General features: G+C 69.8%; 45 protein-coding genes (1 of these 45 running past the window's edge). 16 read left to right on the forward strand and 29 right to left on the reverse strand.

From position 1 onward, the window contains the following. Nucleotides 1-107, forward strand: a 107-nt coding sequence (locus KVA01_RS03710) for an integrase core domain-containing protein (RefSeq protein WP_141268981.1), incomplete at its 5' end; no start/stop codon positions are given. Here the strand turns inward: KVA01_RS03710 and KVA01_RS03715 are convergent. The 6 genes from KVA01_RS03715 to KVA01_RS03740 all read right to left on the reverse strand — a co-directional run bounded on the left by KVA01_RS03715 (nucleotide 104) and on the right by KVA01_RS03740 (nucleotide 6,270). Next, on the reverse strand, nucleotides 104-1,342 hold the full coding sequence (locus KVA01_RS03715) for an alpha-hydroxy acid oxidase (RefSeq protein WP_141268983.1): 1,239 nt from the start codon (nucleotides 1,340-1,342) through the stop codon (nucleotides 104-106). The genes KVA01_RS03710 and KVA01_RS03715 overlap by 4 nt on opposite strands. A gap of 141 nt (nucleotides 1,343-1,483) precedes the next feature. After that, entirely contained in the window at nucleotides 1,484-1,843 is a 360-nt protein-coding gene (locus KVA01_RS03720) for a metal-sulfur cluster assembly factor (RefSeq protein ID WP_068467142.1), read from the reverse strand. 30 nt (nucleotides 1,844-1,873) lie between these two features. After that, nucleotides 1,874-2,638 (reverse strand): Fe-S cluster assembly ATPase SufC, encoded by a 765-nt coding sequence (sufC, locus tag KVA01_RS03725; RefSeq protein WP_068467143.1) that lies wholly within the window; start codon nucleotides 2,636-2,638, stop codon nucleotides 1,874-1,876. 92 nt (nucleotides 2,639-2,730) lie between these two features. Then, the gene (gene sufD / locus KVA01_RS03730; RefSeq protein WP_068467145.1) at nucleotides 2,731-4,032 is read right to left on the reverse strand and encodes a Fe-S cluster assembly protein SufD; all 1,302 of its coding nucleotides are present in this window, start codon (nucleotides 4,030-4,032) and stop codon (nucleotides 2,731-2,733) included. Nucleotide 4,033: 1 nt separating this feature from the next. Continuing rightward, nucleotides 4,034-5,509 (reverse strand): Fe-S cluster assembly protein SufB, encoded by a 1,476-nt coding sequence (sufB, locus tag KVA01_RS03735; RefSeq protein WP_068467148.1) that lies wholly within the window; start codon nucleotides 5,507-5,509, stop codon nucleotides 4,034-4,036. Further along, on the reverse strand, nucleotides 5,506-6,270 hold the full coding sequence (locus KVA01_RS03740; RefSeq protein ID WP_068467150.1) for a helix-turn-helix transcriptional regulator: 765 nt from the start codon (nucleotides 6,268-6,270) through the stop codon (nucleotides 5,506-5,508). The genes sufB and KVA01_RS03740 overlap by 4 nt, the downstream gene beginning before the upstream one ends. Before the next feature lie 285 nt (nucleotides 6,271-6,555). Here KVA01_RS03740 and KVA01_RS03745 point away from each other — a divergent pair, with 285 nt between their 5' ends. The 3 genes from KVA01_RS03745 (at nucleotide 6,556) to KVA01_RS03755 (ending at nucleotide 9,505) form a co-directional block, all read left to right on the forward strand. After that, the gene (locus tag KVA01_RS03745) at nucleotides 6,556-7,551 is read left to right on the forward strand and encodes an ABC transporter ATP-binding protein (protein ID WP_068467232.1); all 996 of its coding nucleotides are present in this window, start codon (nucleotides 6,556-6,558) and stop codon (nucleotides 7,549-7,551) included. 101 nt (nucleotides 7,552-7,652) lie between these two features. Then, a complete protein-coding gene (locus KVA01_RS03750) occupies nucleotides 7,653-8,387 on the forward strand; it encodes an ABC transporter permease (RefSeq protein WP_068467234.1) in 735 nt (244 codons plus the stop codon). Between the two features lie 95 nt (nucleotides 8,388-8,482). After that, a complete protein-coding gene (locus tag KVA01_RS03755; protein WP_141268985.1) occupies nucleotides 8,483-9,505 on the forward strand; it encodes a COX15/CtaA family protein in 1,023 nt (340 codons plus the stop codon). Nucleotides 9,506-9,607: 102 nt separating this feature from the next. Here the strand turns inward: KVA01_RS03755 and KVA01_RS03760 are convergent, their stop codons facing one another. After that, entirely contained in the window at nucleotides 9,608-10,525 is a 918-nt protein-coding gene (locus KVA01_RS03760; protein ID WP_141268987.1) for a dihydrodipicolinate synthase family protein, read from the reverse strand. 196 nt (nucleotides 10,526-10,721) lie between these two features. Next, nucleotides 10,722-11,618 (reverse strand): heme o synthase, encoded by an 897-nt coding sequence (locus tag KVA01_RS03765; RefSeq protein WP_068467236.1) that lies wholly within the window; start codon nucleotides 11,616-11,618, stop codon nucleotides 10,722-10,724. A gap of 413 nt (nucleotides 11,619-12,031) precedes the next feature. On the opposite strand from KVA01_RS03765, the gene tkt reads away from it, so the two are divergent. The 6 genes from tkt (at nucleotide 12,032) to pgl (ending at nucleotide 20,569) form a co-directional block, all read left to right on the forward strand. Further along, nucleotides 12,032-14,143 carry a transketolase gene (gene tkt, locus KVA01_RS03770; RefSeq protein ID WP_141268989.1) on the forward strand — a complete coding sequence of 704 codons (2,112 nt, stop codon included), beginning with the start codon at nucleotides 12,032-12,034 and terminating at the stop codon, nucleotides 14,141-14,143. 89 nt (nucleotides 14,144-14,232) lie between these two features. Then, nucleotides 14,233-15,339: a transaldolase gene (gene tal, locus KVA01_RS03775; RefSeq protein WP_068467158.1), complete on the forward strand. Its 1,107-nt coding sequence runs from the start codon at nucleotides 14,233-14,235 to the stop codon at nucleotides 15,337-15,339. A gap of 144 nt (nucleotides 15,340-15,483) precedes the next feature. Then, nucleotides 15,484-17,088 carry a phosphoglucose isomerase-related protein gene (locus tag KVA01_RS03780; RefSeq protein WP_068467160.1) on the forward strand — a complete coding sequence of 535 codons (1,605 nt, stop codon included), beginning with the start codon at nucleotides 15,484-15,486 and terminating at the stop codon, nucleotides 17,086-17,088. A gap of 36 nt (nucleotides 17,089-17,124) precedes the next feature. Beyond that, a complete protein-coding gene (gene zwf, locus KVA01_RS03785; protein WP_068467162.1) occupies nucleotides 17,125-18,663 on the forward strand; it encodes a glucose-6-phosphate dehydrogenase in 1,539 nt (512 codons plus the stop codon). Beyond that, entirely contained in the window at nucleotides 18,660-19,769 is a 1,110-nt protein-coding gene (locus KVA01_RS03790; protein ID WP_141268991.1) for a glucose-6-phosphate dehydrogenase assembly protein OpcA, read from the forward strand. Before zwf ends, KVA01_RS03790 begins: the two co-directional genes overlap by 4 nt. Next, the gene (gene pgl, locus KVA01_RS03795; RefSeq protein WP_068467164.1) at nucleotides 19,766-20,569 is read left to right on the forward strand and encodes a 6-phosphogluconolactonase; all 804 of its coding nucleotides are present in this window, start codon (nucleotides 19,766-19,768) and stop codon (nucleotides 20,567-20,569) included. Before KVA01_RS03790 ends, pgl begins: the two co-directional genes overlap by 4 nt. 169 nt (nucleotides 20,570-20,738) lie before the next feature. Here pgl and secG read toward each other — a convergent pair whose 3' ends face one another. The 12 genes from secG to KVA01_RS03855 all read right to left on the reverse strand — a co-directional run bounded on the left by secG (nucleotide 20,739) and on the right by KVA01_RS03855 (nucleotide 36,231). Then, on the reverse strand, nucleotides 20,739-20,993 hold the full coding sequence (secG, locus tag KVA01_RS03800) for a preprotein translocase subunit SecG (RefSeq protein ID WP_068467166.1): 255 nt from the start codon (nucleotides 20,991-20,993) through the stop codon (nucleotides 20,739-20,741). Nucleotides 20,994-21,056: 63 nt separating this feature from the next. Next, a complete protein-coding gene (gene tpiA / locus KVA01_RS03805; protein ID WP_141269001.1) occupies nucleotides 21,057-21,875 on the reverse strand; it encodes a triose-phosphate isomerase in 819 nt (272 codons plus the stop codon). A 120-nt stretch (nucleotides 21,876-21,995) separates the two neighbouring features. Next, entirely contained in the window at nucleotides 21,996-23,219 is a 1,224-nt protein-coding gene (locus tag KVA01_RS03810; protein WP_141269003.1) for a phosphoglycerate kinase, read from the reverse strand. Nucleotides 23,220-23,306: 87 nt separating this feature from the next. After that, the gene (gene gap, locus KVA01_RS03815) at nucleotides 23,307-24,314 is read right to left on the reverse strand and encodes a type I glyceraldehyde-3-phosphate dehydrogenase (RefSeq protein WP_068467171.1); all 1,008 of its coding nucleotides are present in this window, start codon (nucleotides 24,312-24,314) and stop codon (nucleotides 23,307-23,309) included. A 237-nt stretch (nucleotides 24,315-24,551) separates the two neighbouring features. Then, nucleotides 24,552-25,565 (reverse strand): DNA-binding protein WhiA, encoded by a 1,014-nt coding sequence (gene whiA / locus KVA01_RS03820; RefSeq protein WP_141269005.1) that lies wholly within the window; start codon nucleotides 25,563-25,565, stop codon nucleotides 24,552-24,554. Between the two features lie 56 nt (nucleotides 25,566-25,621). Further along, on the reverse strand, nucleotides 25,622-26,695 hold the full coding sequence (locus KVA01_RS03825; protein ID WP_141269007.1) for a gluconeogenesis factor YvcK family protein: 1,074 nt from the start codon (nucleotides 26,693-26,695) through the stop codon (nucleotides 25,622-25,624). Between the two features lie 27 nt (nucleotides 26,696-26,722). Next, nucleotides 26,723-27,640 carry an RNase adapter RapZ gene (gene rapZ / locus KVA01_RS03830; RefSeq protein WP_068467239.1) on the reverse strand — a complete coding sequence of 306 codons (918 nt, stop codon included), beginning with the start codon at nucleotides 27,638-27,640 and terminating at the stop codon, nucleotides 26,723-26,725. 63 nt (nucleotides 27,641-27,703) lie between these two features. Continuing rightward, the gene (gene uvrC, locus KVA01_RS03835) at nucleotides 27,704-29,770 is read right to left on the reverse strand and encodes an excinuclease ABC subunit UvrC (RefSeq protein WP_068467175.1); all 2,067 of its coding nucleotides are present in this window, start codon (nucleotides 29,768-29,770) and stop codon (nucleotides 27,704-27,706) included. Continuing rightward, nucleotides 29,763-30,452, reverse strand: a complete 690-nt coding sequence (locus KVA01_RS03840) for a lysophospholipid acyltransferase family protein (protein WP_068467177.1) — start codon at nucleotides 30,450-30,452, stop codon at nucleotides 29,763-29,765. The genes uvrC and KVA01_RS03840 overlap by 8 nt, the downstream gene beginning before the upstream one ends. Before the next feature lies 1 nt (nucleotide 30,453). Further along, nucleotides 30,454-31,155, reverse strand: coding sequence for an HAD hydrolase-like protein (locus tag KVA01_RS03845; protein WP_231860533.1), 702 nt, complete (start codon nucleotides 31,153-31,155; stop codon nucleotides 30,454-30,456). Continuing rightward, nucleotides 31,152-34,142, reverse strand: coding sequence for an excinuclease ABC subunit UvrA (gene uvrA / locus KVA01_RS03850; protein WP_068467179.1), 2,991 nt, complete (start codon nucleotides 34,140-34,142; stop codon nucleotides 31,152-31,154). Before uvrA ends, KVA01_RS03845 begins: the two co-directional genes overlap by 4 nt. Before the next feature lie 148 nt (nucleotides 34,143-34,290). Then, a complete protein-coding gene (locus KVA01_RS03855; protein WP_141269009.1) occupies nucleotides 34,291-36,231 on the reverse strand; it encodes an MDR family MFS transporter in 1,941 nt (646 codons plus the stop codon). 294 nt (nucleotides 36,232-36,525) lie between these two features. Between KVA01_RS03855 and KVA01_RS03860 the strand changes: the two genes are divergently transcribed. The 5 genes from KVA01_RS03860 (at nucleotide 36,526) to KVA01_RS03880 (ending at nucleotide 42,075) form a co-directional block, all read left to right on the forward strand. Then, nucleotides 36,526-37,182 (forward strand): MBL fold metallo-hydrolase, encoded by a 657-nt coding sequence (locus tag KVA01_RS03860; protein ID WP_141269011.1) that lies wholly within the window; start codon nucleotides 36,526-36,528, stop codon nucleotides 37,180-37,182. Further along, nucleotides 37,179-38,171, forward strand: a complete 993-nt coding sequence (locus KVA01_RS03865; protein WP_068467183.1) for a bile acid:sodium symporter family protein — start codon at nucleotides 37,179-37,181, stop codon at nucleotides 38,169-38,171. Before KVA01_RS03860 ends, KVA01_RS03865 begins: the two co-directional genes overlap by 4 nt. Nucleotides 38,172-38,256: 85 nt before the next feature. Then, nucleotides 38,257-40,869, forward strand: coding sequence for a DEAD/DEAH box helicase (locus KVA01_RS03870; RefSeq protein WP_141269014.1), 2,613 nt, complete (start codon nucleotides 38,257-38,259; stop codon nucleotides 40,867-40,869). A gap of 76 nt (nucleotides 40,870-40,945) precedes the next feature. Continuing rightward, nucleotides 40,946-41,578 (forward strand): transcriptional regulator, encoded by a 633-nt coding sequence (locus KVA01_RS03875; protein ID WP_068467187.1) that lies wholly within the window; start codon nucleotides 40,946-40,948, stop codon nucleotides 41,576-41,578. After that, entirely contained in the window at nucleotides 41,575-42,075 is a 501-nt protein-coding gene (locus tag KVA01_RS03880) for a hypothetical protein (RefSeq protein WP_068467189.1), read from the forward strand. Before KVA01_RS03875 ends, KVA01_RS03880 begins: the two co-directional genes overlap by 4 nt. A 138-nt stretch (nucleotides 42,076-42,213) precedes the next feature. Here the strand turns inward: KVA01_RS03880 and KVA01_RS03885 are convergent, their stop codons facing one another. From KVA01_RS03885 to KVA01_RS03905, 5 genes are all read right to left on the reverse strand, one after another. After that, on the reverse strand, nucleotides 42,214-43,446 hold the full coding sequence (locus tag KVA01_RS03885; protein ID WP_068467191.1) for a TerC family protein: 1,233 nt from the start codon (nucleotides 43,444-43,446) through the stop codon (nucleotides 42,214-42,216). Nucleotides 43,447-43,679: 233 nt separating this feature from the next. Then, nucleotides 43,680-44,891 carry a TerC family protein gene (locus tag KVA01_RS03890; protein WP_141269016.1) on the reverse strand — a complete coding sequence of 404 codons (1,212 nt, stop codon included), beginning with the start codon at nucleotides 44,889-44,891 and terminating at the stop codon, nucleotides 43,680-43,682. Nucleotides 44,892-44,984: 93 nt separating this feature from the next. Further along, nucleotides 44,985-47,135: an excinuclease ABC subunit UvrB gene (uvrB, locus tag KVA01_RS03895; RefSeq protein WP_068467195.1), complete on the reverse strand. Its 2,151-nt coding sequence runs from the start codon at nucleotides 47,133-47,135 to the stop codon at nucleotides 44,985-44,987. Nucleotides 47,136-47,223: 88 nt separating this feature from the next. Then, the gene (gene coaE, locus KVA01_RS03900) at nucleotides 47,224-47,850 is read right to left on the reverse strand and encodes a dephospho-CoA kinase (RefSeq protein ID WP_233438745.1); all 627 of its coding nucleotides are present in this window, start codon (nucleotides 47,848-47,850) and stop codon (nucleotides 47,224-47,226) included. Beyond that, entirely contained in the window at nucleotides 47,816-50,209 is a 2,394-nt protein-coding gene (locus tag KVA01_RS03905; protein WP_141269020.1) for a dephospho-CoA kinase, read from the reverse strand. Before KVA01_RS03905 ends, coaE begins: the two co-directional genes overlap by 35 nt. Before the next feature lie 151 nt (nucleotides 50,210-50,360). Here KVA01_RS03905 and KVA01_RS03910 point away from each other — a divergent pair, with 151 nt between their 5' ends. Next, a complete protein-coding gene (locus KVA01_RS03910; RefSeq protein ID WP_233438746.1) occupies nucleotides 50,361-51,071 on the forward strand; it encodes an IMPACT family protein in 711 nt (236 codons plus the stop codon). Between the two features lie 222 nt (nucleotides 51,072-51,293). Here KVA01_RS03910 and rpsA read toward each other — a convergent pair whose 3' ends face one another. The 4 genes from rpsA to KVA01_RS03930 form a co-directional block, all read right to left on the reverse strand. Then, a complete protein-coding gene (rpsA, locus tag KVA01_RS03915; protein ID WP_068467200.1) occupies nucleotides 51,294-52,784 on the reverse strand; it encodes a 30S ribosomal protein S1 in 1,491 nt (496 codons plus the stop codon). A gap of 199 nt (nucleotides 52,785-52,983) precedes the next feature. Continuing rightward, nucleotides 52,984-54,381, reverse strand: coding sequence for a GNAT family N-acetyltransferase (locus tag KVA01_RS03920; protein WP_068467202.1), 1,398 nt, complete (start codon nucleotides 54,379-54,381; stop codon nucleotides 52,984-52,986). A gap of 110 nt (nucleotides 54,382-54,491) precedes the next feature. Then, on the reverse strand, nucleotides 54,492-57,371 hold the full coding sequence (polA, locus tag KVA01_RS03925) for a DNA polymerase I (protein ID WP_141269023.1): 2,880 nt from the start codon (nucleotides 57,369-57,371) through the stop codon (nucleotides 54,492-54,494). Nucleotides 57,372-57,422: 51 nt separating this feature from the next. Then, nucleotides 57,423-57,671, reverse strand: partial view of an ANTAR domain-containing response regulator gene (locus KVA01_RS03930; RefSeq protein ID WP_068467245.1) — the 3' portion only. The gene runs 309 nt beyond the window's last position; only the last 249 of its 558 coding nucleotides appear in the window; its start codon lies beyond the right edge, outside the window; the stop codon is at nucleotides 57,423-57,425.

A 57,671-nucleotide genomic window follows, 5' to 3' on the forward strand; every position in this document is an offset into this window, starting at 1 on the left:
CCTACACGCGGTGGCTCCATCACTACAATCACCACAGACCCCACACCGGCATCGGCGGCCAAACACCCTCACAACGCGTTCACAACGTCGCGGGGAAGTACAGCTAGACCTCGGAGCGCGCCGTCTCGTCGAGCCACGGGGCGCGCATCGACGCCGGGCCCAGGTCTGCGATGGAACCGGCACCCATGAGCATCATGTCCGTGCGGATCTGCGCCTCGAGCAGCTCGATCACGCGGGAGACCCCCTGCTCGCCACCGGCCATGAGTCCGTACAGGTACGCCCGCCCGATCAGCACGAAGTCCGCCCCCGCGCACAGGGCGGTGACCACGTCCGCGCCGGAGAGCACACCGGAGTCCAGGATCAGGGGGACGTCCGGTCCAACCTCCTCGCGCACCCCCGGCAGGGAGGTCAGCGCCACGGGGGCGCGGTCCAGCTGGCGGCCGCCGTGGTTGGAGACCACCAGGCCGTCCGCGCCCACGCCCATGGCCCGCCGGGCGTCCTCGCGCGTGAGGATGCCCTTCACGAAGAGCTGGCCGTCCCAGTGCTCACGGATCCACGCGAGGTCGTCCAGGTCCAGACCCGGGTCGAACATGGACGAGATCAGGTCCGCCAGCGTGGACGAGGTGTTGGAGAGCGAGGCGAACTTCAGCGAGTCCGTGGTGAGGAAGTTGAACCACCACTCGGGCCGGTAGGAGGCGTCCAGCACGGTCGCGGCGGTCAGGCGTGGCGGGATCACCATGCCGTTGCGCACGTCGCGCAGCCGCTGCCCCGGAACGGGGGTGTCCACCGTGACGAGCAGCGTGCGCACCCCGGCGGCCTTCGCGCGCTGGATCAGGTCCAGGGACGCCGCGTGGTCGCGCCACAGGTACAGCTGGAACCACCTCTCGGCGTCCGGTGCGGCGTCGTTGACCTCCTCGATGGAGCGCGTGCCCATGGTGGAGAGCGAGAACGGGATCCCGGCGCGCTCGGCCGCGCGGACTCCCCCGATCTCCCCCTCCGCGTGCATGAACCGGGTGAAGCCGGTGGGCGCAATCCCGAACGGCAGGGCGCTGCGGAACCCGGCGATCTCCGTGCTCAGGTCCGCGGCGTCCGTGCCGTGCAGGATCTTCGGCAGCAGCTCCACGGACTCGAAGGCCTCGCGGCTGCGGCGGTACGTCAGTTCCTGGCCGGCCGCGCCGTCCACGTAGTCGAAGGCGGGTTTCGGGGTGCGACGCCGCGCGATCCGCCGCAGTGCCTCGACGTCCGCGGCCTTCGCGAGCCGGGCCGCGCGACGGTCCGGGTTGAACGAGCCGAACTGCATGAGCGGCTTGAGCTCCGAGAGCTGGGGCAGGTGACGTTTCACGAGTCCTCCGGTGGTCGCGGTACGGGAACATCTGTCACCCTCCATACTGGCGCGCCCGCGCTGGGAGCGCAATGACGAACGGCACGGCACCGACCGTGTGGTCGTGTGCCGTGCCGTTCACCAGTGTCCGGGGACGGGACCTCAGATGTTGAAGCCCAGGGCGCGCATCTGGTCGCGGCCGTCCTCCGTGATCCGCTCCGGACCCCACGGGGGCATCCAGATCCAGTTCACGTGCCACTCGTCGACCGCCGGTGCCAGGTTCTGGGCCACCTGCTCCTCGATGACGTCCTGCAGCGGGCAGGCCGCCGTGGTCAGGGTCATGTCGAGGCGCAGGGAGGCGTCGTCCTGGTACTGCAGGCCGTACAGCAGCCCGAGGTCCACGATGTTCACGCCCAGCTCGGGGTCGATCACGTTCTTCAGCAGATCCGTGATCTCCTCCAGGGATGCCTGGCCCTGGGGGCCGGACTCCTGGGCGGGAGCGGTCTCTGTGGAATCACTCATGGCGTCCTCCTCCGGTGTCGTGTGCGGGGTCTACTTGGCCGCGGCCTGCACGTAGCGGTCGTAGCCCTCGTTCTCGAGCTGCTCCGCGAGCTCGGGCCCGCCCTGGTCCACCACGCGGCCGTCCGAGAACACGTGCACGAACTGCGGCTTGATGTAGCGCAGGATGCGCGTGTAGTGCGTGATGAGCATGATGCCCGTGTTGTCGTTCTCCAGGGCGCGGTTGACGCCCTCGGAGACGATCTTCAGGGCGTCCACGTCGAGGCCGGAGTCGGTCTCGTCGAGCAGCGCAATCTTCGGCTTGAGGATCTCGAGCTGCAGGATCTCGTGACGCTTCTTCTCGCCACCGGAGAAGCCCTCGTTCACGTTGCGCTGGAGCATGTCGGTGTCGATCTTCAGCTGCTCCATGTGCGAGCGGACGTCCTTGGTCCACGTGCGCAGGGAGGGGGCCTCGCCGTCGACGGCCGTCTTGGCCGAGCGCAGGAAGTTCGAGGTGGTCACGCCGGGGATCTCCACCGGGTACTGCATGGCCAGGAAGAGGCCGGCGCGGGCGCGCTCGTCCACGGACATGGCCAGCACGTCCTGGCCGTCCAGGGTCACGGAACCGGAGTCGACCTGGTACTTGGGGTGGCCGGCGATCGTGGAGGCCAGCGTGGACTTGCCCGAGCCGTTGGGGCCCATGATCGCGTGCACCTCACCGGAGTTGATGGTCAGGTTCACGCCCTTGAGGATGGGCTTGGTGGACTCGTCGTCCAGGATGACGGACGCGTGGAGGTCCTTGATCTCCAGAGTGGACATGTGGTGTTTCTCCTTGTGGTCGTGGGCACCCGCCCCGTTCGGGGACCGGGGTGCGACGTTCGTGGGTGAGGGCGACGGCGCGGTGCCGGGGCTCAGTTCTCGGTGCGGGCGAGCTCGTCCTCGAGGGACGCGCGCAGCTGCTCCTCGAGGGCCTCGACGCCCACCTGCTGGATGATCTCGAACAGGAACCCGCGGACCACCAGGCGGCGTGCCTGGTCCTCCGGGATGCCGCGGGACATCAGGTAGTACAGGTGCTCGTCGTCCAGCTGACCCGTGGTGGACGCGTGACCCGCGCCGGCGATCAGACCGGTCTCGATCTCCAGGTTCGGCACCGAGTCCATGCGCGGGCCGTCGTTGAGGATCAGGTTGCGGTTGAGCTCGTACGTGTCCGTACCCTCGGCCTCAGCGCGGATCAGGACGTCCCCGACCCACACGCCGTGGGCGTTCTCGCCCTGCAGCGCGGACTTGTAGTTCACGCGCGAGCGGCAGCGCGGCACCGAGTGGTCCACGAACAGGCGGGACTCCAGGTGCTGGCCCTCGTCCACGAACGTGAGGCCGTACATGGCCACGTCGCCGCCGGTGGCCGTGAAGCGGGTGGAGGGGGTCACGCGCACGAGGTCCCCTCCCAGGCTCACGAGCACGTGCTTGAACGTGGCGTCCTTGCCCAGCTTCGCCTGCTGCGAGGAGGCGTGCACGGAGTCGTCCGTCCACTCCTGCAGCGAGACCACGGTGAGGTTGGCGCCGTCGCCCACGGAGAACTCGACGTTCTGGGAGAGCACGGCGGTGCCCACGTGGCGCAGCACCACGAGCGCGTGGGAGTTCGTCCCGGCGTCGACCACCACGTGCTGGGCGGCCGGCTGCTCGGACTCGCCCGTGAACGTGACGATCACGGGCTCGGAGACCTCGGTGTCGCGCGGGACCGAGATGACGGTGGCCTCGCGGAACGCGGACCACGCGTTCGCGGAGACCCGGTCCTCGGGGATCCCGGCGGAGCCGATGCGCTCGTCGTCGCGCGGCACCGAGGTGATCTCCACGGCGTCGTCCCCCGTCACGGAGACCGCCGGAGCGGGCCCGTCCAGGGTGGAGTCATCGAGACCGCGCAGGCGCTTGAGCGGGGTGAACCGCCAGTCCTCGAGCTTGGTGGTCAGGGGCGGGAAGTCCGCGACGTCGTAGGACGTGAACCGCCCGGCGCGCGAGGAGTCCGGCACGCCGGAGATGTCACCGTGCTCCGTGTGCCTGATCTCGGGTTCACCGGCCTGGTTGCGGCCTTCCTGCAGGGTCTCGCCCTCCTGGCTCATGCCGGGGATGGCCACGCGGTCCTCACCGGTGGGGACCCCGTCCACCTCCTCGGTGGTGTCCTGGCTGTCGCGGGCGGTCTGATCAGTGGTGGACATATCAGCCAACGGATCCTTCCATTTGAAGTTCGATGAGACGGTTGAGCTCGAGCGCGTACTCCATGGGCAGCTCGCGGGCGATCGGCTCGACGAAGCCGCGCACGATCATCGCCATGGCCTCCTCCTCCGGCATGCCCCGCTGCATCAGGTAGAACAGCTGCTCCTCCGAGACGCGGGAGACCGTGGCCTCGTGGCCCATGGTGACGTCGTCCTCGCGGATGTCCACGTACGGGTAGGTGTCCGAGCGGGAGATCGTGTCCACCAGCAGGGCGTCGCACACCACGTTGGACTTCGAGTGGGTGGCGCCCTCGCGCACCTGCACCAGACCGCGGTAGGCCGAGCGGCCGCCGTTGCGGGCCACCGACTTGGAGACGATCGAGGAGGACGTGTTAGGCGCGATGTGCACCATCTTGGAGCCGGTGTCCTGGTGCTGGTTCTCGCCGGCGAAGGCGATGGACAGGGTCTCGCCGCGGGCGTGCTCACCGGTCATGTACACCGCGGGGTACTTCTGGGTGACCTTGGAGCCGATGTTGCCGTCGATCCACTCCATGGTGGCGCCCTCGTGCGCGATCGCACGCTTGGTCACCAGGTTGTACACGTTGTTGGACCAGTTCTGGATGGTCGTGTACCGGACGCGGGCGTTCTTCTTGCAGATGATCTCCACCACGGCGGAGTGCAGCGAGTCCGTCTTGTAGATCGGGGCGGTGCAGCCCTCGATGTAGTGGACGTAGGAGTCCTCGTCCGCGATGATCAGCGTGCGCTCGAACTGGCCCATGTTCTCCGTGTTGATGCGGAAGTAGGCCTGCAGCGGGATGTCCACGTGCACGCCCTTGGGCACGTACACGAACGAGCCGCCGGACCACACGGCCGTGTTCAGCGCGGCGAACTTGTTGTCGCCCACGGGGATCACGGTGCCGAAGTACTCCTCGAAGAACTCGGGGTGCTCCTTCAGCGCGGTGTCCGTGTCCATGAAGATCACGCCCTGGGCCTCGAGGTCCTCGCGGATCTGGTGGTAGACCACCTCGGACTCGTACTGCGCGGCCACGCCGGCCACGAGCCGGTTGCGCTCGGCCTCGGGGATGCCGAGCTTCTCGTACGTGTTGCGGATGTCGTCCGGCAGCTCCTCCCAGGAGCCCGCCTGCTGCTCCGTGGAGCGCACGAAGTACTTGATGTTGTCGAAGTCGATCCCGGAGAGGTCCGCGCCCCACGTGGGCATGGGCTTGCGGTCGAAGAACTTCAGACCCTTCAGCCGCAGCTTGGTCATCCACTCCGGCTCGCTCTTCTTGGCCGAGATGTCCCGGACGACGTCCTCGTTGATGCCGCGGCGTGCCGAGGCGCCGGCGTCGTTCTTGTCGGACCAGCCGTACTGGTACTGTCCGATCCCCTCGAGCTCCGGGTTCATCTCCAGGATCTCGGAAATCGTGGTGTCGCCTGTCGTGTTGCCCGCGGAGTCCGCGGCAGCGATGCGCTCGGTCATGACAACCCTCCCTGTTGTGCGCTTGTGTGGTTGGTGGAAAGCGTGGATGCCGCGCTGCGCAGCTGCAGCGGGACGTGTGTGGTGCAGACGTGCGCACCCGCGGCCATGGTGGAGAGCCTGCGGACGTCCACGTCCAGCAGCTCGGAGATCATCTCGGTCTCCTGCTCGCAGAACTCGGGGTGCTCGTGGGCGATCTCCTGGATCGGGCAGTGGCCCTGGCACAGCTGGGCGGAGCGCAGCGTCACGCCGCGGGGCCCGCGCGGGGTCACCGTGGTGTGGGACGCCACGAAGCCGTCGCGGCTCAGGGCGGCGGTGAGCGCGTTGAGCCGGTCCTCGACGTCGGGCCCGGCGGACTCGACCTGCGGCCGGTAGCGCTCGCGCATGCGGTCGAAGTGGTCCGAGACGAAGGCGCGGACGAGGTCCTCGCCGCCCACGCGCTGCATCGTGCCGATCGCGTTGCGCGCGAGCCCCAGGTAGTCGGTCCCCAGCTGCTCGTGGCCGCCGGGTGCGACGACGTAGCGGCGCGCCGGGCGTCCCGCGCCGGAGCGGGCGCCCCGCACAAACGAGACCTCGATGATCTGCTCGGCCTCGAGCGCGTCCAGGTGGCGGCGGACCGCCGCGGGTGTCAGACCCAGGTCCTTGGCGATCTGTGCCGCCGCGATGGGGCCGTGGGCGAGCACCAGCGAGAGCACCCGCGAACGGGTGGTGTCATCCTGGTCCGTGCGGACCGCGGGTGTGCGGTCCGTGGCAGGTGAACTCATGCTCAGTGGTACTTCCTTCGGGGACGTCGTGCGTGGGAGAACGGGGTGCGGCGGGGGCGGCCTGCGCACCTGTCTGCTCCGGGGCGTGGCGCCTCGCAGAAGACACGCAATACACAACGAGCGTATGCGGTATTCCATTCCCGTCAAAAACGGTCCGGCCCCTCTCGCGCCCTCTCGCGCGCGCGTGAGCCGCACCGGCGGATGGGTCCAGCCGAGGGGACACGGCCCGCGTGCCACGGCTCGCGGCAACGGCCGGCCCCGAGGTTCTAGACTGACCGGGTGCAGATGCCGTCCGAACCCGCCCTCGCCCCTCACACGCCCTCCCCCGGCCCGGCCACCGCGGCTCTGCAGGTGGACGGTCTGGTGAAGACGTTCGAGGGTCGCGGCGAACCCGTGCAAGCGGTCCGGGGGCTGAGCATGGCGGCCCACCACGGGCGGATCACCGCCCTGCTCGGCGCCAACGGGGCCGGCAAGACCACCACCCTGCAGTGCGCCCAGGGACTGCAGCGTCCCACGTCCGGCACCGTGCGGCTGCTGGGTGAGGACCCCTGGCAGGCCTCCGCCGATCTGCGCGCGCGTGTGGGCGTCATGCTCCAGGACGGCGGGCTCCCCCAGTCGGTGCGTCCGGGCGAGCTGCTGCGCCACGTCAGCCGGCTCTACGCGGACCCCGCCCCCGTGGACGAGCTCGTGGAGCGGCTGGGCATCGGCTCCTTCCTGGGAACTGGCATCCGCCGCCTCTCGGGTGGTCAGAAGCAGCGTGTGGCCCTGGCCGCCGCCCTCGTAGGCCGCCCGGACGTCCTCTTCCTGGACGAGCCCTCCGCGGGGTTGGACCCGCGCTCGCGCAACATCGTCTTCGAGCTCGTGCGGCAGCTGCGCGACTCCGGCGTGTGCATCATCCTGACCACCCACCTCATGGACGACGCCGCCCGGCTCGCCGACTATGTCTACATCGTCAACAGCGGCACCGTGGCCGCCCAGGGCACCGTGGCCGAGCTCGTGAGCGCCGAGCAGGAGGCACCGCTCGTGATGACCGTGACCCTTGCACCGCAGCAGGCCCACCGCCTGCGCGACGACCCACCCTGGCGCACCCCGCGCTTCGCCGACGTCGAGTGGAGCGTCAAGGACCGCACCGTGGTCCTCACGGGCCCCCTGGACGCCGCACGCGTCCGCGAGGTCACGCAGTGGGCCACCCTGCACGACCACCTGCCGGAGGCGCTGAGCGTGCAACCCCGATCCCTCGAGGACGTCTTCCTGGAAGTCTCCGGGCGTGATGCCCGGTGAACCGCGAGAACCTGGACGAGAAGCAGGCCGTTTCCGCGGACGGCACGCGCGGTGCGGGCAGCCCGACGCACGACGGCGCCGCGGGCCCCCGGGCGGCGTCGTTGACCCGGCGCGTGCTCGCGCAGGCGCGGTTCGAGACCGTGACCATGGTTCGCAACGGCGAGCAGCTGCTGCTGCTCGTGATCCTGCCGGTCATGGCGCTCGTGGCGCTGACCATGACGGATCTGCTGGACCCGTACCGCACGGACGGTGCCTCGCGCGTGGACGTGGCGGTGCCCGGGATCCTGGTGCTGTGCGTGATCTCCAGCGCCTTCTCCGGCCAGGGCATCCAGACCGGATTCGACCGCCGCTACGGGGTGCTGCGCTATCTCTCCACCACGCCACTGGGGCGCTCGGGGCTGATCGCGGGGAAGTTCCTGGCGATCATGGCGGTGCTCGTCCTGCAGTACGTCATCATCGCGGTCGTGGCGGTCTTCCTGGGCTGGCAGCCGCCCGTGCTCGCGGTGGTGGGCTCGATCCCGCTGCTGGTGCTGGTGGCGGTCTCGTTCACGGGCCTGGGCATGCTGATCGCCGGAACCCTGCGCGCCGAGGCGACCCTCGCCGTGCTCAACGTCGTGTGGGTGGCCCTGGCCGCCGGTGGCGGTGTGCTGTTCCCGCTCACCACCCTGCCCGCGTGGGCCTCGTGGTGCGTGCAGTGGTTGCCCTCCGCCGCGGCGGGCGAGCTGATGCGCGAGTGCTTCCTGGGAAGCACCACCACGTTCGTCCCCCTGCTCGTGCTTGGGGCCTGGGCGGTGCTCAGCTGGGCCGCCACGGTCAAGTGGTTCAAGTGGGTCTGAGCACACCCCGCTGAGCCCGTGCCGCCGGGGGTCCGCGAGCCTCCCCTCGGTACACTGGGAGGGACTCGTACCCTCTGCCCCTGGATGCACCGCTCATGTCTGATCTCACCCGTCCCACCGCTGCCGACTCCTTCTGGTGGCCCCGTACCGTGACCCCGTGGGTGCGCGGTCTGGCGGTGGCCTCCCTGCTCACGAACTCGCTGCTGATCCTCACCGGCGGACTCGTGCGGCTCACCGGTTCGGGCCTCGGCTGCCCCACGTGGCCTCGCTGCTCGCCGGACTCCTGGACCAACACGCAGGAGATGGGCATCCACGGCATCATCGAGTTCGGCAACCGCCTGCTCACGTTCGTGCTGGCGGTCGTCGCGGTGCTGATGTTCCTGTCCGTGATGCGGATGTTCCGCTCGCACCCCAAGCTGTTCTGGCTCGCCCTCGCGCTGGGCGTGGGCATCCCGCTGCAGGCGGTCGTGGGTGGCATCACCGTGCTCGTGGGCCTGCACCCGCTGATGGTCGGTGTCCACTACCTGATCTCCGCGGCCATGATCTCGCTGTCCACGCTGCTCGTGCTCAACACGCGGCGTGAAAGCCTCTCCGCCGTGGCCCTCGAGCAGCGCCCGGGTCAGCTGCGCTCCTCCCGCACCGCGGTGCGCGTCCTGGCCGTGCTCGTGGGTGTGCTGAGCTCGGTGATCCTCTACCTGGGCACGCTCGTCACGGGCACGGGCGTCCACGCCGGTGACGACTCCAGCGCGCGTCTCGCGTTCAACTCGGTGGACATCACGCGCGCGCACGCCGTGCCGGTCTACCTGCTGACCTTCACCGTGGTGGCCGGGATCGTCCTGTGCCTCGTGAAGCAGTTGCCCCGTGTGCTGCGCAACGCCTACCTGATCATGGCCGGGATCATCGTGGCCCAGGGTCTCGTGGGCTACTACCAGTACTTCAACCACGTGCCGGTGCCCGCCGTGGCGCTGCACATGGTGCTCTCCGCCGTGCTGATCTGGGGCGCCACACGCGTGGTCTCGTTCTCGTTCTACCTGGCGCAGGACCAGCACGAGCACGCCGCGCCGGTGGACTTCTCCACGGTCTCGGACGACGACGCCGCCGTCCAGCCCGTGCGCTGAGTCGTCGCCGCCCCGCTGCCGGGACGGGCGGTCATCCTGCCGCGCGGCCGGTTGCGGGCCCTGAAGGTGACCGCCCCTCGATGTGACCCGGAGTGGGACGGCTCAGAGCGACGTCGCCGTGGGTGCCTCCGCGCGGAGCTGATCGACCGCCTGGGCCAGCGCATTCTTGCTGTGGGACGGGATGGGCAGCAGGGGCCGCCGCGGGGCACTGGTGCGCACACCGCAGACCTCCGCCAGCGCGTAGAGCACGGACAGCGGCCGTTCGTGGCCCATCAGCTGCATGAGGGGACGCAGCGCGCGGCTCCACGCCGCCGCGTCGTCCACGCGGCCCTCGCCGACCGCCCGGTGGAACGCGACGAACTCCGGCGCGAGCAGCGCCGCCATGCCGCTGTGCCACGCGGCGTCCGGGTACTCGTCCACGATCAGCTGGTCCCGGCTCACGCCGTGCACGGTTCCCGGTTCGGACTGCTGCGCGAAGAGCAGCTGGCGCGAGTGGAAAAGCCTGCCGGATGCGGCGGTGTCCTTGAACGCGACCACGTTGTCGAGCCAGGACAGCTCCGCGGCGAGCTCCACCGGGTACGTGAAGCCCGTGGTGGAGGGATTGTTGTAGAGGCACAGCGGGAGGGAGACGGCGGAGGCGACCGTCTCGACCTGGTCCGCGATCTCCTGTGACACGAGCGGGATGTAGCTCACCGGGCTCAGCACGAGGCCGTCCGCTCCGTTGTTCTCGGCGGAGTACGCGAGCTGGAGCACCTCGCGGGTGGTGATGGCGGAGATCCCCACGCCCACGGGGACACCGGAACCGGCGGCGGCCCGCACCGCCGTGCGCACGACCTCCGCGCGTTCCTGGGCGTCCAGGTACGCGAAGAGACCGGACGTTCCGAGAACCACCACGCCGTCGACACCGCTGCGCGCGATCCGGGCCACGGAGCACTCGAGTGAATCGAGGTCCAGGGCCCCGCCGGGCTGCAGGGGGGTCACGGGATAGGCGGTCACACCGGAGAAGGTCATGGGCAGCATGCCATCAGTTTAGGTGACCCTAACCGCTGGCCGGCATCAACCGAACGGTGGATGCCCTGCCACTTCGTCGGGCGCGGGACCCGGAGGGCGTGGGGCTCAGCGGTGCCCCGGTCCCGGCAGAACGCGGCGCCGCGGTCCCGCAACGACAAGGCCCCCGCGACCGCAGCGGTCACGGGGGGGCTCGGACGAGGGTGCCTTAGAAGATGGGGCCGCCCATGAACGGGTCCAGCGCCACGCCCACGAACACGAACGTGATGTAGGCGATGGAGCCGTGGAAGACGTACATGGCCTGCTTGAGGGTGGGCTTGCCTGCCGTGGCGAGGCCGTAGAGCTTGTGGCAGTGGTAGGTGAACCAGCCGCCGGAGACCAGGGCGATGATGCCGTACACCCAGCCCGCACCGCCCACGGGGATCAGCAGCAGCGAGCAGATCACGGTGGCCCATGCGTAGAGCACCACCTGGGCGCCCACGGTGCGCGCGGTGTCCACGGCCCCGAGCATGGGAACGCCGGCGCGGGAGTAGTCCTCCGCGTACTTCATGGACAGCGGCCAGTAGTGCGGGGGCGTCCACAGGAAGATGAACATGAAGAGCACCAGGGCCGGCCACTCGAGGGTGCCGCGCACGGCTGCCCAGCCGATCAGCACGGGCATGCACCCGGCGAGCCCGCCCCACACGATGTTCTGGGCCGTGCGGCGCTTGAGGACGATGGAGTAGAAGACCGCGTAGAGCGCGATGGCCACCACTCCCAGCACGCCGCACAGGACGCTCACACCCAGGGTCAGCCAGGCGACGGCCACGGCGGAGAGCAGCCACGCGAAGACCAGGGCCTCACGGTCGCTGACCTCGCCGGTCACGAGGGGCCGTTTGGCCGTGCGGCGCATCAGCCGGTCCTCGTTGCGGTCGATGTAGCAGTTGAACGCCCCGGCGGCTCCGGCGGCGAGCGTGCCGCCGATCAGCGTGTTGAGCACGAGCCACAGGTTCGGTACGCCCTGCTGGGCGAAGAACATGGTGGGGATGGTGGCCACGAGCAGCAGCTCGATGATCCGGGGCTTCGTCAGCGCAACGTACGCCTTGACCTTGCGGCCCACGGTCATCGGTCCCTCGTAGCCCACGGGAGCGACCTCCGCGATGCGGGCGCCGGCTGCTCCGTGGCCGTGCGACGCCGAGGCTCCTGAGGGTTCCGGGTGCGTCGCGGTGTCGAGGTGATTCACGGAATCGATGCTCCAAAGAACGGTGGTGTCCCACCCGTGGGCGGAATGGTCCGGGCGGGGCGAGACGGGCTCGCGCCGACACCCGGTCAGCAGTATAGCCGTCGAGGCTCCAAAAGGCCCTCGTGATGAAGCCCACGATGAGCCGTGAGCGATCAACCCGTGGGACGTCCCTGACGCGCGCGGCCCCCGCGGACTAAGGTTGAGCGCGGAACAGGCGTTCCGGCACGCCCGGTGATCGACGATGCCGCCGGCCGGACGCCCCGCACCATCCACTCCCAGGAAAGGGGCTCGCCACCGTGCCGAACCTTGAGCAACCGTTGAACTGGACCGAACAGGACGCCCGTGCGGTGGACACCGCCCGAGTCCTCGCCGCGGACGCCGTGCAGAAGGTCGGCAACGGCCACCCCGGCACGGCCATGTCCCTGGCCCCCGTGGCGTACCTGCTCTTCCAGAAGGTGATGCGCCACGACCCGTCGGACGACCGCTGGACCGGCCGCGACCGCTTCATCCTCTCCCCCGGCCACACCTCCCTGACGCTGTACCTGCAGCTGTTCTTCTCCGGCTACGGCCTGGAGATGGAGGACCTGGAGTCGCTGCGCACGTGGGGCTCCAAGGTCCCCGGCCACCCCGAGTACCGCCACACCACCGGTGTGGAGATCACCACCGGTCCGCTCGGCCAGGGTCTCGCCTCCTCCGTGGGCTTCGGCTACGCGCAGCGCTACACCCGCGGCCTCTTCGACGCCGACGCCCCCGCGGGCCAGTCCCCGTTCGACCACCACGTGTTCGTGATCGCCTCCGACGGCGACCTCCAGGAGGGCATCACCTCCGAGGCCTCCTCGCTCGCGGGCACGCAGGAGCTCGGCAACCTCGTGGTGATCTACGACGACAACAAGATCTCCATCGAGGACGACACCAACGTGGCGTTCAACGAGGACGTCCTCGGGCGCTACGCCGCCTACGGCTGGGACACCGCCCGCGTGGACTGGCGCAACGGCGGGGAGTACAAGGAGGACGTCGAGGCGCTCTACGACGCGATCGTGGCGGCCACGAAGGTCACCGACAAGCCCTCGATCATCGCCCTGAGCACGATCATCGGCTGGCCCTCCCCCAACAAGCAGAACACCAGCGGCGTGCACGGCTCGGCGCTCGGCGCGGACGAGGTCGCCGCCACGAAGAAGGTTCTCGGCTTCGACCCGGAGAAGTCCTTCCAGATCGAGCCGGAGATCCTCGCCCACGTGCGCGAGGTCGCCGAGCGCGGCAAGCAGGAGCGCGCCGAGTGGGAGAAGTCCTTCCAGGCGTGGCGCGAGGCCAACCCCGAGAAGGCCGAGCTCTACGACCGGATCAAGAACGAGGAGCTGCCGCGGGACTACAAGGCCGCGTTCCCCACGTTCCCGGTGGGCAAGGCCGTGGCCTCCCGCAAGGCCTCCGGCGAGGTCATCAACGCCATCGCGGACACCTTCCCGGAGCTGTGGGGCGGTTCCTGCGACCTCGCGGGCTCCAACAACACGACCATCGAGAGCGCGGACTCCTTCATCCCGGAGAGCCGCTCGACCGCCAAGTGGCACGGCTCCCCGTACGGCCGGGTGCTGCACTTCGGCATCCGTGAGCACGCGGCGGCCGCGATCGTCAACGGCATCGTGATGAGCAGCCAGACCCGCGCGTTCTCCGGGACGTTCCTGATCTTCTCGGACTACCAGCGCCCGTCCGTGCGCCTGGGTGCCCTCATGAAGGTCCCCTCGATCTACGTGTGGACCCACGACTCGATCGGTCTCGGCGAGGACGGCCCCACGCACCAGCCCGTGGAGCAGCTCTCCGCGCTGCGCGCGATCCCGGGGCTCGACGTCGTCCGCCCCGCGGATGCCAACGAGACCTCGGTGGCGTGGCGCACCATCCTGGAGCAGCACGATCACCCCGCCGGTCTCGCGCTGACCCGCCAGGACCTGCCCACGATCCCGCGCGAGGACCTGCACCCCGAGCACGACGGCGAGAAGTTCGCCTCCGCCGAGGGCGTGGCCCGCGGCGGCTACGTGATCGCGGACACTGAGGGCACCCCGGACGTCGTGCTCATCGCCACCGGCTCCGAGGTGCAGCTCGCCCTCGAGTCCCGCGAGCAGCTCGCCGCCAAGGGGATCGCGGCCCGCGTGGTCTCCATGCCGTGCCGTGAGTGGTTCGACGCCCAGGACGAGCAGTACCGCAACTCCGTGATCCCCCGGGACGTCAAGGCGCGCGTCAGCGTCGAGGCGGGGATCCGGATGTCCTGGAACGACCTGCTGGGCGACGCCGGCCGTGCCGTCTCGCTCGAGCACTTTGGCGAGTCCGCGGACTACCAGACGCTCTACCGCGAGTTCGGCATCACCACCGACGCCGTGACGAGCGCCGCCGAGGAGTCCATCGCCGCCGCGCGGTGATCCTCCACCACACCCGAGCGTCGTGGGCGGGGTTCCGGCCCCGCCCACGACCGACCAGACCTTCCCTCTCACGAAGCGAGGACGCAGACATGACCACCCCCACCCAGAAGCTCTCCGACGCCGGTGTCTCCATCTGGCTCGACGACCTCTCCCGGCAGCGCCTCACGAGCGGCAACCTGCAGGAGCTGATCGACACCAAGAACGTGGTGGGCGTGACCACCAACCCCACGATCTTCGCCGCCGCGCTGGCCAACGGCGAGTCCTACCGCGAGCAGGTCGCAGAGCTCGCCGCCCAGGGCGCCTCGGTCGACGACGCCGTCTTCCGCATCACCACGGACGACGTCCGCGACGCGTGCGACCTCTTCGCCCCCGTGGCTGAGGCCACCCAGGGCGTGGACGGCCGCGTGTCCATCGAGGTGGACCCCCGCCTCGCGCAGGACGCGGACGCGACCTCGGCCATGGCGCAGAAGCTCTCGCAGACCATCGACCGCCCGAACGCGCTCATCAAGATCCCCGCGACCGAGAAGGGCCTGCCCTCCATTGCCGCGACGATCGCCGAGGGCATCTCCGTGAACGTCACGCTGATCTTCTCGCTCGAGCGCTACCGCGGTGTCATCAACGCGTATATGGAGGGTCTGGAGCGCGCCCTGGAGAACGGCAAGGACCTCTCCACGATCCACTCCGTGGCGTCCTTCTTCGTCTCGCGCGTGGACACCGAGATCGACAAGCGCCTCGCCGCCGTGGGCTCCGCCGAGGCGGCCTCCCTCACGGGCAAGGCGGGCCTCGCGAACGCACGGCTCGCGTACCAGGTGTACGAGGAGTCCCTGCAGACCGAGCGCTGGCAGCGTCTCGCCTCCGCCGGTGCCAACGCCCAGCGCCCCCTGTGGGCCTCGACCGGCGTCAAGGACCCGAACCTGCCGGACACGCTCTACGTGACCGAGCTCGTGGCCCCGAACACGGTCAACACCATGCCGGAGAAGACCCTCGACGCCACGTACGACCACGCGGACGTCAAGGGTGACACCGTCACCGGCACGTACGAGGAGTCCAACGAGGTCCTGGACGCGATCGCCCAGCAGGGCGTGTCCTACCAGGAGGTCGTGGAGCTGCTCGAGGCCGAGGGCCTGGAGAAGTTCGAGAAGTCCTGGGAGGAGCTGCTCGCGACCGTGCGCACCGCGCTCGACGCCGCGAACTGATCCACTCCCCCGTCGCCCGCCGGTCGTGGGCGGGTCCCCGGACCTCCCACGACCGGCGGGCGACGAACCATCCCGCGAGCACCACCCCGGGCGGTGCCACGGACACGTCGCACTGCCCACACACCACGTTTGAGGAGGCTCTCCGTGAGCTCACTGTCATTGCAGGCCGCCGGTGCCGCACGAGAGGCGATCGACACCAACGTCCCCCGTCTGGTCTCCGAGAAGTTCGCGTCCAAGCTCTTCGCGCAGGATCCCACCCTGTGGGGCACCGCCGCGGAGGAGGAGGCCGCGGTCCGCCTCGGCTGGACCGACGCCGTGAACGTCTCCCGCCCGCTCGTCCCCGAGATCATGGAGCTGCGCGACGACTTCGCGCGCGAGGGTGTCACCCGCTTCGTGCTCGCGGGCATGGGCGGCTCCTCGCTCGCCCCGGAGGTCATCACCCGCAGCGCGGGCGTGGACCTCTTCGTGCTGGACTCCACGGATCCCGAGATGGTCACCAAGGCGCTCGAGGACCTCGAGCACACCGCGCTGATCGTCTCCTCCAAGTCCGGCTCCACGGTGGAGACGGACTCCGCGCGCCGAGTGTTCATCGACGCTTTCCAGCGCGCCGGGGTGGACGCCCCTTCGCGGATCGTGGTGGTCACGGACCCGGGCTCCCCCATGGACTCGGCCTCGCGTGAGGCGGGCTACCGCAAGACCTTCAACGCGGATCCGAACGTGGGCGGGCGCTTCTCCGCGCTCACGGCGTTCGGACTCGTGCCCTCCGGACTCGCCGGCGTGGACGTCGCGGCGCTGCTCGACGACGCCGAGGAGGCCGTCGAGATGCTGCGCGAGGACGACGAGAACAACATCGGCCTGCAGCTCGGTGCCGCCCTGGGCGGGACCTCGCCGCTGCGCGACAAGATCGTGCTCGTGAACCAGGGCGCGCCGTTCGTGGGCTTCGCGGACTGGGCGGAGCAGCTGATCGCCGAGTCCACCGGCAAGTCCGGCACGGGCTTGCTGCCCGTGGTCGTGCACGACGGCGCCCCCGAGCTGACCTCCGGCGCGTCGGACGTGCTGGTCGTCGCGCTCGTGGCTGAGGAGGACGTGGACCCCGAGCAGTCCGAGGGGGTGCGCGTGGCCGGTTCGCTGAGCGGCCTCATGATGGCCTTCGAGGTCGCGATCGCGGTGGCGGGCCACCTGCTGGGCATCGACCCGTTCAACCAGCCGGACGTCGAGTCCGCCAAGGCGGCAACACGCGAGCTTCTGGCCTCCAAGCCCGAGCCCTTACCCGCGGCCGCCACGGACGGGGAGATCGAGATCCGCGGCGCCGAGGACGTGCTGCGCGGTGCGACCACCGTGCCCGCGGCCCTCTCGGCGCTTCTGGAGCAGCTGCCTGAGGACGGCTATGTGAGCGTCCAGGCGTACTTCGACCGGCTCGGCTGGACCGAGCTGGAGTCCGTGCGGGACGTGCTGGCGCGGCGCACCGGGCGTCCCGTGACCTTCGGGTGGGGCCCGCGTTTCCTGCACTCCACCGGCCAGTACCACAAGGGCGGTCCCGCCAAGGGTGTCTACGTGCAGATCACTGCGGCCACGGACACGGACGTGGACATCCCCGGCATCCCCTTCACCTTCGGCGAGCTCATCAGCGCGCAGGCGGACGGGGACGCCACCGTGCTCGCCGAGCACCACCGCCCTGTCCTGCGGCTGCGGCTGCTGGATCGGGAGGCCGGGGTGGCCCAGCTGCTGCGCGCGGCGTCCGAGCTGTGATCCCCACCCGACAACCCGCGAACGGACGGCGAGCCTGTGCCTGAGAACACCCAACACAACCCCCTGCGTGATCCACGCGACCGGCGTCTGACACGCGTCGCGGCGCCGTCGGCCCTCGTCCTCTTCGGCGTCACCGGCGACCTCGCGAAGAAGAAGCTGCTGCCGGCCATGTACGACCTCGCCAACCGCAGCCTGCTCCCCCCGGCCTTCTCCCTCGTGGGGTTCGGCCGCCGGGACTGGGACGACGCCCAGTTCGCGGAGTACGTCAAGGAGAACGTCACCCAGCACGCCCGCACGCCCTACAACGAGGACCTGTGGCAGCAGTTCGCCTCGGGGCTGCGCTTCGTGCACGGCGAGTTCGACGACGACGACGCCTACGTGCGGCTCGCCGAGACGCTCGACGAGCTCGACCGCGACCGCGGCACGCGCGGCAACCACGCGTTCTACCTCTCCATCCCGCCCAAGGCGTTCGAGGTGGTCTGCCAGCAGCTGGCGGACCACGACCTCGCGGACAGCGAGGAGAGCCAGGGCTGGCGGCGCGTGGTGATCGAGAAGCCGTTCGGGCACGACCTCGAGTCCGCCCGCGAGCTGAACTCGATCGTGGAGCGCGTCTTCCGCCCGGACAGCGTGTTCCGGATCGACCACTACCTGGGCAAGGAGACGGTGCAGAACATCCTGGCGCTGCGCTTCGCCAACCAGATGTTCGAGCCGCTGTGGGACGCCCGCTACGTGGACCACGTGCAGATCACGATGGCCGAGGAGATCGGCATCGGGTCCCGCGCGGGCTACTACGACGGTGTGGGCGCGGCCCGCGACGTGATCCAGAACCACCTGCTGCAGCTGCTGGCGTTCACCGCCATGGAGGAGCCGGCGTCGTTCTCGGCCCGGAACCTGCGGCTCGAGAAGGCCAAGGTGCTGGAGTCCGTGGTGCTGCCCTCCGACCTCGGGGAGCACTCCGCGCTCGGCCAGTACACCTCCGGGCTGCAGGGCGGCGAGTTCGTCAAGGGCTTCCACGAGGAGTCCGACATCCCCGCCGACTCCCGCACGGAGACCTTCGCCGCGCTGCGCGTGGACATCAACAACCGGCGCTGGGCCGGGGTGCCGTTCTACCTGCGCGCGGGCAAGCGGCTCGGGCGCAGGGTCACGGAGATCGCCGTGGCGTTCAAGAAGTCCCCGAACCTCCTTTTCCGTGAGACGGACAACGACGAGTTCGGCCAGAACGCCATCGTGATCCGGATCCAGCCGGACGAGGGCGTGACCATCCGTTTCGGCTCCAAGGTTCCGGGCACGCAGTCCGAGATCCGGGACGTGACCATGGACTTCGGCTACGGCCACGCGTTCACGGAGTCCAGCCCGGAGGCCTACGAGCGGCTGATCTTCGACGTGCTGCTCGGCGAGCCTCCGCTGTTCCCGGACCACTCCGAGGTGGAGCTGTCCTGGAAGATCCTCGATCCGTTCGAGAACTACTGGTCTGAGCACAAGGTGGAGCCGGAGCCGTACGCTCCCGGTTCCTGGGGGCCGGAGTCGGCCCACGAGTTGATGGCCCGCGACGGCCGGGTCTGGAGGCGACCGTGATCGTTCAGATGGAAGACACCACCGCGGCGAAGATCGAGAAGAAGCTGAACCAGCTTCGGCACGAGGGCGGCGTCGTCACCCTCGGTCGCGTGCTGACGCTCGTGATCCTCGCCCAGGCGGGACACTCGGAGAGCGCGGTCGAGGCGGCGAACTACGCGAGCCACGAGCACCCGTGCCGGATCATCGTGCACGTGGCCCACTCGCGCACGGACGAGACCCGCCTGGACGCCCAGCTGCGTCTCGGCGGCGACGCCGGGGCGTCCGAGGTGATCGTGCTTCACGGCTACGGCGACCTCGCGGAGCCCACGGAGACGCTCGTGTCCGCACTGCTTCTCCCGGATGCCCCCATCGTGGCCTGGTGGCCGCACGACTTCCCCGCCAACCCGAGCGAGAGCTCGATCGGCAGCATCGCGCACCGGCGCATCACGGACTCCTCGCGCGCGGAGGACCCGTTCGAGTCACTGACCCAGCTCTCGAGGCAGTACACCCCCGGGGACACCGACCTCGCGTGGACCCGCATCACGAACTGGCGCGTCCAGCTCGCGGCCGTGCTCGACCAGGTGGGGCCCGTCACGGTGCAGGAGATCGTCCTGGAGGGGGCCGCCGTGGCACCGTCCATGCTGCTCTTCGGCGTGTGGCTCTCCCAGCGGCTCGGCGCCAAGGTCACGGTGAACAGCGACGACTCGCACCGTGCCCTGGACCGGGTGGCCCTGATCACCGACAAGGGCACCGTGGAGATCCACCGGCCCGGACGCACCGTGGCGGTGGTCTCCCAGCCCGGGCAGCCGGACCAGCAGATCGCCATGCCCGTGCGCGACCTCAAGACGTGCCTGGCCGAGGAGTTGCGCCGTCTCGGCCCTGACGAGGTCTACGGCGAGGTGATCCGCGACGGTCTGCACGCCGCGGAGGTCTGCACCGCCGCCGAGGACGTGGCTCGCGGTGCGGCTGCGGACCTGGCGGAGGAGGACGTGGCCGAGGAGGTCGAGGATGCCTCGGAGGCGGTCTCGCAGGGCCGGGAGAACGACGGCGTCGCCGCGGGGTCCGTGGGCGGGGCGGGCTCTGCGCCCGGCTCCGCGTCCGACGCCGACGGGCAGGCTGCCCGGTGAGCGGCGCAGCCCGGCCCGAACCGCGACTGGTCCCCCACGAGGACGACGACCGGCTCGCGCGGGACACCGCCGCCCGGGTTCTCGAGGTGCTCGAGAACGCCCAGGGCGAGCGGGGTGAGGCCACAGTGGTGCTCACCGGCGGAAGCATGGGCACGCGGGTGATCGGTGAGGTCGCCCGCAGCGCGGACGCCGCCCTGATCGACTGGTCCCGCGTGAACGTGTGGTGGTCTGACGAGCGCTTCCTGCCGGGCGCGGACCCCGAGCGCAACGGCGTCCAGGCCGCAGATGCGTGGGACGACTCCCTCGAGCTGGACTGGGACCGGGTGCACCCGGTGGCCGGGGCGGATGAGATGGACTCGGCCCAGGACGCGGCCCGTGACTACCGCGAGGAGCTCGCGGCGGCCGCGGAGTCGGAGGGCTTGTCCGCCGGGCTGCCGCGTTTCGACGTCGCGCTGCTGAGCCTCGGGCCGGACACGCACATCGCGTCGCTCTTCCCGGGGCGGCAGGATGTCCTGCGCGAGGACGAGAGCGTGTTCTCGGTGGAGGACTCCCCCAAGCCACCGCCCACCCGGGTCACGATGTCGCTAGGGACGATCAACTCCGCGGAGAGGGTGTGGCTGCTCGTCTCCGGTGCGCCCAAGGCGGAGGCACTGGCCACCGTGCGCCGGCCCGGAGTCACCCCGGTGCAGGCGCCGGGAAGCGCCGCGCGCGGCAGGCAGGAGACGCTGTGGCTCGTGACCGAGGACGCCCTGCCCGGAGTTCCCCAGGACCCGGACGGATCCCCCGCGAACGACGCGTAGAGCCGACGGCCCCGGCCGAGATTCGTTGCTCGCGCCGGACACGAAGAAGCCCCGGACCACTCGGTCCGGGGCTTCTCCGTGCGTCGTCGGTGCGTGTCGCTCGTGGCTCAGGCTGCGCGGGGACGGAACGCCTCCCGTGCTCCCCTGTTGCCTCCCGCTCGGCGGGTGCTCAGACCACCGCGCTGCCGAACCGGAGCACCAGTGCGTAGCCGACGATGGCGAGCACCCACACGATGGCGAGCACCGTGGTGATGCGCACCACGTTCTTCTGCGCGGCGCCGGAGGTATTCAGCGACTGGGTCATCCCGCCACCGAACATGTCCGACAGGCCGCCGCCCTTGCCCTTGTTGAGCAGGACGAACATGATGCACAGGATGCTCGTGACCACGATGACCACCTGGAGGGCGATCAGGAGGATGTCCACGAATTGCCTCGATTCAGCAGAGAACTGGGGGTGAGCAGGGCTCCGGTCAGGGACCGGAACGGGTCACTTGTCGGTGACCAAGTGCTGCACGAACCGTGCAATCTTAGCAAACTCCTCCGCATCGAGGCTGGCGCCGCCCACGAGGGCACCGTCCACGTCCGGCTCGGCCATGATGCTCGCGACGTTCGAGGACTTCACGGAACCGCCGTAGAGGATGCGCGTGGCGCGGGCGAAGTCCGCTCCGTAGAGCTTCTCCAGCTCGGCGCGGATGGCCGCGGCCATCTCCTGCGCGTCCTCGGGCCCGGCGACCTCTCCGGTGCCGATGGCCCACACCGGCTCGTAGGCCACGACGAGGCCCTCGAGCTCACCCGCGCCCAGGTCCGCGAGGCTGCCGCGCAGCTGCTCCAGCGTGTACTGCACGTGGTTGCCGGCCTGGCGCTCCTCGAGGCCCTCGCCCACGCACAGCATGGGGATGAGCCCGTGGCGGACCGCGGCGCGCACCTTGTCGCGGCACAGCTCGTCCGACTCGTGGTGGATGAGGCGTCGCTCGGAGTGGCCCACCAGTACGTAGCTGCAGCCGAGCTTGGCGAGGAACTCACCGGAGACGTCGCCCGTGTAGGCCCCCTTGTCCTGGTCGGAAAGGTCCTGGGCCCCGTACTTGATCTGCAGGCCGTCCCCCTCCACCAGGGACTGCACCGATCGCAGGTCCGTGAACGGCGGGAAGACCACGACCTCCGCGCGGGAGTAGTCGTGCTTGGCGTCCTTCAGGGTCCACGCGAGCTTCTGGACCAGGGCGATGCCCTGCGAGTGGTCCATGTTCATCTTCCAGTTGCCCGCGATCAGGGGCGTGCGGTCGAACACTCCGTTGGTCTGCGTGGTCATGCTGACTTCTCCTTCGGTGGCGTGCGGTCAAGCTGTGGTGTGGGTGCGCGGGGGCCCGCAGTGCGGACCCCCGCGCGGTGTCACTACTCGGTGCGGTGCTGACGCGGCTTCAGGGGCCGCTCACGCGCCCAGGGCCACCAATCCGGGAAGCTGCTTGCCCTCGATGAACTCGAGGGACGCGCCGCCGCCCGTGGAGATGTGGCCGAACTGGTCGTCGCGGTAGCCCAGGTTGCGCACGGCGGAGGCGGAATCGCCGCCACCGATCACGCTCATGGCGTCAGAAGTGGCCAACGCCTCGGCCACGGCCTTGGTGCCGTTGGCGAAGGGCGCCATCTCGAACACGCCCACGGGTCCGTTCCAGAACACGGTCTTCGCAGCCGCAATCTTCTCCGCGAAGATCGTGGCGGACTCGGGGCCGATGTCCAGACCGAGTCCGGAGTCGCCGATGGCGCCGCCCTCGATGTCCGAGACCGGGCGCACCTCGTGCTGGGCGTCCTCCGAGAAGCTCGCCGCGTAGACGACGTCCACGGGCAGCACGATCTCCGTGCCCGCGGCCTCGGCGCGGTCCAGGTACCCCTTGACGGTGTCGATCTGGTCCTTTTCGAGCAGCGAGGAGCCCACGGCGTGGCCCTGGGCGGCCAGGAACGTGAAGACCATGCCGCCGCCGATCAGCAGCGAGTTCGCCTTGCCGATCAGGTTGTCGATCACGGCCAGCTTGTCCGAGACCTTGGAACCGCCCATGACGACTACGAAGGGACGCTCGGGGTCGGAGATGACCTTGCTCAGGACCTCCACCTCGGTCTTCACGAGGTCACCGAGGTAGCTCGGCAGCTCGTGGGCGATGTCGAAGACGGAGGCGTGCTTGCGGTGCACGGCTCCGAAGGCGTCGTTCACGTAGGCGCCGTTCTCTCCGGTCAGGGCGGCGAGCTCGCGCGCGAATCCGGCCCGCTCGGCGTCGTCCTTGGAGGTCTCCCGCGGGTCGTAGCGGACGTTCTCGAGCACCAGGATCTGGCCGTCCTCGAGCGCGTCGGCCTTGGCCCGGGCGTCCTCCCCGACCACGTCCGTGGCGACGACGACCGGCACGTCCGCGAGCTCGGCGAGCTTGTCAGCGGCCGGCTTGATGGAGTACTTGGGGTCCACGGTGCCCTTGGGGCGGCCCAGGTGGGCCATGACGATGACCCGCGCGCCGGCCTTCGCCAGCTTGGTGAGGACCGGCAGGGACGCGCGCACGCGCCCGTCGTCCGTCACCGTGGAGCCGTCGAGCGGAACGTTGAGGTCCGAACGCACGAGGACCCGGCGTCCCGAGACCCCCTCGGCAATGAGATCGTCGAGCGACTTGGCCATTTCCGTCATCCTTTCGCTGGGGTGATCACGTACTGACGACAGTGGCGCCGGTACCCGCTGGGCACCGGCGCCACTGAGCGGTCTGACTCAGAGCTTATCGGCCACGTACGAGACGAAGTCGACGAGGCGGATGGTGTAGCCCCACTCGTTGTCGTACCAGGCGATGACCTTGACCTCGTTGCCGATGACCTTGGTCAGCGGGGCGTCGAAGACGGTGGAGACGTCGTAGCCCTCGATGTCCTTGGAGACGAGCGCCTCCTCCGAGTACTCGATGATGCCCTTGAAGGGGCCCTCGGCGGCCTTCTTGACGGCGGCGTTCACGGACTCGACCGTGACGTCCTCGCGCACGTTGACCGTGAGGTCCACGAGCGAGCCGGTGGGGACGGGCACGCGCACGGCGAAGCCGTCCAGCTTGCCCTGCAGCTCCGGGAGCACCAGACCCACGGCGGCGGCGGCACCGGTGGTCGTGGGGATCATGTTCAGAGCGGCGGCGCGGGCGCGGCGCAGGTCCTTGTGGGGGGCGTCGTGCAGGCGCTGGTCGCCGGTGTAGGCGTGGATGGTGGTCATCAGGCCCTCTTCGATCCCGAACTCGTCGTTGAGGACCTTGGCCAGCGGCGCGAGGCAGTTGGTCGTGCAGGACGCCGCCGAGACGATGTTCATGGTCTCGGGGTCGTAGGACTCCTGGTTGACGCCGTAGACGAAGGTTCCGTCCACCTCCTTGCCGGGAGCGGAGAGCACGACCTTCTTGGCGCCGGCCTCGAGGTGGGCCTTGGCCTTGGGGCCGGTGGTGAAGCGACCGGTGGACTCGACCACAATGTCCACGCCGAGCTCGCCCCAGGGCAGCTTCGAGGGGTCCGGCTCGGCCAGGAACTTGACCTTGTGGCCGTCGACCGTCATGACGTCGCCGTCGAGGGAGATGTCTGCGCCGAGACGACCCATGACGGAGTCGAACTCGAACAGGTGCTTCAGGGTCTCGGGATCGGCGAGGTCGTTGACGGCGACCAGCTCGATGTCGTGACCGTGGTGGGTGTACAGGGCCCGCGCGAAGTTGCGGCCGATGCGACCGAAACCGTTGATGCCAACCTTGACTGTCACTGGGGATCTCCTCTGTGTCGTGGTGCGGCAGGGCGCGTTTCCGGCGACCGGACCACCGCTATGTTGGATCGAAACTAAACGGTCTCAATCCCACACCGCGCCGATCGTCCGACGTGCGGTCCTACCTGGTGTTCCAGGGTTTATTCTACCGGGATCTGCGTCCGGAATACAGTGCTGGGGGCGTGTTTTTGCGGGCGCGGGTGGGGATCCCACACAAAACCACATGAGCCCCGAAGATCACTCGGCGGACTGGCCGTTCGCGGTCTGCTCGGCGTGCTCGGCGCCGACGTGGGCCGCGAACTCGGAAGTCGTGGCGACCCCGAGCTCCTCCGCCCGGCGGTCCGCCATGGCGAGCAGCCGGCGAATACGTCCAGCGATCGCGTCCTTCGTCAGCGGCGGGTCCGAGAGCCGGCCGAGCTCGTCGAGGCTCGCCTGCTTGTTGGCCACGCGCAGCCGGCCCGCGGCGCGCAGGTGCTCGGGGGCCTCGTCCCCCAGGATGTCCAGGGCGCGCTCCACCTTGGCCCCCGCGGTGACGGCGGCCTGCGCGGAGCGGCGGAGGTTGGCGTCGTCGAAGTTGGCGAGCCGGTTGGCCGTGGCCCGAACCTCCTTGCGCATGCGGCGGTCCTCCCACTGCAGCAGCGCGCGGTGGGCACCCAGGCGCGTGAGCAGCGCGGCGATCGTGTCGCCGTCGCGCACGACCACGCGGTCCACGCCACGGACCTGCCGGGCCTTGGCCAGCACGTCCAGACGGCGGGCGGAGCCCACGAGCGCGAGGGCGGCCTCCGGCCCCGGGCACGTGAACTCCATGGCCGCCGCGCGACCCGGTTCCGTGAGCGAGCCGTGGGCGAGGAAGGCCCCGCGGACCACGGCGGCGGACTCCTCCACGCTGCCGTTGACCACCGTGGGCGGCAGACCGCGCACCGGGCGCCCGTGCGCATCCAGGAGCCCGGTGCGGCGGGCCAGGGCCTCGCCGTCCTTGGCGACCCGCACGAGCCACGTGCGGTCGCGGCGCAGCCCCCCGCCGCTGATCACCCCGAACTCGCACTCGTGCCCGAAGACCTCCCCCACGGTGCGCGCCGTGCGCCGGGCCACGGACTCGGTGTCGAGCTCCGCCTCCACGACGATGCGACCGGCCACGATGTGCAGCCCGCCCGCGAAGCGCAGGAGGGCCGAGAGCTCCGCGGCACGCACCGCGGACTTGCGGACCTGGAGGTGGGCGAGTTCTTCCTTGACCGATGCGGTCAATGCCATGACGGACGATCTCCTTGCGGGTTGGGGGACGGCGCGGGCGAGGCAGCGGGCTGCGCTCAGCTGCGCGCGTTCATGATCTGCTGGTAGGCGGCGGCCAGTTTGAAGGGGTTGTGCACGGGGCTGCCGCTCTTCTCGCGCAGGGAGTCCCAGTGCACCTCCGCGCCCAGCTGGGCGGCGGCGGCCTCGACGTCCTTGGGCGACTCCGCCGCGGACGGGTCGGCGAGGACGACGTCGAGCCGCAGCTCCGGCGAGTAGCGCTTGAGCACGCGCAGCTGGTCTCCGGAGCCCATGCTCAGCGTCTCGGAGTCGCGCGAGAGGTTCAGCGTGACCAGGCGCTTGGCGGGCGAGGCGCAGATCGCGTCCCGCAGCTCGGGCAGCAGCAGGTGCGGCAGCACGGAGGTGTGCCACGAGCCCGGTCCGAGGACCACCCAGGCCGCCTCCTCGATGGCCGTGACCGCCTCCGGGCACGCCGGGGCGTCCGCCGGCGAGAGCCGCACGTTGCACACGTCCGCCTCCTTGGCCAGCCGCGACTGCCCGGTGACCGTGCGCAGGATCTTTTCAGGGGGACACGTGGTGGTCGGGTCGCTGCCCGGGGAGACGTCCCCCTCGATCACGAGGGGCACGCAGCTCATGGGCAGGACCTGCCCCCTGGCGCCCAGCAGGGCCCCGGCCCAGCGCAGACCCTCCACGGGGTCCCCGAGCAGCTCCCACAGGGTCACGATGAGCAGGTTGCCCAAGGCGTGGTTGTCGAGGCCCTCGTCCGGGTGCTGCTTGACGCTGAAGCGGTGCTGCATGACGTCGCTCCACGTGCGGCCCCACTGCGAGTCGTCGCACAGGGCTGCCAGGGCCATCCGCAGGTCCCCCGGCGGCAGGACGCCCAGGTCGTCGCGCAGCCGGCCGGAGGAGCCGCCGTCGTCCGCGACCGTGACGACCGCGGTGAGCGCGGGCGCGAGCAGCCGCAGCGCGGAGAGGCTCGCGGACAGGCCGTGCCCGCCGCCCAGCGCCACCACGGAGTCCGCGTCCGTGAGGGCGTCCCGTGCCGCGGGGTCCAGCGAGTGGTAGGGGTCCACGTCCCGCCGGCTGCTCAGCGGCAGCCGGGGCAACGCACCCGTCGAAGGAAATGTGCTCATGGGATCCGTAACGTCAGGGGGACGCGACTACTCGCGGCCCACGTCCCGGTGCTGGATGTTGACGGTCACCCGGGGGGACTTCCCGAGCCGGCGGGCGACCTCCTCGGTGATCGCGACCGAGCGGTGCTTGCCTCCCGTGCAGCCGATGGCAATCGTGGCGTAGTGCTTGCTCTCGTTGCGGTAGCCCGCGAAGACGGGCTCCAGCATGGACACGAAGCGGTCCACGAACGTGCGGGCGCCGTCGTTGCCGAAGACGTAGTCGCGCACCTCCCTGTCCTTGCCCGTGCGCGGACGCAGGGCGGGGACCCAGTGCGGGTTGGGGATGAAGCGCACGTCCGCCACGAAGTTCGCGTCCGCGGGGACGCCGTACTTGAAGCCGAAGCTCATCACGGTCAGGCGCAGCACCACGGGCCCGCTCGTGGAGAACATGTCCGCAACCGCCTTGGTCAGCGCGTGCACGTTGAACGAGGAGGTGTCCAGGACCGAGTCCGCGGTCTCCCGCAGGTCCCGCAGCAGCTCTCGCTCGGCCCTGATGCCGTCCAGGATGCGCCCGCCGCCCTGCAGCGGGTGGGGACGGCGCTGGTGCTCGTAGCGCGAGACCAGGACCTCGTCCGAGGCCTCCAGGAACAGCACCGAGAACTCCACCCCGGAGTTCTCCAGCGCGGCGAGGGTCTCGCGCATGTCGTTGAACAGCGCCTTGCCGCGGACGTCGATCACGACGGCCAGCTTGGGCAGGGTCTGCGGGGTGCGCGACGCCAGATCCGCCAGGGTGCCGAGCATCTGCGGCGGGAGGTTGTCCACCACGTACCAGCCCAGGTCCTCGAGGGCGTTCGCCGCCGTGGAGCGTCCCGCGCCGGACATCCCGGTCACGATCAGGAGCTCCGCCGTGGGGGGCTTCACCGGCTCCAGCGCGGGGGACGCGGTCTCCGGGGGTGGGGTGCTCATGGGCTGGTGGACCGCCTGATCTGCCGACTGCAAGGTTCCACTCCAGGGTAGACCAGTTTCATTTCAGCCGAGCAGCTCTCCGGTCACGGTGTCGATCACCGGTTCCGAGACCGTGCTCTCCCGCGTGCCCAGGGCCTCGGCCACCTTGACCGCCAGCGCCGGGCCGAAGCCGTTGACCTCCAGGATGTCCTCCGCGGTGGCCTCCTTCAGCTTCTTGACGGAGCCGAAGTGCTTGAGCAGCGCCTTCTGCTTGGCGGGCCCCAGCCCCGGGATCTCGTCCAGCGCCGAGACCGTCATGGCCTTGGAGCGCTTCTGCCGGTGGAACGTGATGGCGAAGCGGTGCGCCTCGTCCCGCACGCGCTGCATCAGGAACAGCCCCTCGGAGGCTCGCGGCAGGATCACCGGGAACTCGTCGTCCGGGACCCAGACCTCCTCCAGGCGCTTGGCCAGTCCCACCACGTGCACGTCCGTGACCCCGAGGTCGTCCAGGGCACGCTGGGCCGCGGCGACCTGGGGCGGACCGCCGTCCACGATCACGAGGTTGGGCGGGTACGCGAACGCGCGCGACGTCGCGTCCTCGGTGTCCGCCGCGACCTCGCCGGTGCTCACGCCCTTCTCCGCGGCGCGGCGCTGCTGCTCCACGTGCCGGGTGAAGCGGCGGTGGATCACGTCGTACATCGAGGCGGTGTCGTCCCGGGCGGCCTCCCCGGTGATCGAGAACTTGCGGTACTCGGACTTGCGGGGCAGGCCGTCCTCGAAGACCACCATGGACGCGACCACGTTGGTGCCCTGGACGTGGGAGATGTCGTAGCACTCGATGCGCATCAGGGCGTCCGGCAGTCCGAGCGCCTCCTGCAGCTGCTGCAGTGACGCCGAGCGCGTGGTGAGGTCCCCCGCGCGGCGTGACTTGTGCAGGGCCAGCGCCTGGCGGGCGTTCTCCGCCACCGTCTCGAGCAGCTGGGCCTTGTCCCCGCGCTGCGGTCGCTGGATGCTCACGTGGGACCCGCGCAGCTCGCTGAGCCACCCGGTCAGCTCGTCCGTTTCGTCCGGTTCGGCGGAGACGTAGACCGTGCGCGGGATCGTGTCCTGCCGGTACGCCAGCTCCGAGGTGCGGCGGTGCTGGCCCACGACGTCCTCGCTGCCGCGCGCCGCACTCCTGCGCCGGGGCGACGCCGGCTGGGCGAGTCCCGACTGCGCCTCGCCGTAGACCTGCTGCAGCAGGTTGGTCATGAGCTCGGCCGTGGTGACGTCCTCGACCTTCTCCGTGACCCAGCCGCGCTGACCGCGGATCCGCCCGCCGCGCACGTAGAAGACCTGCACGGCGGCCTCGAGCTCGTCCTCGGCGATCGCGAAGAAGTCCGCGTCCGTGGTGTCCGCGAGGACCACGGTGTTGCGCTCGAACGCCCGCTCGAGGGCGGCGACGTCGTCCCGGCGGGCCGCCGCGGTCTCGAAGTCCATGCGCTCGGCGGCCTCGTTCATCTGGCGCGTGAGCTCACGGATGTACGGCTTGGCGTGCCCGGCCATGAAGCGGCAGAGGTCGTCCGCGAGCTCGCGGTGGTCCTCCCGGGAGATCTCCCCCGTGCACGGCGCCGAGCACTTGTCGATGTAGCCGAGAAGGCACGGCCGGCCGCTGCGCTCCGCGCGCTGGAACACGCCCTTGGTGCACGTGCGCACGGGGAAGACCCGCAGCAGGGCGTCGAGGGTGTCCCGGATGGCCCACGCCTGCGAGTACGGACCGAAGTAGCGGTTGCCGGGCTTCTTCTCCCCGCGCGTGACCATGGCGCGCGGGACGTCCTCGGACATCGTGACCGCGAGGTACGGGTAGGACTTGTCGTCGCGGTAGGCGATGTTGAACCGCGGCGCGAACTCCTTGATCCACGTGTACTCGAGCTGCAGGGACTCGAACTCCGAACCCACGACCGTCCACTGCACGGCCGCCGCCGTGGTGACCATGGCGCGAGTCTTGGGTGCGAGCTGGTGCAGCGGTGCGAAGTACGAGGACAGCCGGTTGCGGAGGTTCTTGGCCTTGCCCACGTAGATGACGCGGCCGTGCTCGTCCCGGAAGCGGTAGACGCCCGGGTTGGTGGGGATGTCCTGTCGTGCCGGCCTGTAGCTTGCCGGATCAGCCATTCCCCAGATCCCTCTGGGCCGACGGCGAGACGTTGTAGACGTCCTTGCGGGGCTGGCCCGAGAGCCCGGCAATGGTGTCCATGACCTGGGTCACGAGCTCCTTGCGCATGCGCCCGGTCTGCTTCATCCCCGCGCGGGGGACCTGGATGGGCTCCCCCACGTGCATCTCGAACTTGGCCGGGCGGATCATGGTGGCTCCCGGCGGCTGCAGCCGCTGCGTGCCGATCATGCCCACCGGGACCACGGGTGCGCCCGTGAGGTATGCGAGGTACGCCACCCCGGAGTGGCCCCGGTAGAGGTAGCCGTCCCGGGAGCGCGTGCCCTCCGGGTAGATGCCGAAGACCTTGCCTTCCTCCAGGTGCTCCACGGCGGGCTGCAGCGCGGCCACGGACTCGCTCTGCTGTCCGCGGGCCACCGGAATGATGTCGATGAACTCGAAGGCCTGACGCATCAGGCGCCCCTTGATCCCCGGACTGTTGACGTACTCGGCCTTGGCGATGAACTTCACCCGCCGGGGCATGAACGCGGAGATGATCACCGAGTCCAGGAAGGTGAGGTGGTTGGAGGCGATGATGACGGGCCCGGACTCGGGCAGCCGGTCCACGCCCGTGATCGCCGGACGGCACAGCAGCTTGAGGGTTCGGGCCACCGTGGCCTTGGTGACGTCGTACTTGGTGATCATCTCAAGCGCTCCCTGCTGCGTCCGTGTATGGCAGGAGCAAGTGTGCCAAATCACGGGGCTCCCGGGCGAGCGCGGCACACTGGCCCTCCAGCTCTCCGGGCTGGGCGAAGCCCCAGGCGACCCCGATGCAGTCGATGCCGTTGCTCTGGGCGCCCTCGGCGTCGTAGCTCCGGTCCCCCACCATGACGGTGCGCGCCGGGTCCGGGGGCACGGCACCCAGGCGGTGCAGCGCCTCCGCGATGATCGCGGGCTTGTCGTGCAGGGCGTTGCCCCCGGACGAGGGCGCGGCGAGGTCGTCCGCGGCGCCGGCCACGGTCTCGACGTAGTCCGTCAACCCGAAGCGCTCCACGACCCGCACGGCGATCCGCTCCGGCTTCTGGGTGGCCACGGCCTGCCGCACCCCGCGCTGCGCGAGGGACCGCAGGACGTCCATAATCCCCGGGTACACGCGGGTTCGCTCGAGGCCCTCCGTGAGGTAGCCGGATCGGTACACCGAGACGACCTGCGGGATCTGGCCCTCGGGGACGTCCGTAAAACGGCGCAGGGACTCCCCGATGGGCGGTCCCACGAAGCGCTCCAGGTTCTCCGGGGCCTCGAAGCCGCACGTCCACAGCGCCTCGGCGATGCCCTCCGTGATGGCTCCCGCGGGATCCAGGACGGTGCCGTCCAGGTCCCAGAGCACCACGGGCCGCTGCGCGGTCACGAGGACTTCCCCGCCGTCACGGGCTGAGCGCCCAGGCGGGCAGCCTCGGCGTGGGCCGCCTCGCGCGCGGCGGAGTGCTCGAGCACCTCGCGGAGGAACTGGCCGGTGAAGCTGTCCTCGTTGCGTGCGACCTGTTCCGGCGTGCCCTGCGCGACCACCGTTCCGCCGCCGGAGCCGCCGTTGGGGCCGAGGTCCACGATCCAGTCCGCGGACTTCACGACGTCCAGGTTGTGCTCGATGGTCATCACGCTGTTGCCCTTGTCCACGAGGCTCTGCAGCACCATGAGCAGCTTGCGGATGTCCTCGAAGTGCAGGCCCGTGGTGGGCTCGTCCAGCACGTAGATGGTGCGGCCGTTGGCGCGCTTCTGCAGCTCCGCGGCGAGCTTGACGCGCTGCGCCTCACCGCCGGAGAGCGTGGTGGCGGGCTGCCCCAGGCGCACGTAGCCGAGTCCCACCTCCACGAGCGTGTTCAGGTAGCGCGCGATCGCGGTGAACGGCGCGAAGAACTCCGCCGCCTCCTCGATGGGCATGTCCAGCACCTCGGCGATGTTCTTGCCCTTGTAGTGCACCTCCAGGGTCTCCCGGTTGTAGCGTGCGCCCTTGCACACCTCGCACGGGACGTAGACGTCCGGCAGGAAGTTCATCTCGATCTTCAGCGTGCCGTCCCCGGAGCACGCCTCGCAGCGCCCGCCCTTGACGTTGAAGGAGAACCGGCCCTGCTGGTACCCGCGCATCTTGGCCTCCTGCGTCTCCGCGAAGAGCTTGCGGATCCGGTCGAAGACTCCCGTGTAGGTCGCGGGGTTCGAGCGCGGGGTGCGTCCGATGGGGCTCTGGTCCACGTGCACGACCTTGTCCAGGTGCTCCAGGCCGTCGATCCGGCGGTGGCGGCCCGGGACCTGCTTGGCGCCGTTGAGCTGGTTGGCGAGGCTCGTGTAGAGGATGTCGTTGACGAGCGTGGACTTGCCGGAGCCGGACACGCCCGTGACGGCCACGAAGACGCCCAGCGGGAAGTCCACGGTGAGGTTCTGCAGGTTGTTCTCCCGCGCCCCGACCACGGTCAGCTGCCGCTTCTTGTCGATGGGACGGCGCTTCTGGGGCACCTCGATGAGTCGGCGGCCCGTGAGGTAGTCCGCGGTGATGGACTCGCGGTTCTCGAGCAGCTCCTCGTAGGTGCCGGAGTGGACGACGTCGCCGCCGTGCACGCCGGCGCCCGGCCCCACGTCCACGACCCAGTCGGCCTCGCGCATGGTGTCCTCGTCGTGCTCGACGACGATGAGCGTGTTGCCCATGTCCCGCAGCCGCAGCAGCGTGTCGATGAGCCGTCGGTTGTCACGCTGGTGCAGGCCGATGGACGGCTCGTCCAGGACGTAGAGCACGCCCACGAGGCCTGCGCCGATCTGCGTGGCGAGCCGGATCCGCTGCGCCTCGCCGCCGGAGAGGGTGGCCGCGGCGCGCTCGAGGTTGAGGTAGTCGAGCCCGACGTCGATCAGGAACGTCAGGCGCGCCACGATCTCCTTGAGCACCTGGTCACCGATCTTCGACTCGCGGCGGTCCAGGTCCAGCTGCTCGAAGAACGTGAGGGAGTCCCGCATGGGCAGCCGCGTGGCCTCCGCGATGTTCTTCCCGCCCACGGTCACCCCGAGAATGGTGGGGTTCAGCCGGGCGCCGCCGCACTCGGGGCACGCCACCTGGCGCATGTACTGCTCGTAGCGGTCCTTGGCGTGGTCCGACTCCGTTTCCTCGTGCTTGCGCTTGATGTAGCCGAAGACGCCCTCGAAGCCCTGCGTGTAGCGGCGTTCGCGCCCCCACCGGTTGCGGTAGGCCACGGTGACCTTGTAGTCCTTGCCGTGCAGCACGGCCTTGCGCGCCTTGGCCGGGAGGTCCTTCCAGGGGGTGACGAGGTCGAAGCCGACCTCCTCCCCCAGACCCGCGAGCAGCCGGTTCCAGTAGTCGCTCGTGGCCTTGCCCAGGGACCACGGGGCGATCGCGCCCTCCACGAGGGAGAGGTCCGGGTTGGGGACCACGAGGTCCTCGTCCACCTCCAAGCGGGAGCCGATGCCGTCGCACTCGGGGCACGCGCCGAACGGTGCGTTGAAGGAGAAGGAGCGGGGCTCGATCTCGTCCGTCTGCAGGGGGTGCTCGTTGGGGCACGCGAGGTGCTCGGAGAAGGTGCGCCGGGCCTCGGGCCACGGCGACTGCTCACCCTCGCGCGGCACGAGCTCCACGACCACGCGGCCGTTGGCGAGGTTCAGCGCGGTCTCCACCGAGTCCGTGAGGCGCTGCCGGGCGTCCGGCTTGGCCGTGAGACGGTCCACCACGACGTCGATGGTGTGCTTGTACTGCTTCTTGAGCTTGGGGGCGTCCTCGAGCTGGACGGTCTCGCCGTCCACCACGGCGCGCGCGTAGCCCTGCTGGCTCAGCTGCTGGAAGAGGTCCTGGAACTCGCCCTTGCGGCCCTTGACCACGGGCGCGAGCACCATGAAGCGCGTGCGCTCGGGCAGCTCGAGGAGCTGGTCCACGATCTGCTGCGGGGTCTGCTTGGTGATGGGCTCGCCGCACACCGGGCAGTGGGGGTGGCCGATGCGCGCCCAGAGCAGGCGCATGTAGTCGTAGATCTCGGTGATGGTGCCCACCGTGGAGCGCGGGTTGCGGGAGGTGGACTTCTGGTCGATCGACACCGCCGGGGAGAGGCCCTCGATGAAGTCGACGTCCGGCTTGTCCACCCGCCCCAGGAACATGCGCGCGTACGAGGACAGGGACTCCACGTAGCGGCGCTGGCCCTCCGCGAAGATGGTGTCGAACGCGAGGGAGGACTTCCCTGACCCGGACAGTCCCGTGAACACGACCATGGAGTCGCGCGGGATGGTGAGGTCCACGTTCTTCAGGTTGTGCTCGCGCGCACCCTGCACCACGATCTCCGTGAGGTCCGAGACCCCGGAGGCGCGGGTCTTCGGGGCGTGCTCGTGGGCCGTGCGCTCGGCGAGCACGGACGTGGACGGGGCATCGGATGAGGGGTTTCGCTCTGACACGGCTGCCACTCTAGTGCCTGCCTCCGACACGCTCTGCGGCCTCGGGGACGAAATCAGCGCTGCGCGCAGCACGGCGGCGTCGTCCTCAGCGAACGACGCCGCCGCGTCAGGCGCGGTGCCGACCCTGCCGGGGCGCGCCGTCGTCCTCGGACCGTCCCGACGGCTCGTCCTCAGACGCAGCCGACACACCGTGCGCTGCGGGTCCGTCGGCCGCCGTGCTCGACGTGGGAGCGGACGCGGCCTGCGCTCGCGTGGCCGGGGCCTCCGCGGCCTGGCCGGGCGCCGTCGTCAGCTGCGCCGTGTCCGCCCGGTGGACGGCACGCGGCGCCATCGCCGCCTCGCCGCGCTGCTCGTCCGGGGAGCGCCGCAGCCCGGAGGCGCGGGCGTCCACCACCGGGATCTGGCCGGTCTCCGCCTGCTGCATCCGCAGTCCGGCCGCCGCCACGGGGTCCACGCTGCGCTGCACCACGGTGATCTCGCCGGTCACGGGGTCCACCTCCGCGACGTCCACCGTGGTGCGCAGCGGCGTCTCGACCATGAGCAGAACGCACGCCAGGGTCACGAGGGACGCGATGCCGGCCACGAGGAAGAGCAGCCCCGTGCCGGTGCCGTACGCCTCGCGCACCGCCTCCAGCACCGCGGGCGGCAGGCTCGAGAGGTCGAAGGAGGCGGCGTCGGGAACCGCCGAGGAGTCCATGCCGTGCTCGGCCGCGAAGGCCGTCAGCTGCGTGGAGAGGTGGCGCGTGAGCAGGGCACCGAACACGGAGACGGCCACCGCACCGCCCACCGTGCGGAAGAACGCGACCGCCGAGGACGCCGCTCCCATGTCCTTGAGCCCCACGGTGTTCTGCACCGCGAGCACGAGGTTCTGGTTCAGCGTGCCCACGCCCAGACCCACGAGGCAGATGAAGATGCCCACGAGCCACGCCGGGGTGTCGTGGTTCAGCTGCGCCGCGAGGAACAGGCCCACCGTGAGGACCACTCCGCCGCCGATCAGCACGCGCTTCCACCGGCCGTAGCGGGTGATCAGCTGCCCGGCGACCATCGAGCCCAGGAAGGACCCCACGACCTGCGGCAGCATGAGCATGCCGGACTCCGTGGGCGTGTAGCCCTGGCCGAGCTGGAAGTACTGGCCCATGTAGGTGGTGGAGGCGAACATCGCGCCGCCCGTGGCGATGGCCGCGATGATCGCGAGCACCGTGGTGCGCTCCGTGATGACGTTCAGGGGCATGGTCGGCTCGCTCGCGCGGCGCTCCACCGCGATGAACGCGAGGGTCCCCAGCACCGTGAGGACGATCAGCGCGATCGACTCCCACGAGGTCCACTCGAAGAGCTTGCCCGCGAAGGAGACCCACAGCAGCAGCCCGGAGGTTGCCACGGCCAGCAGCGCCATGCCCAGGACGTCGACCTTCGGGGCCTGCTTACGCTCCACCTCCTTCACATGCAGCGTGCGCACGATCAGCACGGCGGCGAGGACCGAGAGCGGAACCGGGATCAGGAAGCACCAGCGCCACCCGAACGCATCCACGATCAGTCCACCGAGCAGCGGTCCCACGGACGTGGCCACGGCCATGACCGCACCCATGTACCCCGCGTAGCGGCCGCGTTCCCGCGGCGGGATGATCGTGCCCAGGATCGTCTGGGAGAGTGCCGCCAGGCCGCCCATGCCCACGCCCTGGATCACGCGCGCCACCACGAGCATGCTGATCGAGCCCGAGAGACCCGCGGCGGCCGATCCGACCACGAAGACCGCGATGGTGATCAGCAGCAGCTTCTTCTTGTCGAAGAGGTCCGCGAGCTTGCCCCACACGGGCGTGGTGACGGCGTTGGCGAGCAGCGTGCCCGTGACGGTCCAGGACAGGGCCGTCTGGTCACCGCCCAGGTCCGCCATGATCACCGGCAGCGCGGTGCCGATGATGGTCAGCGTCATCATGGCCATGAAGAACGCCGCGAGGATGCCGGTCAGGGCGCGCAGGACGTCGCGGTGCTCCTGCTCCGGGGTCCGTTGCGTGCGCGTGCTGCGAGTCGGGTCCTGGGCTGTTGTCACGGATGGGTTTCCTCTCGGCGCACCAGGTCCTCCGCCGGGCACCCCGGCACGGTGGCGAGGAGCGCGAGGACGCTGACCTTCGACGTGGCCAGCTCCCCCGTCACGCCCGCTCCCACGGGAGTGGGCAGCGGCTACGAGGGTGGGAGGCGCCCGCCCGGCTCAGATGTTTCACGCAACTATATGTCTGCACCCGTGGGCCGTCCACGGCACCCACGGGGTCATCTGCGCCACATCTCGCGCATGGCGGACGGGGGTCGTTCGCCCGCCCGCAACGTCGCGTTTAGACTCTCTGCCATGATCGCTACCCAGACCGAGGTCACGGAACTCACCGACATCACCATTCGGCGGATCTCCGTGAGTGACATGGACAACAACGTGTACCTGCTGACCTCCAAGAAGGAGGGCACCCAGGTGCTCATCGACGCCGCGGACGACCCCCGCGCCATCGCCGGCATGGTCGCCGCGGGCTCGGGAGACTGCTCCGACTGGGCCAACCTGCAGCTGATCATCACCACGCACTCCCACTGGGACCACGTGCGCGCCCTCGAGGAGGTCGCCACCCACTCCGAGGCCATGACGGCGTGCGGCGCCGCGGACGAGAACGACATCGCCGTGCCCATGGACCTCACGTTCGACAACGGCGACACCGCAGAGCTCGACGGCTTCGAGCTGGAGATCGTCGAGCTGCGGGGCCACACCCCCGGCTCCATCGCGGTGGTCTACCGGGACCCGCACGGCCCGGCGCACATCTTCACCGGCGACTCCCTCTTCCCCGGCGGGCTCGGCAAGACCGAGTCCCCCGAGGCGTTCGAGCAGCTCTACGCGGACGTCACCGAGCGCATCTTCGACCGCTTCGACGACGACACCGTGATCCACCCCGGCCACGGCGCGCCGACCACCCTGGGCGCCGAGCGCCCGCACCTGCGGGAGTGGCAGGAACGCGGCTGGTGAGCGCTCCGGAGGCTTCCACCGGGCACGACGCCGCCGCGCGCGGCTCCGAGGACCGCGCCGCCTACGTCGCGGTGCTGGTCTTCCCCGTCCTCGTCCTGCTGGGCGGTCTCGTGGGCTACGTCTTCGCCCCGACCGTGCACCAGGCGGTCTCCTGGACGAACCCGCTGCTGGGGCTCGTGATGTTCGGCATGGGACTGACCCTGCGCCCGGCGGACTTCGCTCTGGTGGTCAAGCGCCCGGTCCCGATCGTCGTGGGCGTGCTCGCGCAGTACGTCGTGATGCCAGGCGTCGCCGTGCTCGTGAGCTGGGCGCTGCAGCTGCCGCCGGAGATCGCGGCGGGTGTGGTCCTCGTGGGCTGCGCGCCCGGTGGCACGGCCTCGAACGTGGTCTCCTACCTCGCCCGCGGAGACGTGGCGGTCTCCGTGACCATGACGTCCATCTCCACGCTGCTCGCCCCCGTGCTCACTCCCCTGCTGACCCTGTGGCTCGCCGGTTCCTACATGCCGCTCAACGGTGGCTCCATGGCGAAGTCCATCGCCATGGTGGTGCTGCTGCCCGTTCTGCTCGGACTCGTGGTGCGTCTCGTCCTGCCCCGCGTGGTGGCCCGGCTGCTGCCGGTGCTGCCGTGGATCTCGGTCGTGGGCATCGCCGTGATCGTGGCCATCGTGGTCTCCGGTTCCGCCGACAAGATCGTCCAGGCCGGGCTGCTCGTGCTCGCGGCCGTGGCGATTCACAACCTCCTCGGACTGCTTCTGGGGTGGACCGTGGGACGCGTGACCGGCCAGCCCGCTCCCGTCCGGCGGACCACCGCCGTCGAGGTGGGCATGCAGAACTCCGGTCTCGCGGCGGGGCTCGCCGCCCAGTACATGTCCCCGGTCGCGGCCCTTCCCGGCGCCGTGTTCTCGGTGTGGCACAACCTCTCCGGCGCGGTCTTCGCGCTGCTGTGCCGTCGCGTGGACGCCCGCGCGGCACGCCGGCTCGACGCCTGACCCGCCCGGCCGCGCGGCGTCGTCGTCCCGAACTCCTCGTCAGGGACCCGTCAGGGTGTCGGAGCCGACCGATAGGCTGGCCGGGATGAAACTCCTCTACGCGCTCGCTCCCGACCTCTCCGCCCCCGGCCACCACTACCTGCGGGGCGACTTCGCCTCGAACCCGTTGGACGAGGACGAAATCTACGAGGGCTTCCTCGGCTGGATCGCCTCCCGGGACATGGAGCTCTACCCGGCGCAGGACGAGGCCGTCCTGGAGGTCGCCAACGGGTCCAACGTGATCCTGGCGACCCCCACGGGCTCCGGGAAGTCCACGGTGGCCGTGGCCGCGCACTTCGCGGGTCTCGCGCGGGGTCAGCGCTCGTACTACACGGCCCCCATCAAGGCGCTCGTGTCCGAGAAGTTCTTCGACCTGTGCGAGATCTTCGGCGCGGAGAACGTGGGCATGGTCACCGGGGACTCCGCCGTGAACGCGGACGCCCCGATCGTGTGCTGCACCGCGGAGATCCTCGCCAACGTCTCCCTGCGCGAGGGCGCGGACGCGGACCTCGGGATCGTCGTGATGGACGAGTTCCACTTCTACGCGGACCCGCAGCGGGGCTGGGCGTGGCAGGTGCCGCTGATCGAGCTGCCTCAGGCGCAGTTCCTGATGATGAGCGCGACCCTCGGGGACGTGACCCGCATCGAGCAGCGGCTGCAGGAGACCACCGGGCGGTCCACCGCGCTCGTCTCCTCCGCCGAGCGGCCCATCCCCCTGCACTACTACTACTCCGAGCGGCCCATCCACGAGGAGCTCGAGGAGCTGCTGACCACGCACCAGGCACCGGTCTACGTGGTCCACTTCTCCCAGCTGGCCGCGGCGGAGCAGGCACAGAACCTGATGTCCGTGGACGTGCTGAGCAAGGAGGAGAAGCAGCGGGTCGCGGAGCTGATCAAAGACTTCCGCTTCTCCGCGGGCTTCGGCAAGACCCTGAACCGGCTCGTGCGCCACGGCATCGGCGTGCACCACGCCGGCATGCTGCCCAAGTACCGTCGGCTCGTGGAGCAGCTCGCCCAGACCGGACTGCTCAAGGTCATCTGCGGCACGGACACCCTGGGCGTGGGCATCAACGTGCCCATCCGCACGGTGCTGATCACCGCGCTGTCCAAGTACGACGGCCGCCGCACCCGCCGCCTCAGCGCGCGCGAGTTCCACCAGATCGCGGGACGCGCCGGGCGCGCGGGCTACGACACCGCCGGCACCGTGGTGGTGCAGGCGCCCGAGCACGTGATCGAGAACGAGCGCGCCATGGCCAAGGCGCGCGCCAAGCACGGCGACGACCAGAAGAAGCTGCGCCAGGTGCCCAAGAAGAAGGCACCGGAGGGCTTCGTGTCCTGGAGCCGGAAGACCTTCGACGGCCTCGTGGCGGCGCAGCCGGAGCAGCTCACGTCCTCCTTCGACATCAGCCACGCCATGGTGCTGAACATGCTGCAGCGCCCCGGGGACAACATCGCGGCCGCCTACCGACTGCTCACCAGCGTGGACGAGCCCAGGGCCCGGCAGCGGGCGCTGCTGCGCCAGGGCCTGGCCATCCTGAAGGAGCTCATGCGCGCCGGGGTGGTCGTGCGCCTGCCCGAACCGGACGAGACCGGCCGCAGGTACCGCCTCACCGTGGAGCTGCAGGAGAACTTCGCGCTCAACCAGCCGCTCTCCCCCTTCGCCCTGGCGGCCCTCGGACTGCTGGACCCTGAGTCCGAGACGTACGCGCTCGACGTCGTCTCCGTGATCGAGGCAACCCTCGAGAAGCCCCGGCAGGTGCTGAACCTGCAGGAGAAGAAGGTCAAGGGCGAGGCGCTGGCCGCCATGAAGGCGGAGGGGCTCGAGTACATGGAGCGCATGCGCGAGCTCGACGAGATCACCTACCCGCAGCCCCTCAAGGAGTTGCTGGACCAGGCCTTCGAGACGTACCGCGGCTCGGCACCGTGGGTCTCGCAGTTCGAGCTGTCCCCCAAGTCCATCGTGCGGGACATGTACGAGCGCGCCATGACCTTCGGTGACTACGTGCAGTTCTACGGCCTCGCCCGCTCGGAGGGTGTCCTGCTGCGCTACCTTTCGGACGCGTACAAGGCGCTGCGCCAGACCGTCCCCGTGGATGCGACCACCGGACCGCTCACGGACCTCGTGGAGTGGCTCGGCGAGTCCATCCGGCAGACCGACAACTCGCTGCTGGACGAGTGGGAGAAGCTCGCCTCCGGCACCGAGTCCCCCATGGGCACGGGCGCGGACTCGCTCGAGGAGCTGGTCGCGGAGCAGCCCGAGGGCGTCACGTCCAACGTGCGCGCGTTCCGGGTCATGGTGCGCAACGCCCTGTTCCAGCGGGTCGAGCTCTTCGCCCAGGAGAAGGACAAGGTCCTGGGCGCGCTGGACGAGAAGACCGGGTGGGACCGGGACCGCTGGGCGGACGCGCTGGACGCCTACTTCGACGAGTACGAGGACATCTACACGGACGCCCAGTCCCGCGGCCCGTCCCTCATCCGGATCGACGAGCACCCGGAGGGCATGCCGGGGTTCTGGACGGTCCTGCAGGTCTTCGACGATCCGGACGGCAACCACGACTGGGGCATCAACGCGCGGATCGACCTCGCGGCCTCGGACGAGGACGGCTTCCCCGCGGTGCTCGTGGACAACGTGGGCGGTGTGGCGGAGACGGGCCGCTGAGCGTGGCCATTTATGCATTTCAGGATGCATGATGGGTTACTATGCGCTCAGAGCCGCATGACCGAGGAGGTGGGGCGTGTTCGTCCTGACGATCGACCGCCGGGCGTCCCGCGCGGACGCGTCCGCGCAGAACATTGCCGCACTGCGCGAGTCCCTGCAGCGAGCCCTCCCCCGCCCCCTGCTCGGCTGGGACGTGAGCGCCGGCGATGAACTGCAGGCCCTGTACGACGACGCCGCCCTCGCCCTGCGCGCGGTGCTCCACCTCGCGGACGCGGGGACCTGGCACGTCGGTCTCGGGATCGGCGCCGTGGACTCACCGCTCGGTGCATCCGTGCGCGAGACCACCGGACCGGCGTTCGTCGCAGCCCGTGACGCGGTGGGTCAGGCCAAGGAACGGGAGACACCCGTGGTGCGCGGTGGCGAGTGGGCCGAGCGGGCAGGCACCGTGCTGGACCTCGTGTGCGCCGTGCGCGCCCGGCGCACTCCCAGCGGTGCCGAGGCCGCCGGGCTCGCGGACCTCGGCCGGACGCAGCAGGAGATGGCGCACACGCTCGGCATCGCCCAGTCCTCCGTCTCCCGCAGGCTCGGCGCCGCACTGTGGCAGCAGGAGCACGCGGTGCACGACGTCCTCGTGGACCTCTTCGAACTGGCAGACACGCCTCGGCACCCCATGACCGCCGACCACGAGGACCGAGGGGGACGCTCATGACGCCCCTCCGACCCCTGACCACCATCGTGCTGCCCACCCTGCTCGTGGTCGCCACCGCGGTGTGGACGCTGCACTCGGGCACCGCTCCGCGGTCCTGGGCCTTCCCGGCCCTGCTCGTGGCGGGCACGCTGTCCGGCGACCCCGTGGTGCGCGCCGTCTTCGCCTTCGCGGACGTGTCGAACGAGCGCCCCGCACCCGAGGTGAACCCCTGGGCCGAGTCGGAGGCCGCGGCCGATCCCGTGGACCCGCCCCTGCGTGGCGGTCTCGTGATCGGTGCCCTCGAACGGGCGTCCGCCATCGTGTCGCTCATGACCGGAATGATCGGCGGCATCGCGGTGGTCGTGGCTGTCAAGGGCCTCGCCCGCTACGGGGAGTTCACCAACGCCCTGCAGCGTGAGCAGTTCATCATCGGCACGCTCGTGTCCCTGCTGTGGGCGGGCCTCTTCGCCGGGGCGGCCCTGTGGTGCACGACGCCGCCGGGTCCGTTCGCGGGTTAGCGCGGCGTCATCCCCGCCGGTCCGGACTGCACTGCGCCCGGCGCGCCCAGCAGGTCATGTCGCACCCTTGCCAACCCCGTTCCCCCGGCGCGGGCGCGCCGGTCACTGCTCCCGGGAACCCAGCGGGCGGCGTCGTCGTCAGTCCACGGCCTCCGGACCAGGGGTGTGCACCCGGCCCGTCTCCTGGAACTCACGGTGCTGGCCGTGTGCCGCCTCCAAGCGTGAGCGGAACCAGGCGCGCGACTCGATGAGCTCGTTCTTGTGCGTCTCGGAGATCCGCGGGAGGCGCTCCTGCAGGGCGGCGATCTCCTCGGCCAGGCCGTTGCGCTCGGAGGCGGGAGCGTCCGCGGGAAGCGCGAGGTAGCGCTCCGTGAGGTTCTGGGTCTTCTGGATCGTGCGCAGCGCGCGTCCCTTGGGGCTGTAGAGCGAGCCCAGCACGGTGACCACGAGCACGCCGATGATCACGGCGAGCGAGGTGCCGATGCCGATCTCCACCACGGCCACGTGCTCGCCGTCGTTGATGAACGGGAGGGTGTTCTCATGCAGCGCGTGCAGCATGAGCTTCACGCCGATGAACGCGAGGATGATCGACAGGCCCCACGAGAGGTAGATCAGCCGGTCCAGCAGGCCGTCGATCAGGAAGTAGAGCTGGCGCAGCCCCATGAGCGAGAACGCGGTGGCCGTGAAGACGATGTACGGCTCCTGCGTCAGACCGAAGATCGCGGGGATCGAGTCCAGCGCGAAGAGGATGTCCGTGCCACCGATCGCCACCATCACGAGCAGCATCGGCGTCAGCGCACGCTTGCCGTTCTGCACCGTGAAGAGCTTGTCGCCGTCGTAGTGGTCGGTGGTGTGCAGGACCCGGCGAGCCAGGCGGACGATCACGTTGTTGGCCTCGTCCTCCTTCTCCTCGCTCAGTTCGCCCTTGATGAGGTTGCCCGCGGTGAGGATCAGGATCAGGCCGAAGAGGTAGAACACCCATGCGAACGCGTTGATCGCGGCGGCGCCCACCAGGATGAACGCCGTGCGGGCGAACAGCGCGAAGACGATGCCGAAGAGCAGCACCTTCTGCTGGTGCGCGCGCGGCACCGCGAACGACCCCATGATGATGAGGAAGACGAAGAGGTTGTCCACGGACAGCGCCTTCTCCGTGACGTAGCCGCCGTAGTACTCGGCCATCAGGGTGGGGCCCTCCAGCCAGAGGATCACCAGGCCGAAGAGCAGGGCGATGCCCACGTAGACGGCGGACCAGACGGCCGCCTCACGGACTGTGGGCTCGTGCGGGGTGCGCACGTGGAAGACGAAGTCGTAGGCCAGCAGGCCGAGGATCAGGGCAATCGTGATGCCCCACTGCAGGGTGGTGATCTCCACGGGAGACTCCTTGGGGTTGCAAGAACCGCACAAGTCTCTCCCCCACGGCCCGGATCCTGCGCCTCACGGCGGGTCTCCCGACGGTCGTGGTCCGTGCCCGGCCCGGCGTTGGCGCCGAACGTACTGACGTGCACGGAGGTGAGGGATACTCCCCTGATCGCGGACCAGTTTACCAGACGACGCGTGCCCCTCGGACGTCGTCCGAGGGGCACGTGGGTCTGCGCGTGGCCGGGTCAGTTCTGCTGCGCGTCCGCGATGCGCTTCTCCCGCAGACCGTGCGCGCGTTCGAGGAGGTCGTGGTAGCGGGCCTCGGACTCGATGAGCTCGTCCCGGTACTTGGCCTTCACGCCCGGGAGCTGGTCCCGGTACTTCTGCATCTTCTCCGCGGCCTTGGTGCGCTCCTCCAGGGGTGCGGACTCGGGCAGGCTGAGGTAGCGCTCGGACCAGTCGCGTGCGCCGTTAATGATGCGCACCGCCCGGCCCTTGGGGCTGTACAGGGAGGCCAGCACGGTGAGCACTAGGACACCCAGGATGACCGCGAGCGAGAAGCCCGTGGTGACCTCAACCACGTGCACCGGGTGGCCCTCGTTGATGAACGGCAGGGTGTTCTCGTGCAGGGCGTGCAGGATGAGCTTCACGCCGATGAAGCCCAGGATGAGGGCCAGGCCCCACGAGAGGTAGATCAGGCGGTCCAGGAGCCCGTCGATCAGGAAGTAGAGCTGTCGCAGGCCCATCAGGGAGAACGCCGTGGCGGTGAAGACGATGTACGTCTCCTGCGTCAGGCCGAAGATCGCGGGAATCGAGTCCAGGGCGAACATGATGTCCGTGAGGCCGATCGCCACCATGACGAGCAGCATGGGGGTCATCACGCGCTTGCCGTCGACCTCCGTGAAGAGCTTGTCGCCGTCGTACTCGTCCGTGGTCTTCAGGAAGCGCTTGGCCAGGCGCACCATGACGTTGTTGGCCGCGTCGTCCTCGTCCTTGTCCGTGATCTCACCCTTGACCAGGTTGCCCGCGGTGTAGTTGAGGAAGATCCCGAACACGTAGAACAGCGCGGCCCACCGGTTGATGGCCGCGGCCCCCACGAAGATGAACAGCGTGCGGGCGATCAGTGCCACCACGATGCCGAAGAGCAGCACCTTCTGCTGGTCCGCGCGCGGCACCTTGAAGGACGCCATGATGATGAGGAACACGAACAGGTTGTCCACGGACAGCGCCTGCTCTGTGACGAAACCGGCGTAGTACTCGGCAGCGAAGCCAGGACCGTCCCAGAAGAGGATGAGCAGGCCGAACACCAGGGCCAGGGAGACGTAGAGCCCGGTCCACAGGGAGGCTTCCCTGATGGTGGGCTCGTGCGGCTTGCGCGCATGGAAGACGAAGTCGTAGGCGAGCAGTCCCACGATCACCGCAATGGTGATCCCCCACTGCAGTCCGGAAATCTCCACGTGTACCCCTTCGGAGAGCGTTGCTGGGAGCAGCCCGTGGCCGGACCGCACAGGTCATGCAGTGTACCGGAGCGCGGAGGGCATCCGGGCTGGTCAGGCGTGGCCCGCATCCTTCATGCGGCGCAGCTCCTTCTTCAGGTCCGCGATCTCGTCCCGCAGCCGCCCGGCCAGCTCGAACTTCAGTTCGGTGGCCGCGTTGCGCATCTGCTCGCTGAGCTCCTCGATCAGCTGGACCAGGTCCTCCGCCGGAGCGGCGGCCACGCCGTCGCGCAGCAGCTTGGACTCCGCGGCCGCGGCGGCCTGGTTCTTCTCCGGTCCGGTCACGGAGGACGTGCCGCCGCCCTTGCCCTTGACGGGTGCCGTGTGGTTGTTCGCCGCCGAGCGCTGGGCCAGCAGGGTCTTGGTGTCCTCGTCCTCCCGGGCCAGCTGGTCGGTGATGTCCGCGATCTTCTTGCGCAGGGGCGTGGGGTCGATCCCGTGCTCCTTGTTGTACGCGATCTGGATGTCCCGGCGGCGGTTGGTCTCCTCGATGGCGACGTCCATGGAGCGGGTGATCTTGTCCGCGTACATGTGGACCTCTCCCGAGACGTTGCGGGCGGCACGGCCGATGGTCTGGATCAGGGACGTGGTGGAGCGCAGGAAGCCCTCCTTGTCCGCGTCCAGGATCGCGACGAGCGACACCTCCGGGAGGTCGAGTCCCTCGCGCAGCAGGTTGATGCCCACGAGCACGTCGAACACGCCCATGCGCAGCTCGCGCAGCAGCTCCACGCGGCGCAGGGTGTCCACGTCCGAGTGCAGGTACTGGACCTTGACGCCGTGCTCCATGAGGTACTCGGTCAGGTCCTCGGCCATGCGCTTGGTCAGCGTGGTCACGAGGACGCGCTCGTTGCGCTCCACCCGCAGCTCGATCTGCTCCAGGAGGTCGTCGATCTGGCCCTTGGTGGGCTTCACGATCACCTGCGGGTCCACGAGCCCGGTGGGACGGATGATCTGCTCCACCACGGAGTCCACCTTGGACATCTCGTACGGCCCCGGGGTCGCGGACATGTACATGGTCTGCCCGATCCGCTCGAGGAACTCGTCCCACTTCAGCGGCCGGTTGTCCATGGCCGAGGGCAGCCGGAAGCCGTGCTCCACGAGCGTGCGCTTGCGGGACATGTCCCCCTCGTACATGCCCCCGATCTGGGGCACGGTCACGTGGGACTCGTCGATGATGAGCAGGAAGTCGTCCGGGAAGTAGTCCAGCAGACAGTGCGGGGCGGAGCCGCGCGGGCGGCCGTCGATGTGCAGCGAGTAGTTCTCGATGCCGTTGCAGTAGCCCATCTGCTCCATCATCTCGAGGTCGTACGTGGTGCGCATGCGCAGCCGCTGGGCCTCGACGAGCTTGTTCTGCGACTCGAGCTCCTGCAGCCGCTCCTGCAGCTCCTTCTGGATGGACTCGATGGCGGTGGCCATGCGCTCCGCGCCGGCCACGTAGTGCGAGGCCGGGAAGACGTACATCTCCTGCTCCTCGTTCACGATCTCACCGGTGAGCGGGTGCAGCGTGTAGAGGGCCTCGATCTCGTCCCCGAAGAACTCGATCCGCAGGGCGAGCTCCTCGTACATGGGGATGATCTCCACGGTGTCGCCGCGTACACGGAAGGTGCCGCGGTGGAAGTCGACGTCGTTGCGGACGTACTGCATGTTGACGAACTGGCGCAGCAGGGCGTCCCGGTCCATCTCCTCGCCCACGGCCAGGGTGACCATCTGCTTGACGTACTCCTCCGGCGTGCCGAGGCCGTAGATGCACGAGACGGTGGAGACCACCACGGTGTCGCGGCGCGTGAGCAGCGAGTTGGTGGCGGAGTGCCGCAGCCGCTCCACCTCCTCGTTGACCGAGGAGTCCTTCTCGATGAAGGTGTCCGTCTGCGGGACGTACGCCTCCGGCTGGTAGTAGTCGTAGTAGGAGACGAAGTACTCGACCGCGTTGTTGGGCAGCAGCTCACGCAGCTCGTTGGCGAGCTGGGCGGCCAGCGTCTTGTTCTGCACGAGCAGCAGCGTGGGCCGCTGCACGGCCTCGATCAGCCACGCCGCGGTCGCGGACTTGCCGGTGCCCGTGGCGCCCATGAGCACGACGTCCTTCTCGCCGCCCTGGATCCGCTCCGCAAGCTCGGCAATGGCCTTGGGCTGGTCACCGGCGGGCTGGAACTCGGACACGACCTCGAAGGGTGCGACCACGCGATTGATCTTCTGGGCGAGCGACATGGCATCAGGGTACGCGCAGGCTCAGACACGATGACGACGCCGCCCGCCGCCTCCGCACTCGGCTCGCGTGCGTGTCAGGCCCGCGGGATCACGCAACCTCCGCGCGCCACCACCCGTCCACCTGCGCCACGAGCTGCTCGACCGTTCCGGAGTTCTCCAGCACGGTCGTGGCCACTGCGCGGCGCTGCTCGTCCGTGGCCTGTGCGGCGATCCGGGCCCGGGCGTCCTGCTCGTCCATCCCACGGTCCTCGACCATGCGGCGCACGCGCTCCTCCTCCGGCGCCTCGACCACGACCACGCGGTCCATGCCCTCGTGCTGGCCGGTCTCCACGAGCAGCGGGATGTCGTGCACGACAACCCCGCCCGGGGGAACCTCCTCGACCAGCCGGGCGCTCTCCCGGCGCACGAGCGGGTGCATGATCCCGTTCAGGGCCTCGAGCTCCGAAGGATCCGCGAAGACGATGGCGGCGAGGGCCGCGCGGTCCAGGGCGGCGTCGTCGCCCATGAGGACCCGGGGGCCGAAGTGCGCGACGATGCCCTCGTACCCGGCGGCTCCCGGCTCCTGGAGGGCACGGGCCAGAGCATCTGCGTCGATGACGCGCGCACCGAGCTCCGCGAGGCGGCGCGAGACGGTGGACTTCCCGGAGGCGATCCCCCCGGTGAGGCCCACGCGCAGGACGTCAGTGCGACCCGGTCGGGTGAACAGTTCCGTCACGGTCTTCCTCCTCCACCGCGCCGTCCTCCTGCAGGACGGGGAGGATCTGATCATTCCAGATCTCCCGGACCTGCTCCCGCACCTGTTCCACGTCCCCGTCGTTGACGATCACCCGGTCCGCAACGCCCCTGGTCTCGTTCTCGGAGGGGGCACGGTCCACGACGTCCCAGGCGACGTCCACCGGCAGCCCCTCGTCCTCACGCAGCCGCTGGACGCGCTCCTCCGCCGGGGCGGCCACTGCGACCACGAGGTCGAAGCGGTCGCGCTGCTCCGCCTCGAGGGGGTCGCGGACCACCTGGACCATCACGGCGTCCGGCCCCACGTCCCGGGCGCGACGCCGCGCGATCTCCCGCATGTGCGGCATCAGCAGCTCGTGCGCCCGCGCACGCACCGTCTCGTTGCGGGCCATCAGCTCGTCGAGCGCGTCCGAGACCTCGGCCGCCGACGCCTCGGGGGCCGTGGCCAGCTGGTCGCCGAAGACCCGCTCCACCTCGCTGCGCGTCCCCGTGCCGGGTTCGAGCAGCTCGTGCCACATCTGCACGCTGTCGAGCATCACGGCCCCGAGCTCCTCGAAGGCGCGCGCCGCGGTGCGCTTGCCCGCCGAAGCACCGCCCGTCAGCGCGAGCTGGTAGACGGGTCGGCCCTCCTGCTCCCGCTGCCAGTGCCACGTGCGGGGCTGGTGCGTGTCGTGCTCCGGCTCCGTGCCCACCTCGTACTCCGGCCGGATCACGAAGTCCGCAACCGCCGGGCCGGCCTCCTGCGCCCGGCGGTGGTACTCCTCCGCGGGCAGCACGCGCTTCCACTGGCGGGTGCGCATGGGCCGCGCCGTGCCCGCGTCCTGCCGCAGCGCCTGCAGCAGCATGACGGCCTGGAGCACCTCGAGGAGCATCACGGGCGCACCGATCACGATGATAACCTCCTGCAGGGCGTCGAGTCCGTTCTCCCCGGAGGTCGCGATGATCGCGGTGCACACCGCTCCCACGGCGAGCGTCCAGAAGATGCGCTGCCGGCGGGATCCCTCGTCCTCGTGCCCGTTGGCCATGGCGTCCATCACGAGCGCCCCGGAGTCGATGGACGTGATGAAGAAGATCGTGATCACGACCAGCGCCACGAATGCCGTGACCGCGAACCACGGCATCGTCTGCAGGAACTGGAAGAGAGCGGCCTCCGGGTTGCCCTGCGTCACGATGGTCTCCGTGAGGGTCCCCCGCGTCTGCGGGGCGCGGTCGATACGGATCGCGTTGTAGCCGTACACGGCCATCCATACGGCGACGAATGCCGAGGGCACCCCGAGCACACCCACGACGAACTGCCGGATGGTCCGCCCGCGCGAGATCTTGGCCACGAACATGCCCACGAACGGGGCCCAGGTGACCGTCCACGCCCAGTAGAAGACCGTCCAGTCCCCCGACCACTGCCCGCCCCCGTACGTGTCGTTGAAGAACGCCAGCGTGGGCAGCTGACCCAGGTAGCCGCCCACGGGCTCCACGACGGCGCGCATCGTGGACATGGAGGCCCCGGCCATCAGCACGAACAGCAGCAGGGCCACGGCCAGGATGATGTTCGCGTAGGACAGCCGCTTGATGCCCTTCTCCATCCCAGCCAGCACCGACGCGAGCCCCACCGCGGTGATCACGGCGATGATCGCCGCCTGGACCCACCCCTCCATGGGGATCCCGTACACGTACGTGAGCCCGCTGTTGATCTGCAGCGCACCCAGTCCCACGGAGACCGCCAGCCCGAAGACCGTGGCCACGATGGAGAGGATGTCGATGGCCTTGCCCCACGGGCCGTGGATGCCGTCCCCCAGCAGCGGGTGAAACGCAGAGGAGACACGCGGCGGGAGCTTGCGATTGTACGTGAAGTAGCCGAAGGCGAGTCCGGGCACCGCGAGAATGGCCCACATGTGCACGCCGAAGTGGAAGTTCGCGATGTTCAGCGCCTCCACGGCGGAACGGTCCGAGGCCGGTTCGGTCCCGTACATGGGCGGGTTCGCGTAGTGGTTGATGGGCTCCGCGACACCCCAGAACATCAGCACCGCGCCCACACCGGCGGCGAAGAGCATCCCGAACCAGGTCAGTCCGGAGTACGCGGGCTCGGAGTCGTCGTCACCGAGCCTGACTCGACCGTAGCGGCTCAGGGCCAGGCCCACCGCGAAGATCACGAGGCCGGTGACGCTGAGCGTGTAGAACCACCCCGTCTGATAGCGCAGCACGTGCGCGATGTCGCCGAAGACCCCCTGCACCGGCCCCGGGAACAGACTCATGGCCGCGGTGAACACCACCACGAGCGCCGCGGAGACGAAGAAGATGGAGGGCGTGGTGCGCAGCCCGAGACAGTCGTGGAGTCGATGCAGCACGGAGCAACTTTCGGCAGGGAACGTGGACGTCGCAGTCGGCTCCCCCACACTGTAGCGGCCGGTTGTCGGGGACCCTTCTGGTTCGCCACCCGCTTCCGGGTTCTCAGGGGCGACCGGGGACTCTGGCCACCCCCTCCCTACACTGGAGGGCGTGTCCTCCGATCCCCTCGCCGCCCAGTCCCCCGCACACCCTGTGTCCTACACCGTCCCGCGCGCGGGAACGGTCCACTCGGCGGAGCTCGAGATCAAGAAGTCGCGTTTTCTCGCGCTGCTCACCCGAGTCCAGGACGAGGACGCCGCCCGGGCGTTCATCGCGCGCGTGACGTCGGAGCACCGGGACGCGCGGCACCACTGCTCGGCCTTCCTGATCGGGGCGCACCGCGAGATCGGACGCTCCTCCGACGACGGCGAACCGGCGGGAACCGCCGGTGTCCCCATGCTGCAGGCGCTCTCCTCGTACGTGCCCCAGACGCGCGGGGACGACGCCGCCGACCTCTCGGACGCGTGCGCCGTCGTCGTGCGCTGGTTCGGCGGAATCAAGCTGGGAGCGGGCGGTCTCGTGCGCGCCTACTCCGGCGCGGTCACGGAGGCGCTGCAGGACGCTCCCCTGGTGCGGCGCGTCCGCTGCCGCGACCTCGCCCTGCCGGTCCCACACGGGGACGCCGGACGAGTGGAGGCCGAGATCCGCGCCCGTGACCTGACCGTCCTCCCCACCGAGTACCGCGCGGGCCACGCGGTGCTCCACGCGCTCGTTCCAGACCTTCTTTCCGAGCTCGACGCCGCCCGGGCCGTGCTCGCGAGCGTCACCTCGGGCCACGGCGAGCCCACTCTCGGTGAACCGGTCTGGGAGGACATCCCCTGATCCTCGCGGGGGGCCAGGCCCTAACACGTCTGAAGGGCGTGCCCGCGGGCTCTGCCTCGGGTCCGCCATACGACCCAGGCCGCAGGACGCAGCACCTCGGCTCCTCGTGCAGACACTCCCCGGACACGCAAAAGGTCCCGCACCCCTTGGGGTGCGGGACCTTTCGTCAACGCTCAGCGGGTGTCACCCGCCGGAACCCGGGGGGTGACACCCACGCGTGACTCAGTGACCGGTGAGCTTCTCGCGCAGAGCGGCCAGCGCCTCGTCCGAGGCGAGCGTGCCGGCGTCCTCGGAGGACTGCTCCGAGGAGTAGCTCGTGGGACCCGACGCGTGGCTCGGGGCCGACGAGGACGAGGAGGAAGAAGAGGACGACGACGTGGTCGCGGCAGCTTCCTGGTCGTCCTGGATGTGCTTGCGCACCTGCTCCTTGTGGGCCTCCCAGCGGGACTGGGCCTGGGCGTACTGCTCCTCCCACGCCGCGCGCTGCTCCTCGTAGCCTTCGATCCACTCGTTGGTCTCGGGATCGAAGCCCTCGGGGTACTTGTAGTTGCCCTGCTCGTCGTACTCGGCGGCCATGCCGTACTGGGCGGGATCGAAGTCGGTGGACTCCGGGTCCACACCCTCGTTGGCCTGCTTCAGCGACAGCGAGATGCGGCGACGCTCGAGGTCGATGTCGATGACCTTGACGAAGAGCTCCTCGTTGACGGAGACGACCTGCTCGGCCATGTCCACGTGGCGCTGCGCCAGCTCGGAGATGTGCACCAGGCCCTCGATGCCGTCCTCGACGCGCACGAACGCACCGAACGGAACCAGCTTGGTGACCTTGCCCGGCACGACCTGACCCAGGGCGTGGGTGCGGGCGAAGAGCTGCCAGGGATCCTCCTGGGTGGCCTTCAGGGACAGGGAGACACGCTCGCGGTCCATGTCCACGTCCAGCACCTCGACGGTGACTTCCTGGCCGACCTCGACAACCTCGGAGGGGTGGTCGATGTGCTTCCAGGACAGCTCGGAGACGTGCACCAGGCCGTCGACGCCGCCCAGGTCCACGAACGCACCGAAGTTGACGATCGAGGAGACGGTGCCCGTGCGGACCTGGCCCTTCTGCAGCTGCTGCAGGAAGTTGGCGCGCACCTCGGACTGGGTCTGCTCGAGCCAGGCACGGCGGGAGAGGACCACGTTGTTGCGGTTCTTGTCGAGCTCGATGATCTTCGCCTCGAGCTGCTGACCGATGTACGGCGCGAGGTCGCGGACGCGGCGCATCTCCACGAGGGAGGCGGGCAGGAAGCCGCGCAGGCCGATGTCCAGGATGAGGCCGCCCTTGACGACCTCGATGACGGTGCCGGTGACGACGCCGTCCTCTTCCTTGACCTTCTCGATGTCGCCCCAGGCACGCTCGTACTGAGCGCGCTTCTTGGAGAGGATCAGGCGACCTTCCTTGTCCTCCTTGGTGAGGACCAGAGCCTCCACCTCGTCACCCACGGCCACGACGTCGTCAGGGTTGATGTCGTGCTTGATGGACAGCTCACGCGAGGGGATGACACCTTCGGTCTTGTACCCGATGTCCAGGAGGACCTCGTCGCGGTCGACCTTGACGACGGTGCCTTCCACGAGGTCGCCGTCATTGAAGTACTTGATGGTTGCGTCGACAGCGGCGAGGAAGTCCTCTTCCGTTCCGATGTCGTTGACGGCAACCTGCTGGGTGGTGGTGGTCATGTAGTAGGGACTCCGATGGAATTGGTTTGATGGTTTCCCGTTCCCGGTGCCGCCCGGTGGGGCGTTGTCCGGAAACTCAGGTGGTGCTCAGGGCGTGCGAATGCACGCACCGCTCCAGTCTAGGGCCCGAGCACCTCGGGTTCAAGCCTGGCGCGGTGCGTGCCTCCGCGGGTGTGCGGTCCCCCGAGGGGGCGCGGAATCAGAACGGGGAGATGCAGTACGGGTCCGTGGGCGTGGACATCAGCGCCTGGATGTCCCGCAGGGCGTCCTGGTCCCGCACGCGCAGCAGCCCGCCGTAGTACAGGGTGGAGGCCTTGACGGCCCCCAGGTACAGGGAGCCCAGGGCGTCCACGTTCAGGGCCACGTCCACGCCGTCCGGCAGCTCAACGGCGGGCATGGACTTCCCGGCGAGGTCGTCCTGCGTGCGCGGCCGGTCCCCCACCCGTTCCACGCGGGTCTCGTCCCCGGTGGTGTCGATCGTGAAGATGCCGTCCGCGAAGCCCATGGAGTCCACGATGGACAGTGTGAGCCGGCGGTGGGACGTGTAGCGGCGGGCGCTCAGTGCCGCCACGGGGTCGAGGACGCGCAGCCACAGGCGCTCGAAGCGCTTGCGCACCGTGTACGCGGACATGTCCACCATGCCCCACATCAGGGCGTCCTCCATGGGCGCACCCGCGTGGCGGACCTCCGTGACGAGGTCCAGGTTGCACAGGTACTCCCACAGGGCGATGCGCCCCTCCCAGTTCGGGCACACCAGGTCCACGACCTTCAACGCACCCTCGAAGCCCTGCGTGGGAAGGAACTTGTAGCTGACGTACCCGTCCGCGCGGCCGTCGGCGTCGTAGTGCACGGCCGTGCGGATCTCGGGGTCCGACTTGCCCTCGTGCCAGTCCCAGGCGCCGGAGACCAGACCCCACCACTTGGGCTGGCGGTCCACGGAGCCGGCGGTCTGCCGGTGGAAGCGCTCGAAGATCTCGGGGGCGAGCCGCGCCACCGCCTGGTTGTCCGCCATCTCCACGGAACCCACCGTGGGCGCCTTCAGCTGCAGCCGGGTGTGGGCGTCCACCGTGATCTCAGTGTTGAACGTGCCCGCGCCGAAACCGAAGCGGCCGTAGATGGTCGCCTCGGAGGCGGTCAGCGCCGCGATCGGGAAGCCGGCCTCGTGCGCCTCGGTGAGGTCGTCCGTCATCAGACGGCGCAGCAGCCCGCGGCGGGCGTGGGTCGGGCGCACGGTGACCTCGGAGATGAGCCAGGCGGGGACCCCGGCACCCGGTCCGACCGTGAGCTCGGAGTTCCAGGAGCAGAACGTTGCCACCGGCCGGTCCGCGCCCAGCGCCGCCGTGGGGACGGGATCGGCCGTGTAGGCCGCCCGCAGCCGGGTGCCCACCGCGCGCATGGACTCGAGGATGTGGCCGGTGGCCTCCTCGGTGGGCTCGGGACCGTGGAAGCCGTGGTCCACGGCGCGGTGCCACTCGACGGCCTCGGGGTTCGCCGCCACGCCGCCCTCCTCCACGAAGAACTTGCGCAGCACGTAGTTGCTGCCGCGTGCGCTGTACGTGGTCTCGGTGGGCTGCTCGTTCGGGGGTGTCGCGGTCATGGTGCTCCTCGGTCTGCGGGGTCCTCGGTCTGCGGAGTCCCGGGGCGGGTCCGACCGCCGGGCGGGGTCGGAGACGCACGCGGGCGGACGGTCTGGCTGCGGGGTGGGCGTCAGTGGGCCGCCTGGTGCCACGTGCGCCCGGTGCCCACGTTGACGTCCAGGGGCACGGTGAGGTCCGCGGCGCCGGCCATCTCGGTGCGCAGGATCTCCTCCACGGCGGCGGCCTCCCCGGGGGCGACCTCCACGATGAGTTCGTCGTGGACCTGCAGCAGCACGCGGGAGCGCATCGACCCCTCGCGCAGGGCGCGGTCCACGCCGATCATGGCCTTCTTGATGATGTCTGCGGCCGAGCCCTGGATGGGCGCGTTCAGGGCCATGCGCTCGGCGGCCTGGCGGGCCTGCCGGTTGTCGCTCGTGAGCTCGGGGAGGTAGCGGCGGCGCCCGTCGATGGTCTCCGTGTAGCCCTTGGAACGGGCCTCCTCGACGACGCCGCGCAGGAAGTCCCGCACCCCGCCAAAGCGCTCGAAGTACCCGCTCATCATGGTGCGGGCCTCGTCCACCCCGATGTTCAGCTGCTGGGAGAGTCCGTAGGAGCTCAGCCCGTAGACCAGTCCGTAGCTCATGGCCTTGACCTTGGAGCGCATGGCCGGGGTGACGTCCTCCGGAGCGACGTCGAACACGCGCGAGCCCACGAAACGGTGCAGGTCCTCCCCCGCCCGGAACGCCTCGATGAGACCTTCGTCCCCGGAGAGGTGCGCCATGATGCGCATCTCGATCTGTGAGTAGTCCGCGGTCATCAGGCACTCGAACGGGCCCTGCGCGTCCTCCCCCACCACGAACACGTCGCGGATGCGCTGGCCCTGCTCGGTGCGCACCGGGATGTTCTGCAGGTTGGGTCCGGTGGAGGACAGCCGCCCCGTGGCCGCGACGGTCTGCTGGTACGTGGTGTGGATCCGGCCGTCCTCGGCAATGGCGTCCCGCAGGCCGGCCACGATCTGCTTGAGCTTGGAGTACTCGCGCCAGTTCATCAGGGCCACGAGGAACCGCGAGCCCTGCGTCTCCGGGTCCACCCGTCCGAGCAGGTCCGCGACCGCGGCGGCGTCCGTGGTGAAGCCGGTCTTGGTCTTCTTGGTCTTGGGCAGGCCGAGCTCGTCGAACATCACGGCCTGCAGCTGTTTGGTGGAGCCCAGATTGATCTCGTGGTCGAGCTGCGCCTGGGCGAGCTCGAAGGCCTGGTCGATGGGCTGCTGGAGATCTTCGAAGAGCTGGTCGATGCCGGGACGGTCGATGGCGATGCCCGCGTTCTCCATGCGGGCGAGGATCACCGCGAGCGGCATCTCGAGCTCGGTGAGCAGGGGCAGCTGACCGTCCGCCTCGAGCAGGCCCCGCAGGTGCTCGCTCAGCTGACGGCACGCGGCACCCAGGGTCGCCTGGCGTACGAGCTCGGCGTCGCTGACACCGGACGGCTCACCGTCCGTGTCGAGGTCCAGTGCGGTCTGGCCCTGCTGCTCGGCCGCCGAATCCGCCTCGACCGTCGCGACCTCCACGTCCAGGTGCTGGGCGAGCTGGGCCTCCAGCTCGTAGGAGCGCAGCGCCGGGCGCACCAGGTACCCCGAGAGCTGGACGTCGTCCACGACGCCCGCGAGCTCGATGCCGCGCAGCAGCAGCCCGTGGTAGAGGTCCTTGAGCCCGTCCACGATCTTGGGCGCGGCGGGGTCCGCGAGCCATGCCTCCACCGCGCCGGAGAGGTCCTGGTCCGCCTCGACCAGGTCCACGGCGGCACCCGTGGCTCCGGTGAGCATCAGGCTCGTGACTTCCGTGCCGGACGGCGCCTTGGGTTCGACGGAGAGTCGGCGCACGACGACGGCGTCCCCCTCCTCGAGCGCTGCCGTCCAGGCCGCGAACTCCGCGGCGGTGCGCACCCGGGTGACGTCCGTGACCTCGGCCGGCGTGACGGCGTCGTCGTCCGCGGCGGCCGCACCGAAGGCGTCCAGCAGACGTCCGCGCAGCTGCGAGCCGAACTCGAGCTCGTCGAAGATGGCGGCCACGGTCTCCGGATCCGCGTGCGGCAGGGCGGCGTCCGTGAGGTCGATGTCGAGCGGGAGGTCCGTGAGCAGGCGGTTGAGCTTGCGGTTGCGGCGCACGAGGTCCTCGTTCTCGCGCAGCGCCTCACCCTTCTTGCCCGTGATCTTGTCCGCGTGCTCGAGCAGGGACTCCACCGGGCCGTAGGCGGTGATCCACTTGGCGGCGAAGCCGGGGCCCACGCCGGGCACACCCGGCAGGTTGTCCGCCGTCTCCCCCGTGAGAGCGGCGAGGTCCGGGTAGTTCTGGGGCGCGACCTTGTACTTCTCGAAGACCGCCTCCGCGTCCATGCGGCGCAGGTCCGAGGGGGTGCGGCCCGGGTAGACCACCGTGACGTGGTCCGTGATCATCTGGAAGGCGTCGCGGTCCCCCGAGAACACGAGCACCTCGAAGTCCTCCGCGGCCGCCGTGGTGGCGAGCGTGGCCAGGACGTCGTCCGCCTCGTGGCCCTCGCTCGTGACGATGGGAATGCCCACCGCCTCCAGGATGCGCTGGATGTTGGGGACCTGGCCGTGGAACTCCTCCGGGGTCTCGTCGCGGCCGCCCTTGTACTCCCCGTACTCCTGGGAGCGCAGCGTGGGGCCCTCGAGGTCGAAGGAAACCACCAGGTGGGTGGGCTTCTCCTCGCGCAGGAGCTTGACCATGGTGTTCACGAAGCCGTAGACACCCTCGGTGTGCACGCCCTCGGAGGTGACGAACCCGGGACCGCCACCGTACTCGGCGGCGCGGGAGAGCGCGAAGAAGGCGCGGAACGCCAGGGAGTGGCCGTCGATCAGCAGCAGCCGCTTCTCCGGCCGGGAGACGGGCACGGGCAGCGGCACCTCCCGCGGGGAGTCGGTCTTCTCGCCGATCACCACCGTGCGGGTCGCGGGCTGGTCCTGGGCGGCCTTGTCCTTCGTCTCAGTCACACGACCATCCTAGGGCCAGGCTCCGACGCCCCGGGGCGCAGGGCCGGGCGGTCAGGCCACCTGGCTGATGATCGCCTCGGCCACCTCGCGCATGGACAGCCGGCGATCCATGGAGGTCTTCTGGATCCAGCGGAACGCCTCCGGCTCGGAAAGGCCCATCTTGGTCTGGAGCAGGGACTTGGCGCGCTCCACGAGCTTGCGCGTGGCGAACTGCTCCTTCATGTCCACGACCTCGTTCTCGAGCGCGGCGATCTCCTCGAAGCGGGACATCGCGATCTCGATGGCGGGCACCACGTCCTC

Origin of the sequence: Kocuria varians (assembly GCF_006539885.1) — a bacterium.
Lineage (GTDB): Bacteria > Actinomycetota > Actinomycetes > Actinomycetales > Micrococcaceae > Kocuria > Kocuria varians.

Bases quoted from the DNA above. Each gene is read 5' to 3' on its own strand.
- KVA01_RS03720 (WP_068467142.1), bottom strand. From the start codon at position 1,843: ATGAGTGATTCCACAGAGACCGCTCCCGCCCAGGAGTCCGGCCCCCAG.
- sufC (WP_068467143.1), bottom strand. From the start codon at position 2,638: ATGTCCACTCTGGAGATCAAGGACCTCCACGCGTCCGTCATCCTGGAC.
- sufD (WP_068467145.1), bottom strand. From the start codon at position 4,032: ATGTCCACCACTGATCAGACCGCCCGCGACAGCCAGGACACCACCGAG.
- sufB (WP_068467148.1), bottom strand. From the start codon at position 5,509: ATGACCGAGCGCATCGCTGCCGCGGACTCCGCGGGCAACACGACAGGC.
- KVA01_RS03740 (WP_068467150.1), bottom strand. From the start codon at position 6,270: ATGAGTTCACCTGCCACGGACCGCACACCCGCGGTCCGCACGGACCAG.
- KVA01_RS03745 (WP_068467232.1), top strand. From the start codon at position 6,556: ATGCCGTCCGAACCCGCCCTCGCCCCTCACACGCCCTCCCCCGGCCCG.
- KVA01_RS03755 (WP_141268985.1), top strand. From the start codon at position 8,483: ATGTCTGATCTCACCCGTCCCACCGCTGCCGACTCCTTCTGGTGGCCC.
- KVA01_RS03760 (WP_141268987.1), bottom strand. From the start codon at position 10,525: ATGCTGCCCATGACCTTCTCCGGTGTGACCGCCTATCCCGTGACCCCC.
- KVA01_RS03765 (WP_068467236.1), bottom strand. From the start codon at position 11,618: ATGACCGTGGGCCGCAAGGTCAAGGCGTACGTTGCGCTGACGAAGCCC.
- tal (WP_068467158.1), top strand. From the start codon at position 14,233: ATGACCACCCCCACCCAGAAGCTCTCCGACGCCGGTGTCTCCATCTGG.
- tpiA (WP_141269001.1), bottom strand. From the start codon at position 21,875: ATGACCACGCAGACCAACGGAGTGTTCGACCGCACGCCCCTGATCGCG.
- KVA01_RS03810 (WP_141269003.1), bottom strand. From the start codon at position 23,219: ATGGCCAAGTCGCTCGACGATCTCATTGCCGAGGGGGTCTCGGGACGC.
- whiA (WP_141269005.1), bottom strand. From the start codon at position 25,565: ATGGCATTGACCGCATCGGTCAAGGAAGAACTCGCCCACCTCCAGGTC.
- KVA01_RS03825 (WP_141269007.1), bottom strand. From the start codon at position 26,695: ATGAGCACATTTCCTTCGACGGGTGCGTTGCCCCGGCTGCCGCTGAGC.
- rapZ (WP_068467239.1), bottom strand. From the start codon at position 27,640: ATGAGCACCCCACCCCCGGAGACCGCGTCCCCCGCGCTGGAGCCGGTG.
- uvrC (WP_068467175.1), bottom strand. From the start codon at position 29,770: ATGGCTGATCCGGCAAGCTACAGGCCGGCACGACAGGACATCCCCACC.
- KVA01_RS03840 (WP_068467177.1), bottom strand. From the start codon at position 30,452: ATGATCACCAAGTACGACGTCACCAAGGCCACGGTGGCCCGAACCCTC.
- KVA01_RS03860 (WP_141269011.1), top strand. From the start codon at position 36,526: ATGATCGCTACCCAGACCGAGGTCACGGAACTCACCGACATCACCATT.
- KVA01_RS03870 (WP_141269014.1), top strand. From the start codon at position 38,257: ATGAAACTCCTCTACGCGCTCGCTCCCGACCTCTCCGCCCCCGGCCAC.
- KVA01_RS03880 (WP_068467189.1), top strand. From the start codon at position 41,575: ATGACGCCCCTCCGACCCCTGACCACCATCGTGCTGCCCACCCTGCTC.
- uvrB (WP_068467195.1), bottom strand. From the start codon at position 47,135: ATGTCGCTCGCCCAGAAGATCAATCGCGTGGTCGCACCCTTCGAGGTC.
- rpsA (WP_068467200.1), bottom strand. From the start codon at position 52,784: ATGACCACCACCACCCAGCAGGTTGCCGTCAACGACATCGGAACGGAA.
- KVA01_RS03920 (WP_068467202.1), bottom strand. From the start codon at position 54,381: ATGACCGCGACACCCCCGAACGAGCAGCCCACCGAGACCACGTACAGC.